The sequence below is a fragment of the Paenibacillus sp. 22594 genome (genome assembly GCF_052044425.1).
Classification (GTDB): domain Bacteria; phylum Bacillota; class Bacilli; order Paenibacillales; family Paenibacillaceae; genus Paenibacillus_AQ.
The window spans coordinates 430797-488467 of record NZ_JBQENA010000003.1 but is presented as its reverse complement, the minus strand read 5'-3'; the positions used below and the strand labels follow the sequence as shown (position 1 = coordinate 488467).

The following is a 57671-nucleotide window of genomic DNA, read 5'->3' as shown; positions in this document are numbered from 1 at the left end:
GTGGGCGCTTATTCCTGCGGCTGCCATCTGCGGCGTCAGCCCCTTTGAGCTGGCCCGGCGCAACCTGAAGCCGGTCCTGCTTGGCCTTACGGCGACTACGATCGTCGCCATGTTCCTGGTTTAGATTTCACCTTGAGGATAAATCCACTGTACAGCCATTTTCTGTAATGCCGCCTTCCACTTGGGTGAAGGCGCCTGGTCCGTTACGATCATGTGGATTTCATCCAGATCGGCTATTTTGGCTACGGTACGCTTATCAATCTTGGAGGAATCGGCGACTACGATTGCCATCTCCGAGTTGCGGATCATTTGTCTTGTGAATACAGCCTTCTCGTAATCATAGCTTGTGATGCCGTTCTCCAAGGAGACACCATCAACGGAGACAAAGGATTTATTCACATAGAATCCTTCCAGAACCTTCTCGGCGATCGGGCCGGATACCCGGAGATGCTTGGCGCTTACTTCACCACCAATAAAGATAAGCTTCCCGTTGAACGTCCCGCGCTTTTGAAATTCAATGAGCAGCATGAGGGCAGGCACGGAATTCGTTAAGATTGTCAAATGCTGCTTGCCTTCCAGGCAATGAATGATTTGCAGCGCGGTGCTTCCTTCATCCACCACAATAACATCATTATCCTCAATGAGTCCTGCGGACAGGATGCCAATTTTGCGTTTAGCTTCAACATGAATGGCCTCTCTTTCCAGGAGAGGAGGCTCCACTTCAACCTTGAATTTAACCGCACCGCCGTATACCTTTTTCAATTTATTCTCTTTCTCTAGCTCGTCGAGGTCTCTGCGGATCGTTTCAGTGGACACTTCGAACAGCAAAGAGAGCTCGTTTGCGATCACTTTACCTCTCTCATTCAGGAGAGTCATGATCGTCTCTTTTCTTTCTTCGCTGGCAAGAGACACCCTACCCTACCCCCTTCACGTTATGAACTATTATTATATCGGCTCTTCATTTAATAATAAAGGGCATTCACAACATCCTCAAGCACTCGTCTTTATCTATATAAGTTGAACTTTAGATTTTCATATTAGGATCTGGTCGTAACTGCGGGGAATGTTTGGACTTCCGGCCGCTGTTGTCTGCAGATTTCTTGATTTATACCGCTGTTCGCGGTGGAAATCCGCAGACAAAGGCGGTCGCTATCGCTCCTACAGTTCCAAACTTCCCCTCCGCACTCCTACCTTTTCTATGTTTTTTAAGTTCAACTTATTTATATTGCAATAAATTGCGGCCGTTATCGTTCATATCGAATAGATGGAATTTGTTCTCTTTAAACTTGATGTACACTTCATCACCGGACTCGATCTCGGCCTCATTGCCGGTCAACAGCCGGATCATCGTATCCAGCTTCCCTAACGGATCAATCACCTTGACCAGCTTGCCGCTGCCCAGGTGCTCAACCAGATCAACCTTCATTCTAATCTTCTGATGATCCGTCGGAGAGCAAATTGCGATATCATGCGGCCTGATCCCGAACTTAACGGATTTCCCCATATGCTCTTTATCCAGTCTCCGGTCAGCCGGTAACAGGTATTCGAAGCCTTCCGTAACGACGACCTGGTTGCCGTTCATCTCTCTGAGCTCTCCTTGAACAAGGTTCATCGGCGGGTTGCCCAGAAAGCTGGCTACGAAAAGATTCACCGGATGGTTGAACAATTCATGTGGAGGCGCGTATTGCTGAATCTGGCCGCCGTTCAGGATGGCGACCCGGTCGGATATGGCCAGAGCCTCTTCCTGATCATGAGTCACAATAATGGTGGTCACTCCCAAATTCCGCTGAATCTTGCGGATCTCGTCCCGGACATCCAGCTTCAGGCGTGCATCCAAATTGGACATGGGTTCATCCAGCAATAGGATTTCAGGATTTTTGGAGAGTGCCCGGGCCATAGCCACCCGTTGCTGTTGTCCGCCGGACAATTGTGAAGGCTTGCGGTCAAGCAGGTGATCAATCTGCAGGATTTTGCTCGTTTCTTTAGCCCGTTCATATGCTTCCTGCTTGGGGATCTTCCGTTCTCTTAGAGGAAAAGCGATATTGTCTCTGACAGAGAGATGGGGATATAACGCATAGGACTGAAACACCATGCCTATATTGCGGTCCTTCGGCTCCACATGATTGACCAGTTTCCCGTTAAAGAGAATCTCTCCCGAAGTCGGCTTCAGCAGCCCCGCGAGCATCATAAGTGTCGTCGTCTTTCCGCATCCGGAGGGCCCGAGCAGCGCTACGAATTCGCCTTTGTTAATCTCGAGATTCAGGCCGTCTACCGCTCTGCCGCTGTCTTGCTTGCCGTCGTATTCTTTTACAATATTTCTTAAGGTAATCATACTTGCTTAGCCCCTCCCAAGTTGACCTTCATGAATATCTTCTGGGTGAAAATGTAGAACAGAATGATGGGGAGTGTGTAGAACAATCCAATCGCTGTAATGAGGCCATAGTTCATAATCTGGTCCTCTTTGGTTACCAACTTGGACAAGTAGCCGGCGAGTGTAAGCATATCGTCATTGAAAATAAGCAGTTTAAACAGGAACCATTCACCGTAAGCTCCGAGAAAGGAAAATACAGATATAGCGCCGATCCCGGGCAGCACGAAGGGAACAAGTACTTTCTTGAACGCCCGATAGCGGGTGCATCCATCGACCATGGCCGCCCACTCAATATCCCAGGGCACCTCGTCAAAGAACCCCTTCATAATGTAGACCCGCCCAGGAAGGGAACCGGTAACCGCGACCAATAATACACCCGTATACGTATTGACCAGATTCATTTGAACGAGGATGAAAAAGGTCGCGATAATTAGTGTGATCCCCGGGAAAGATCTCATCAGAAACAGAAATTTCATCGCAGATACTCTTCCTTTGAAGTCCAGCCTGGAGAAGGCGTATGCCGTCGGTACAGAGATGCAGACTTCGATCAGGACAATCAAAAAGGAATACACAAGGGTATTAAGTACAATAGGCCATATTAAGGGGAGCTTCACCCCGGCATATTCAACAGGCTCTGTGAAGAAAGAAAAGTTGTCCATTGAAAACTGCCCTGTCGTAAAATTCATTGTAGCTGCCAGGGAATACCAGATAATCATTGCGATAATCGGCAACGTAAATAATGTCATATAGGTGTGCACTAGCAACTTCTTAAGCGTACTGGTCGACATCAGACTGCCGCCTTCCCGGATTAGTCTTCAATTCTTGAAGGTTTGATCATTTGGTCAAAATCAAATAACCGCAAGAAGAATAGCGTTAGGATAAAAGAGATAATTACAACAATCAGCGACACCGCTGCTCCATAGCCATAATATTTCAGATTGAAGGCCTGCTGGTAAGCGTACAGGGACAAGGTTGTCGTATCTCTCATCGGACCGCCGTTTGTAAGTAGCATGATAAAGAAATAGGAGGATACAAAGCCGATCAGCTCCGAGATGGTAATATACATTAACGGCCACTTTAAGGTGGGCAAAATGATTTTCATAATGACGGATTTCTCGCTTGCGCCGTCTACTCTTGCCGCTTTGTACAAGTCCTCGGGTATCGAGTTGATCGCTGCGGACAACAGAATCATACCGCCGGATATCGTGGACACGACAGTCGCCAGGATGACAATTCCCATTGCGGCCTTGGAGAACCAGGATACGGGATCGGACTCTACCCCCAGTTGAAGCAGGATGCGGTTGATTAGGCCACCCTCCGTAGGATCAAAGATATACTTCCAGAAGGTAACATAGACGACAGCGGGGATAATACTGGGAATGAGCCACAGCACTCTGTAGATGACAGCCGTAATTTTTCCCTTGAGGAAGTACTGGGTGGCAATGGATATAATCAGTGCAAAGAGCAGGGAGACCGATAAGGACAGGATAGAGAAAATAGCCGTATTCCATAAAATAGCCGGAAGATTATAGTCTGAGAATACTCTTGTGAAATTTTGGAGTCCTACGAATTTCGGCTTCATCGACGCATTCAAATCCGTGAAGGACATGGCGATAGTTGCGATGGCCGGCAAGACAAAGAAAACAAGAACCAATGCCGCGAACGGCATGATGAAGAAATAAGGGTACATCTTCTTTTTAAACGGTTTTTTGTAGATAGGTTGAACTGTAGTGTGATCCATGCCGATCCTTCACCCGCCTTCATAATATGGAACAAGAGGAAACGGCTACGCAGTCCTACAAAGGACGGTATCCGTTTCCCGTAGAGTGAATCCCAGGCTGTTATTGTTCAATGATGAGATGATCGGAAGGTACGTTCTGCTTCGCATCCTTCTGGAACAACTCGTATGCCTGTTCTGCGGATTGGCCTTTGGTCAGGATGGCATCCACACCCAAAATGTAGGATTTGGTATAGGTTGCGTAATCCGGTTGAGCCGGACGAGTCTTCGTAAATTCGAGCAGGTACGCATGATCCTTATAGAAGTCCATTTCCTTAAAGCGTTTGTCTTCTTGCGCTTCCGGTGTTACCGGAAGTTTACCGCTGACCAGCGTGTGATTGATTTGCAGGTCCGGATCAAGTACGTGCTCGATCAATCTTTGGACATACGGCATCTTCTCGTCATCAACCGTTGGCCCCACGTAGATCATAGCCGGGTTACTGTAGGATACAGGTTTGCCGCCCTTTTCAGCAGAGGGAATAGGAATCCAGACGATATTCTCATTGAACCAGGTGTTGAAGCCTTCAAGGTCGTTCTGCATGCCATTCGCTTCACGCATCATCTGATAGAACTCGGTGCGGGCGAATTCCGCGAAAATCTCACCTTTAACAAACATAGGCGCTGCCTTATCCGTGTCTACATCACCGATGGATTCGTTGATAATGCCGCGTTTTACTGCATCTGCCCAGAAGTCATAGACGTCTTTGGTTTTTTTGGTCAGCACCATTTTATTCTCATCGACATTATAGTTGTAGTTGCCAAACGCGTAATTCCAGCCTTCAAAACGTGTATCTTCTACTGCGAAGCCCATCTTGACCAGGCTCTTCTGCTTCGCTTCCTCAGCCAGCTTTTCGAGATCACCGAATGTGAAGTCGCCGGAGTCCACACGCTGTCTTAAGCCATCGATTTGCTCCTTCGTCCAGCTGAGGCCTTCGAGTGCTTTGCGGCTGATGAATACCGGGGAAGCATCCATATCCTGAATAGCCCCATAGTAGTGACCGTCGTACTTCATGATATTCGTATAGGAATCCGGCACATTCTTGAATACTTTAGAATCCTTAACCCAATCCACATCACGGATGATACCGGCATTGAGCTCCCAGCCAATATCCACGCTGGAATTCATAAAGATATCGGCTACTTTTCCAGCCTGGGCCTGAAGAATGAGCTCGTCATCGCCGATTCCCGGCCACCAGTCGATCTTTACATGAATATTGTCAGCCTTCAGTTCTTCGTTCAGGCGCTTTTCCGCCTCGATGAAGTTGTCCTTGCGCGCTCCCCAAGTACTCTCACGGACAGAAATCTGAATCTCCTTCATCTTCGCCTCACCTGCCGATGTTGCCTCTGCCGGTTCGTTACCCGATCCGCATCCCGCCAACAGTCCTGTACTCAAGACTACACTCAAAGCAGTAACAACAAGCTTCTTCATTCCTCGAAGTCCTCCTTATGGCCTTTTCACATTTCTTGTTTTCCTGTACAAGCTTAGTATAAAGGGGACATGTAAACCTGGGATTAAAACCACGTACTATTTTTGTTTTGTTGTTGTTTAATATTGTTTTTGTTGTTTTTTAGTCATTGAAAGTTGTTTTTATGTGGTGAAGGTTATGCCGATAGCTTCCTCAATAATCGTCAATGCCTGATCCAATTGGTGCTGAGTCGTAATTAAGGGTGGGACAAGCGTGATGACATTTCCATTGGATACCTTGAAGCTCAGGCCTCTCTCCATACAGAGATACATCACTTTTTCGGTATGTCCGACCGCCTTTTCCTTCGTGTGCCTATTCGTTACCAGTTCAATTCCTGCCAGCATTCCTATGACACGCACATCGCCAATCGCTTCGTGCCTTTGCATCATCTCCGTAAGCCGCTGCTGAAGGTAATCTCCCATTTGTACGGCATGCTCCAGCAAACCGTTCTTTTCGATGAATTCAATGGTGGCGAGTGCTGCGGCACAGCCCATGGAGCTCTTTTCATGTGTATAATGTCCAAGCGAAATGTCCTGTGCTACATCCAGGCCTTCCCGGGCAATAATCCCGGCCATGGGGAACACTCCGCCACCGAAGCCCTTGCCAATCACTACAATATCAGGCACGATTCCGAAGTGCTCATGAACGAACATCGTTCCTGTTCTTCCGAAAGCTGTAGGAATCTCGTCCAAAATGAGGAGGACACCGTATTGATCGCAGAGCCGGCGCAGCCTCTGGAAGTAAGCTTGAGGAGGAATCTGCACGTCCGTACTCCGAACCGGCTCCAGGATGATAGCTCCCACATCTTCTTCCCTCTCCAGCATGTACTCTAGATAGTTAAGGGAATAGGTGCCATCATCGTGATCTCCGAAAATACTGCGGTAGGAATTATAGGGCATCATATGCTCCGACCCCGGCAAGAGCGGCCCAATTCCATTGCGGAATACGCCTTCTCCCCCCACGGAAATCGCATCCAGGCTTGCGCCGTGGAACGAATCCCAAGTGGATAGGGTCTTGAATTTGCCCGTTGCCTTACGGGCGAGCTTCAGCGCAAGTCCGATTGCGCTTGTTCCGCCAGGCGTGAATAGTACCTTATTCAAATCGCCTGGAGCCAGCTGGACCAGCTTTTGCGCTAACCGGATGGCTACCGGATTGGTAAAGCGGCGGGGCAGAAAAGGGAGATTTTCCATTTGGGCCATAACTGCATCCAGAACATACCGGTTCTTATACCCGACCTGATGTACGCTGTTCCCGTGGAAGTCCATGATCTTGCGGCCGTCCATATCTTCCAGATAGATGCCTTCCGCATTCGTGATGACATTGAGGCATGGCGTCGACATGGACTGGTGCAGGAAATAACGGCTGTCTTCTGCTAATACTTCCTTCGTTTCAGAACTGAGGCGGGCCTCCTGATAGCTTCGCCGTTCTGCGGATACATTAATATCCCCCTCTGTTCTCGTATTAGCCTTTAAGTCCACAAGGCATATCCCCTTCCCCTAGCCGGCGGTTCACCCGTTCGATAATGTCTGGCAGATCAGATATCCGGTCAATCACATAGTGGGCTCCGTTATTCATAAATTGCAGTTTGGCAGCCTCGGCAAGTTCCCTTAGGACTGCAGGCTCCATCGCAGCGCTCTCTTCTTGCGTTAGTCCCAGCATCGAGCTGCCGTTAACGACACCCACCGCCCAGACACCGGCATTTCTAGCTTCCTGCATATCGGAGGCCGTGTCTCCAACCTTTATGACCTGTGACGGCATTCCCATATTCAGTTCAATCATATTGGCGTAGATCATATAGGGATAGGGACGGCCCTTGCCGCTCACCGAGTCCGGCGTTACCCAATAGTCCGGTGCATAGCCTTTCTCCCGCGCATGCTTTGCTACAATCTTCATCATCGTATCGTTATATCCGGTGGTAGCGCCGATCTTCAAGCCCTCCTGCCGCAGCTGATCGACGACATCCACCACATTCCCGATGGGCTCCGAGAACCGGTGCAGAATTCCCAGCAGCTTCGGTTCGAACGCTTCGTGCATCTCGTCTACATCACTGTCTGTATAAGGACGGCCCAAGCGTTCTTCGAACAGCCTGCCGATCCTTGGCATTTCGAGCATGGCCTTCAGGTGATCCCATTTCAACAGACCCATGGGGGCCCGCACCTCTGCCATAGTCGGTTCTATTCCTTTGGAATGGAAGATCTCGAGGAACACTTGAACAGGAGCCATGCAGCCATAGTCCACCGTGGTTCCCGCCCAGTCCATAATGATTCCTTGCACTCTTTTCGTCATATCAGCTCTCCAGTCGCAGGGTTGTTAGATAAGAAGCTGCTGCTTCGCATAACCTTTCAATATCCTCTATATGCACATCGCCGATGGTTCCGATCCGGAACACAAGCGCTTTGCTTAATTTGCCAGGGTAGATGACGAAGCCCTTTTCTTTTAGAAATCGATAGAATGCTTCGAATGTAAATGATGCAAGATCCGGATATTCAAAAGTAGTGATAAAAGGGGATTGGACAGCCGCGGGCAAATGGGCCTTAAAGCCTGCCTGCTCCATAAATCGCACCAGTGTCTGTTGATTCCTGGTGTATCTTGCACATCGCTGTTCGACTCCGCCTTCTTCTTCCAATTCAAGCAGCGCCTGATAAAATGCCCGGACAACATGCGTAGGGGAAGTAAAGCGCCACTTACCTGCATCGTTGTCCATTACCTGCCATTGATCGAACAAATCCAGGGATAACGATCTTGCTCGTCCCTTGCATTTGAGGAGCTCACTCTTCCTGCTGATCACAAAACTGAAGCCCGGGACGCCCTGGATACACTTATTCGCGCTGCTGACCAGATAATCGATGCCTAGCTCCCCGACCGCTATAGGTGTACCGCCGAAGCTGCTCATGGCGTCGACGATGGCTATTTTCCCATGACTCTTGATTACCTGAACGAGTGCTTCCAGCGGATTCAGAATCCCCGTCGTTGTCTCGCAATGGACGAAGGCTACATGAGTAATTAGGGTATCCTGCTTGAGCAAGGCATCCAATTGGTCTGCACCGGGAAGCTCATCAGGTGCATATTCAAGCGTCCGGTGCCGGATTCCAAGGACACGGGCAATCTCCTGGATGCGCTCGCCATAGGCACCATTCGCGAGAATCAGAAGCTTGCCGTCCCCCGGTACTGCGGTGCCTATCACCGCCTCGACCCCGAACGTCCCGCTGCCTTGTATCAGCACTGCGGTATACTCTTCTTCGGGTGCTTGTCCCAGCTGAAGCAGCTTGCTTCTGATCGATTGAACGATGTCCTTGTAGTCGCTATCCCAGGTGCACCAGTCCTTTAGCATGACTTCTTTAACGGATGAGGTTGTCGTCAGGGGACCGGGTGTCAGTAATAAATAAGGTTGTTCCATGGTTCCTCCTACAGGTTATGGACAAGGTTGCGTGCCCATTTATTTGAGCGGTATCTGAAGAATCCGATACATGCCTTCGATACTTCCTCAAGTGAAAACATCAGGTATACCCACTCCACCGGCCAGTGAAATAGATAAGCTCCAGCAAACACTAGAGGCAAGGCTATCAGCCATGTGGTGACCAGGACCAGATTCATCGTGTACAGGTTGTCGCCGCCTGCTCTGAACAGTCCGACAATCCATAGATTGTTCAAGAAGAACATGACCATAACGATTGCCTGAATGATCATGATATGACGGAATGACGACTGCACTTCACGGCTGAGATTAGGAAACAAGTGAACAATATATGGGCTCAGAATCAGAATTCCAGCGCTCATGCCCAATGCGGAATACAAGGCGATCCGAGTGAATTTCCGGGCATAGAGTACCGCCTCGTTCCGGTCATCCTGGCTGAGCTTCTGGCCGACCATTACTTTTGCGGCATAAGCAAAGCCATAGATCCCCATCATGAAGTAGCCGTTGAACGTGTTCGCCAATTGATAGGTCGCCAGTGCCGCCACGCCAATATGACCGAAGGCCAGCGCATACAGCATATTCCCGACCGACCACATGCCTTCATGGAACATGAGCGGCAGTGTAGTGGCGTACACTCTTTTTACAAACGGCCAATTGAAGGAGAAGATCTCCCGCAGCGTAACGTTGACGTAGTACTTCCTTCCATAAACATAGCCTATTAAAATACCTGCGCTGAGAATGGATGAAGCAAGTGTCGCCCATCCCGCTCCAACAATGCCTAACTTAGGAAATCCAAGCTTTCCATAGATAAGCGTGTAGTCCAGCAGGACATTGATCAGCATTCCGATCATGCCAACCACCAGCATCAGCTTCATTTTTCCGATCGAGCCGAGTGCATTTCCATATACATCCTTAACCGAATTGATCAGATAGACGAATACGATGACGGATACATATTGAACGCCGTAAGCAGCAACGTCCTTATCCTTGATGAACAGCGACAGGATGGGAGCTTTGAAGCAGGAGACTAATATGAATGCAGTTAAGCTGACAGCGACACTGGAGATAAGCATGAGTCCAAAGGCCTTTTTCACATTGGCGGTATCGTTTTTTCCATGAAATTGGGTGATGTAGGCAGAAATGCCGAAGATGGCGGACAGAATCATCCCGAGAATAAAGTTGATCTGACCTGCGGCGGCCATAACCGCTATGGCGGAATCGCCCATGCTGCCCACCATCAGCGTATTGGTCAGCGAGAATGAATTCCCTATTAGCATCTGTAGAATCGAAGGCAGGACAAGCTTTCTCATGTCCCTGCGGAACTGCCATTCTAAGCTGTCCACCCTATTCAAGGGCTCCGTGCGGAAGGTCAGCCGGGAAAATAGGATTAGACCAGGCCACCTTCCCCTCAAAGTCCACGCATTCCACGCGGATATATTGCTCGTTGCCCTCTATCCGGTAGGATCCCTGGCTGACGGGAAGTGCCTCCTTGCTGTATATGTTGCGGCCATTACCGGGATGTGTAAGGAATCTGATGAACTTGACCGGAGAGCATTCAATCTGCAGGAGGCCATCCTGCACCCGCAGGTCATAGATTTCAGGGCCGTTCGACGAATAGTATTGACCGCCTTTTAAGGCATCAATGACAGATTGCTGCTCCAGCTTCTCCGCTTCAGCACACACCCATCCGCCGAAAAATTCAGAGATCGCAATGTCGATGTCACCGCTGTGTGCGTCATCCGAGGCGATCCCGTACACCTTGCGGCCGTTCTTCAGCAAATAGTCCCAATGATGAACCCCATATCCAACCGCCTCATCAAGCTCCGACTGATGGTTGTAAATTTCGATCGCGAAATATCCCTCCAGCCGCAGCAGATCCTCCGGCGTATTCCTGGACCATTCCGGATGATTCATTATGATCAGATTTCCCTTGTCCCGCATTTCGTCGATCAAGCTTTGAATAGTGTCCAGGTCCTCGTAATCCGGCTTTGCATGCTCTTCGTCATGCCCGAACTCCAGGGCCGAATGCAGCGTCCGGTCGAGCAGGCCATGAATATGGTATTGCTGGCCTGTCTCCTGTCTGCTCATCTCACAAGCCATCTCGTAGCCGTCTATCATGATGAAGCGTTCATCATCATAGGCGTCTGACTTGAAATAGATTTCATGATCGCTCAAGCACATAAAATCATAGCCGTTATTCTTATAGGCGTTTATTACCATTTCGGGAGGGTACTGCCCGTCGCTGCGCGTAGAATGTGTATGAAGATTGCCTTTATACTTGCGTTTCTGGTTGTCCAGATAAATCACCGGCGTCATTCTTATTCGTCCCCCTCCAGCAAATCTGCTACAAACACCGGATTGGACCAAGCTACATTTCCGTCAAAATCAATGCACTCCACCCGGATATACTGCATCTCCGGTTCAACCGGCATCGAGGCGACCGTCAGGGGTTCACCGTTCTGATAATTGCCGACAAACGGCCCCCGGAGCGGGAACGCTTTGAACATAATGAATTTGCAGGGGGAGCATTCAATGATGAGTTGTCCGTCTTCCACCCGAAGATCGTTGATCTCCGGTCCGGTGCTGGAATAGAAGCTGCCTGCCTTAAGACTGGTCACAATATCATGAGGCGTCAGCGCTTCCGATTGAACCTGAACCCAGCCGCCGCCGTATTCAGGAAAAGCCCAATTCCGGTCGTGTCCGTGGGAGTCGTCCGCAGCAATGCCAAACACCCGCTTGCCGTTCTGCAGCGCGTGATCCCAATAAGCAGCTCCATAGGAGCTGACCGTAGACCATTCCGTTGCATGGTTATAGATTTCAACGGCAAAAAATCCATCGTAGTTGACCATGTCCTCAAAGCGCGTCAGATGCCACTCCGGATGGTTGAAAATCACCAGATTACCGTGGGCAATCATCTCATCAATCAGCACCTGCGGAGACTGATCCCCCTCCCAGGGAATGGGAACCGGGAACCTCTCGAGATGCTGAAATCTTGGCTGCACAGGCTGTGCGGTGGGATCATCCAGAACTCCGAAGTGGTAGCCCGGGTCCTTATCAGGTACCGGATTGAGCCCGCCCCGCTCCATTCCGGGAATCGTGATGAAATGGTCCGTATTGAACTCATCCGTTCTCGAATAGACATCATGATCGCTTATGCAAATAAAATGATAGCCCTTCTCCTTGAATACCTGGACAGTCTCCGCTGCCGGGAGTGAGCCGTCAGACCATGTGGTGTGGAGATGCAGATTGCCTTTATACACCGTTTTATTTCTTGCCAGGTAAATTTGATTCTTCATCTGCCATTCTCCTTACATTACGAATTTGTTTTCTTGTGTTTTTATATTGATTCTTGTTGTTTGTGATCATCATACAGCCAGGCGAAATGGGTTTCAATCGAATTTAAATTATTTAACAGAGCGATTACAAACTTTACCGAAATCGAAAATAACTCCACCGAATAAGCCGTTATTTGATGCGGGAGTTACAAATGGAATGTATAAAAACCGTTGTTCTATCCATCCTAAAAAGGATTGAACAGTGAGACAGAAGGGAGCGGTTGACAAGATGAAGCATTACGAATCCAGCCTCCGGACCAATAGTACGGTAGATCAGGCGCAGGATGCGGTGACCACGCTGCATAACTCTATATCCCAGGCGCTCAGCCATCCGAATGATCAGATGCTTATGCAGGCTGAGAACAGCCTAACGCACGCGGAGGAGGCAGTGAGCCATGCTCCGGAGGGCTCGATTGGGGGCCATGGGGTGGATCTGACCGAGGAAAGACTGGCTGATGAGAAAAAGAGGCTCGCCCTCGCAGAAGCAGCAAATAGAGGCACCAAACAGTAGATATTTGAAGCTCAGGCATTTCCGGTTTCCTCCGGGAATGCTTTTTTGTTATGCAAAAGCTGTTCTTGTAGAACCCCGAACTAGCTAGATGAACTACGGAACCAAGTCGAGCAAATTGGTGGAATGAAAGGTAGAAATACCTTTGAATTTGGCTCAGGAGAGCAAAACGGTGGCATGAAAGGTAGAAATACCTTTGAATTCAGCTCAGGTGAGCAAAATGGGTGGAATGAAAGGTATAAATGCCTTTGAATTCGGCTCAGGAGAGCAAAAAGGTGAAATGAGAGGTAAAAATACCCTTGGGTTCGGCGCAGGTGAGCTAGTTGGTGGAATGGGGTTTCTTGGCAGCCTGTAATTCCTCAATCTTTCAAGTGTCCACAAACAGGTTAATAAAGTTAACAGAACCAATTGCCTGCAACGAACGTACTATCTGAAACAAACAAATATCATTAAGGGGGCTTAGAGATGCCGGAAACCGCCGGGCACACGCCGCATCTGGAGACTGCGGAGGAGCTGAATGCCACGTTTGCCGAAATTATGAAGTGGGAAAAGGAACAGAACCAGCTAATGATCTGGGACCGCATCACCAGGCTGCCGTTCAAACTGTTCGATAAGCTTACGCCGAAGTTTATTCACGAGAAGCTGGGCAAGCTGCTCGATGAGCTGGGCGGCTATATCCAGAATGGGGGCAATTATCTAGTAGCCGGGCGTAAGGTTGGGGTGTTAATGGAGACTGGGAGCCGCGCGGCCGGAGGAACCGGGAAGGGGCCATATCCGCTGGCGGTGATGGATACTGCTGCCCGGCAGCTTACAATGAGCAGCAGGAACGTCGCCACTGCGCAAGGAGCGACGACCGGATTCGGCGGATTGTTCACGCTGGCGGCGGACATCCCTGCGATTCTGGGCCTGTCCTTAAAAGTCATTCAGGAGATTGGCCTCTGCTATGGCTACAATCCTACAGATAAAGCAGAACGGATATTTGCCGTCAAGGTAATGCAGTTTGCCTCTTCGGATATTGTTGGCAAGCGAACTATCCTGAAGGAGCTTAATCTGCAGGCCGGTGGCGACGGTGATATTACAACCGGGACTCAGGCTGCCGTGTCCAGGATTCAGGGCTGGCGTGAGGTCATCACGGTGTATCGGGACAATTGGGGCTGGAAAAAGATGCTGCAGGCTGTCCCTGTGGCGGGGATGTTCTTCGGGGCCTATATCAACCGCAAAGCGCTGGAGGATGTGGCCGAAGCCGCCCGGATGCTCTACCGCAAAAGAAGAATCATCGCCAGACTGGCAGAGATGGGTTAATTCTCATGTTAATTCCCATGCCAAGGAAGAAGTCAGAGTATATCTGCAAGCAAAAAAAGCAATAATGCAGTGCTTCACGCGGCTGACATTATTGCTTTTTTTGTTCAAATAGACCTAGGCGTCCGGATTTAGGGGCCCAAGTCCCTTGCCCCCAAGGGGGATCAGCCGATTGGGTTCAACACCTGCAATCAGCGGCTTAGCCCGCTGGATGGCCGCCCGGGTGGCCTCCTCTTGCAATGAAGCCGCATGGGCTTCCGCATGGCTCCATACCTCAGTGACCCAGAGGGTGTCAGGCTCACTCTCCGAGAGGTTAACGATGTACAGTTCACATTCATGAACCTGCTCCATTGCAGCTGCAGCTTCCAGAAGAATCGCCGCAAGGGCATCACGTTCACCTGGTTTGGCGGTGAATTTGGCAACCATTCCGAATTTACTCACGCCCTGTCACTCCTTCAGGTTTGGCATTACAATCCAAGGAACAGCATTTGGAGATCAGCTATATCTTATCAGAGATCGGGTGAACAGGAAGGCTATAATCGATTTCGGTCTGAAATCACCTTCTTGCAGCCATTCTTGCATATTCCTCCAGGAGTTACTATGATGAAATCATTCAATTTTCCGAAGGCGAAATCCTCCGGGAGCGGAAGCGGGGGTGGCAGGATGGATAATAGGGAACAAGAGAAGTCGTACGGGAAGCTGACCGGGCAGGCAGAATCTTTCATCCGGCTATGCTATACAGAGCTGGAGAAGCCGGAGCAGCTCATCGCGGAACGCATTCAGGCCATACATAAGGAAATCGAGCAATCCGGTACCTACAACCATACAGAGGAAGAGCTTGCCCATGGCGCAAAAATGGCCTGGCGCCACAACAGCCGCTGCATCGGACGCCTGTTCTGGCACACGCTTGAGGTGAACGATGCCCGGCAGGCGGAGACTGCCGAGGAGGTAGCGGCAGCACTGCTGCAGCATGTGAAGCAGGCGAACAATGGCGGCCGCATCCGGCCTATGATTACGGTATTCCGCAGCGGCGGGAATCCGGAGAAGGCGGTCCGGATCTGGAATCACCAGCTGATCCGTTATGCCGGATACCCTGGACAAGGGGACCTTGCCCGTGCCGGTGATCCGGCATCGGATGTGTTCACTGCCGTCTGCCGGAGGCTGGGCTGGCAGGGTAATGGCGGAGACTTCGATGTGCTTCCGCTGGTCGTCAGCATTGGTGAAGAAGAACCGCGCTGGTTCGCCATTCCGCCCGCGCTGGTGCAGGAGGTCCCCCTGACCCATCCCGAGATCGAACGGTTTCCGGAGCTTGGCCTGCGCTGGTATTCTGTACCGGTCGTGTCGGATATGCTGCTCGAAATCGGCGGAATTTCCTATACCGCTGCGCCTTTTAACGGCTGGTACATGGAGACAGAGATTGGTTCACGTAATCTTGGGGATACAAGCCGCTATAACCGGCTGCCGGCTGTAGCGGATCTGCTCGGTCTGGACCGCTCGACCAACACCTCTCTCTGGAAAGACCGGGCGCTGCTGGAATTGAACCGCGCGGTGCTGCATTCCTTCAAGCAGGCGGGGGTCAGTATTGTGGATCATCATACCGCCGCCGATCAGTTCGCCCGCTTCCAGGAGCAGGAACAGCAGCAGGGCCGCCAGGTATCAGGCAAGTGGGGCTGGCTGATCCCTCCAATGTCACCATCCTCTACACCGATTTGGAACGATAACACCCTGAAGGAGCTGAACCTCAGCCCGAGGCTGATCTATCAGCAAGCGGCATACGCCCATTGGCTGGGAAAAGGCTCACAGGGGAGTCCAGACGCTAAGATTGGTTCAAATTCTGAGGCTGCTCCTGAACCTGAGACGGCTTGTCCCTTTCACCATCCTCAGAATTAAGGGGACGGTGAGACGAATGTTTTCATGCGGTGAATATGCTATTATGGACACAAATAAGTGATGAAATGAGATGATCTCTTGATCGGACGCAGCGGAAATCCCACACTAAATGAAAAAACGTTTGAGCGTGCAGAGCGGTACTCCGGGCAGGAACGCATGAGCATTAACGGAACGGTCAACAAAACCTTTATCACACTGACCATTCTGCTGGCAGGGGCCTTCAGTGCCTGGTCGATGTATTTCAATGGACAAAATGTAGCCCCATATGCCGTCGGCGGTGCACTGATCGGGTTCGTGCTTGCCTTGATTATCAGCTTCAAGCCGACCGCCGCACCGTATCTGGTGCCCGTCTATGCGCTGGCCGAAGGCTTGTTTCTCGGTGCCATATCGGCAACTTACGAAGGCTTGTATTATGGGATCACTCTGCAGGCCGCCTTGTTGACACTGAGTATATTTGTCGCTTTGCTGCTTGCCTATAAGACAAGAATCATTAGAGCCACGGAAAAATTCAAGCTCGGTATATTTGCTGCCACAGCCGGAATTGCCATCGTCTATCTGCTGAGCTTTGTGCTGGGAATGTTCGGTGTAACGGTTCCTTATTTGCACAGCAACAGCCTGATCGGAATCGGCATTTCGGTCATTATCGTTATTGTGGCTGCGCTCAATCTGGTGCTGGACTTTGATTTTATAGAGAACGGCGCACAGCAGGGCGCCCCCAAATACATGGAATGGTACGGAGCATTCGGCCTTATGGTCACACTGGTATGGCTATATGTAGAGATTCTCAGACTGCTGTCCAAGCTGCGGAGCCGGAATTAAGGACAGCAGTACTGTAAGCAGCGGTGTAAAGAAGGGTTCCATAAAAACAGCTGATCCCGCCTAATAAAGGTGTGGTTCAGCTGTTTTTTATAATACAAAGGCTTCTAGGCTCTGCATGGAGAATGGATTCTAAAAATTTTAAATATAGACTTGATTTCCGGGAAAAGTCCTTGTATACTTCAAATCAAGATAGTGATTGACCAATAACCAAAAACTAATCATCACAAACCAACATCTTATCAGAACACATATCCGCAGAACAACAGGAGGCCAGCATGACAAAGCTATCGGGAGGCGCACGGACAAAGGATGAAGCAACCTCGGTCAACCGGAGGGAACAAATCCTCGAGGCGGCTGTGGTTGTATTCGCAGAGCATGGCTATTTCAAGGCTACTACCGCACAGGTGGCAGAGAAGGTGGGGATCTCCCAGCCGTACATTTTCAAGCTGTTTAAGAACAAGGAGGAGCTGTTTGTGGCGGCGCTAGACCGGGCATTTGAACGGACGATCCGCACGTTTACAGAGGTGAAGGCTTCGGGAGAAGAACTGCTTCGGGAATCGATCCGGGTATATGAGCAGATGATGGAGACACATCCGAGTGAAATCATTCTGCAGGTGCAGGCGCTCGGGATTCGTGATGAAGCCATCCGCCGGTCTATGCAGACAGGAATGCAAAGGGTGACAAGCCTGATGGAAAGCAAGTTTACTGCAGCGGGGATCGCTCATCCAGAGGTAGAAGTCAGTACATTTATGGCCAATGGTATGCTGTGTCATATTGCGATGGCGCTGGAGATGCCTGATCTGAAACCGAAGCATCTGGAGTAGCAGGGCAGGAATCAACCAGCCCCCGGACCTAAGGGCTCTGCCCTTAGGAGTCTACGACCATTAGGTAGTGATTAATCAATAACAAATAACAAAAACAAATTGGAGGAATAACTAATGATGAACAAAACAACGAAGGCTGTCGTATTGGGTGCAACGGGAGGAACAGGAACGGTAATCATTGCCGAACTGCTGAGAAGAGGGATTGAAACGGTTGCTTTTGGACGGTCATTGCCAAAGCTGGAGCAGTTCGCAGCAAAACTGGGCCATCCGGCTGGTCTTAGTCTGAGAACAGGAGATGTGTTCAAACCGGAGGATGTATTTAATGTTGCGCAGGGAGCAGATATTATTTTTCACAGCGCGTCGGTACCGTATAACGAAATGAGCACCAGACTGCTTCCAATGGGTGAGGCCGTGATGGAGGCGGCGGACAGACTCGGTGCCCGGGTCGTTGCAGTAGACGGAATTTATCCTTATGGACGCAGAAAGGATGAGCAGCCGATCACGGAGGAATTCCCCAAGAACCCGCATACCCAAAAAGGCAAGACAAAGCTGGAGTTCGAGCGGATGTTCTTCAGCCCGCGCTGGAGCCATACCGAAGGCATGATTGTGCGCCTGCCCGATTATTATGGCCCTACTGCCAATGAAGCTTCGTATCTGGGTTCAACGCTTGATGCGATTGCTGCCGGCAAACCGGGAATGTTCGTCGGGAATATGACGGTGCCGCGTGAATATGTATATCTGCCCGATGCAGCGGTGATGATCGTGGAGTTGGCCCTCCGGGAAGAGGCCTATGGGCAGAACTGGAACATTCCCGGTGCAGGTACCATCTCCGGCCGGGAAATCGTCCGCATCGCCCGGATGGCGAGCGGCAAGTCCAAACCGGTCATCCCGGTTGGGGCCTTTGGTTTATCACTGCTTGGCCTGTTTGTACCGGTCATGAAAGAGATTGTGGAGATGCTCTATCTGACGAAGGAACCGCTCCGCTTAAGCGGCCGGAAGTATGAGCGTCTGGTCGGCCCGATTCCGGCGACTTCATTCGAGGAAGGAATCCGGAAGACGATCCAAGCCATTCAGAGCCGGCAGGCCAAGGCTTTGTGAGCAGAAGGCTCATACATCCCGGTCCCCATCCGCACGCAGGGCTTCCCTTTGTGTAATCCGGCGATGCTTCTGTATAGTCAGGGTTCTGGAACTATGTTACTATTTATGTCTATATCCAAGAGGGAAGTGAGCTACAATGATCAGCATTACGATTCCAACGCCGGATGTCACCATTACGAAGCAGGCGAATCCTGTACTGAGCCATATTTACGGATTTACAGATTTCCACCTGATTACCCGGGAACAAGGCGGCATCTTCATGTTCTACAACGACAAGGATGAGCTGCTGTTTGTGGGTAAGGCCAGAAAGCTGAGACCGCGGATCAAAAAGCATTTTGAAGATAATGTTTCAGTGATGAAGCCGCACCGTGATGAAGTGACCAAGATTGAAGTTTGCATCGTAGATGAGGCCGTCGACAGAGAGATTTACGAAACGTACATTGTGAACAAGCTTAGAGCCAAATACAATGTGGAGAAAGTGCTGTACAAATAAATCGAGTATAGCTAAAGCGCGGTCCCCGGGATTGCGCTTTTTTGTTGTGCAAAGTATCCAGATTCTGTACGAAAAAGTGCCTATAGCATGGGTAATTATTCCTAAGTTGCTGGTTGAAACTTCCGTTGAAGGGAAATTAGGCCTTTGGATACACTTACGAAACTTAGATATTAAGGCTCACTTCATATGCAGGCTAAATCAACTATAATAAATGCGTATAGGCTCGACATTTTTTGACATATATAATGAGGTGATAGCATAGATGGCAACTCCTTTTTTTAAGAAAAAAGACATGGCGGACAAGCAGCTGAGGCCCGGCGTGGTTCAAAAGATTCAATTGGCGGAAGACCCGCCTGAGGAAAAGGAAACTTACGAAACGAACGAAAGCCTGTCCAGCCTCATTTCCACGGGCAAAGCGCAGCTGGATAAGAAGTCTCTTGATTTGATTTTTGCGGTAGAGCAAATGATCCAGGCCAGAACGCATGCGGATACGACCAATCATGAGCTACAGGACCGGTTGACGCATACCAGCGGCCATGTGGAGCGTTTGAACAAGGACCTGAAGAATCTGAACAAGGTGATTGAGGAACGGGAAAGAAGCATCCTGGAGCTGGAGCATAAGCTGGTGGAGCGTAACCTGAAGGTGGATCAGGTCATGGAGGACCACCGTGAATTGCACACTACTCTGTCTTCGGAAATGGACGAGCTCAAGAGCACCATTGAGCTGGAGCGGCAAAAGTATACGAATCTCGTTCAGAAGCATAATGACACCATTTCGGAAAAGCTGAAGAAGATGAACGAGCTTGAGGAAAAAATCGGACGTCTTGAAACAGAGAACGCCCATATGAAACAGAAATACGAAACGGTCCGGCAGGAGAAAGCCTACCTCTCCAGCATGATTAACGATTTCACCACGCGTATGACGGCTCCTTTTGGAGGAAGTACTCCCCCGGCAGACCGCACAGATAACGGGACTACATAATTACTATGCCTCTTCTTGAACAAGATTCCGCACTGATGATAGAGCTGCTGTCGCTTGAGCCTAAGCAGGGCAGCTATCAGATGGAGGTAGGTCTAACCCATAGCGGCGGATTCACCCGAAAAGTTCTCCTCATCGATGAATATACATACCTGCAAATGAATAGCATACTGGGCTCTTATCAGGAACACAGAGTACGGCTGTCGATTTACCCCAAGTGGGACCCCTTTCGCCGCAAATATTTCAGCTCGCTTACTAAGATGAACAGAACCTGCTCTGAGACACTGTATTTTGCCTGTTCGGAAGCTTATGTCGAGCAGCTTCTTGAGTTGAAACAGCAAGGCTTGCCGTCCAATGAAGCGAATAGGATTCAAGCGGTGGTTCCTGTGCCCGAGCCTGAACAACTACAGCCGCTTAAGCGACGTGCAAGCGCCTTCCGGGTTACCCGGCCTATTGTAATGCGTTGCATTTTGTTCAGCCTGTTATTCGTATTATTTTTTCTGCGGATGGATGACAATCTGCTCAACAGTGCTGAAGCGCATGAAGACTTCACGGCGCCGGTGGACAGCAGTGTCCCTGTGCCCTATGTCCCTGTGGTTCATACGGCATCCTTTCAGAGCGCTCAAGCTGAAGCTGTGCCGGAAACAGAACAAGAACCGGAGCCGGTGCAGAGTGCGGAACCAGAGGCGCAGAACCCGACGGTTGAAGAGCTGGAGCTGGACGGAAGCCGTTATGAGTATAGTCTGCCGAAGGGTTATGTAGCTTTATCCTTTGATGATGGCCCATCCCAGTACACTAAGGAAATTGTCGATATTCTTATGGCGTATGGAATTGCGGCGAATTTTCTGTTCATTGGCCAGAATGCCCAGCAGCACCCGGAAGCGGTCCAATATGCCGATGAACACGGAATGCCGGTGGGGAGTCATTCCTGGGATCACAGTGACATGACGAAGAACAGCAGCGGAGAGAACCATAACAACCTGTTGCGTTCCGTTCAGGTGCTGGAGCAGAATATTGAGAGGTCGGTAACCGTATTTCGTCCGCCTTATGGGGCTATCAACGGATCTCTGGCTGCAGAAGCCGGCAAACAGAACCTGAAAGTACTGCTCTGGAACCGTGATCCTGAAGATTGGAAAGCACAGACCGCGGAGCAAATCATCCAATATTTTTATCATACTGATCCCTCCGGGGGCATCTATCTCCTTCATGAAAAAGCAATAACAGTCAAAGCGTTGCCTGCCATTATAGAATATCTTAAGAAAAAACAGCTGAAGTTCGCCGTTTTCAAATAATGGGGCGGATGCTTATACCAGTCTAATAGAAGCGTATCCGATACTTTCGGGTACGCTTGTATGTCTTTCAGAGGGCTGTCCGTCTCCGCTGAAGCCGGGGGAAACACTGGAATCTTCTTGTTTTAATAAAAAAAATTTGAGACAATAAGTGCATGTTGTTAGACGGGTGCCCGCAAGGTAAAATAAATTGAACTTAAGTGTTTTGAAAAGAGGATAATCAATGAATAAACAATCCATTTATGGATTAACTTTGGAACAAATGTCGTCATGGCTCGTGGAGCATGGTCATAAGAAATCCCGCGCGTCCCGGATATGGGACTCTCTGTACCGCCAGCGGGTTACAGATTTTGCGGAAATGACTGAGGTGAACGGCGAGACGGTGCAGCTGCTGTCAGAGCATTTTGTCTTTCAAACGATGGACGAGCATGTGAAGCAGGAGTCGGCGGACGGCACCATCAAGTTTCTGTTCCGCCTGAAGGACGGCAACCTGATCGAAACGGTACTGATGCGGCAGAAGTACGGTTTGTCCGTCTGCGTCACCACGCAGGTTGGCTGCAACATCGGCTGCAGTTTTTGTGCAAGCGGATTGCTGGCGAAGAGCCGCGATCTGTCCAGCGGAGAGATTGTGGAGCAGATAATGAAGGTGCAGCATCATCTGGACCGGGCAGGTCTGGGTCAAAGGGTCAGCCATGTGGTGGTGATGGGGATCGGCGAGCCGTTTGATAATTTTACGAACCTGCTCAATTTCCTGACCATTATCAAGAGTCACAAGGGACTGGCGATTGCCGGCAAGGGCATCACGGTGTCTACAAGCGGTCTGGCTGACAAAATCAGAGAATTCGCTGATGCCAATATGCAGGTCAACCTGGCCATTTCTTTACATGCGCCGAACAATGAGCTGCGGACACGGATTATGAAGATCAACCGGGCCATTCCTATTGAGAAGTTAATGCCCGCTATTGATTACTATCTGGAGAAAACCAACCGGAGAATTACGCTGGAGTACATTCTGCTCAAGGATATCAATGACCAGCAGGAGCATGCCCTGGAGCTGGCCGAGCTGATCGGAGACCGCCGCCAGATGGTTAACGTGAACCTGATTCCGTACAATCCTGTAGATGAGCATAGCCAATACCAGCGGAGCGAGCGTGAATCCGTGAGGGCTTTCTTTGATACGCTCAAAAAGCAGGGCGTCAGCGTAAGCACCCGGCTGGAGCACGGCGTAGATATCGACGCCGCCTGCGGTCAGCTGCGCAGTAAGCAGATCAAGAAAGCCAAAGGTGCCGCTGCTGAGAGCGGCGTGGCCGCCGGGTAACCCGGGCAGCCTGCTGGAAGCAGTGATGGGATGGAACAACGGCAGAGATGCCGTTAATGCAGCACCCGTAGTATGGCGTTACAAAAGTGCGGTGCCCCGTGTTCACTTGCGGGGCACCGCTTTTTGGATTAACCCGCTGACATTATGTTTTGTGGGATCGCCCATTCAAACGTCAGGTATAAAAGACGCGGCAATGCCCGAAGCTTATGAGGACACCGGAAGCCAGTGTGGCTGTCTGAGCATCAATCCCTGATTCTTACAGTCTTTTACAAAAATCAATAGATGTATTTGACCTGTACTTGTTATAATACTAGCGTACCATCCGGAAGAATCCGCGAGAATCCAGCGTTTTCCTGGTGATTTGGTCTGCAGCAAGTAACTGAGGGAGCCTCTGCCATGGATTGTATGATACAATAGCCAGATGACTGATGAAAAGAGGAATGCGAAATGTTGACATTTACAAGCTACACCGTGGAGAACATAAGAGATCCATTTAATATTTTAAGCGGAAAGCGGTACGAGTTCGTTATTAATCTGGAAGTGCCTGAGGATGATGAGCTGTACGAAGAGAATGGATTATCCGCACGGGCCATCGTGAAGGTGGAGGAAGAGCAGCTCAGCATCGTCAGCTACGATCTGCTGGAGACCACAACCGGCCGGATTCTTGATTTTGATATGGAAGAGGACGAGGAAGCAGCCTTGGTCTTGTTCTGCAAAGAGCACCTGCCAGCTTAAGACGGAGTGGACAACAAGCTCCGCCGGTTAGATAACGAACCAACAGACCGCACCCCTTTCGGAGGGGACGGTCTATTTGTCATACACGTTTTGCCCTACAGACACCCGCGTACATAATAGTGAATTTGTTTGTTCCACCAAGGCCAGTCATGATCGACATCATGCCCCCAATAATCAATCTGTGCCGCAATACCTTTGTGCTGGAGCAGATCCTGGAGCAGGCGCGTCTCATGAAGCATCTCGTCTTCATAGGCGCCTTGTCCGACACAGAGGATGATCCGGCTGGCGCGGTAAGCACTCAGGTAATGTTCATCGGTCAGGCCCGGCAGGTAATGCAGCGGCGAGTTCAGGTAGACGGTCTCGCTCATATAATCACCAAAGAAGTAATGGGTGGAGTAGACGCCGCTGAGGGCGATTAGTGTATCGAAAACGTGAGGATGCCGGAAAAAGAAGCTGGCACTGTAGTACGCGCCCATGGAGCAGCCGGAGACGAGGATCTTTTGGTCGCTGCCGCCGTTGCTTGCCTTGCTGGACTGGAGGATTCGGGGAATCAGCTCCTGCGTGATGTATTTGTCGTACTGCTCATGGCGCTGCACCTTGTCCTCATGGTTCCAGTCGCCCGAGAAGAAGGTCTCCTCATCCAGGGTGTCGCAGGCCCAGATCTGCAGCTTACCCGCATCGATGAACTCCGCAAGGGTCTGAATCATGCCGGAATCCTCATACTGATAGAACCGCCCCAGTGAAGTCGGGAAGACCAGCATCGGTTTCCCGGCATGGCCGTACACTTTGTATTCCATATCTCTGTGAAGGTGCCTGCTGTATTCTTTATGGTAGCTTATCCTCATGCATCAACACATCCTATCCCTCTTCAACTTGTTGAATATAGCCCACGATGTCTCTGACTTCTCCCAGATCCGCAGAACGGAATTGATAGGCGCTGTTCCCCATGGCCCGGCTGAACACTTCTTCAATCTCCGCATAATGGACAATCTTGTCGCCAAAGGTACGGTAAATGTCCTCATGGCTGTGAACGTAATGCTTGTGCCGCTTACGGCTGGCATAGCCGGTATAATATTTGCCTTCAAAAGGGCCGGCCACCTCATTGTGAACAATCATGCGCGCCCATTCTTCATACACATCCACATCATATGAATAGTTAATCGCATCGGTCATCCATGCTCCTGGCGGCCGCATATTCACCTCAAGGGCAATGATCCGGCCATCTTTGTTCGACTTGAACAATTCGATATGGAAGAAGCGCTCTCTGATATCAAAAGCCTGAAGGATGTTTTTTCCCGCAAGCTCAACCTCGGGACTAATCTCCTTTAGACAGAAATAGTAGAGGTGATTGTCCGTATTGACGACATCCATCACGCTGTTCTCGAACAGGTGGCTGACTGCGAACCGCACGTTGCCGTCGATATCGACCAGCCCGTCATAGGTCAGAATAACGCCGTCAATGAACTCTTCAATAATAAAAGCCACATCATCCGGCTTGGTGTCAAAAAACTGCTGCAGCTCGGCCTCGTTATTGATCTTATAGGTCATGCTGGCCCCGGAGCCCAGGTCTGGCTTCACCACAAGCGGAAAGCCGGTGCCGCGGATGAAGTCATCCACACTGTCGCGGGTGGTTCCGGTGGAGAACTGCACGGTGCTTACCCCGCTTTTGCGGAAAAACTCTTTCATTTTGGATTTCTGTTTCAGGTTGTAGACAAAATCAGTCTTGGTGCCGTAAATGTTAAAATCCGTGCGGATCGCGGCATCCTGCTCCAGCCAGTATTCATTCAGGGATTCGAAGCGGTCGATTTTGCCGTAACGATGGGTGAAATAACCCACAGCCCGTAAAATATCGTCATAATTTTCCAGACTGCTCACCTTGTAATACTCGGTCAATGCCGACTTCAGCTTGTCCTCCAGCTGGTCATATTCGGCATCACCGATCCCAAGCACCGTGGCTCCCTGCTGCTGAAGGTGGCTGCAGAAATCGGCGCTGTTCCTCGGGAAATGAGGCGAAAAGAAAATAAAGTTCAAGCGGACCAGCCCCTTCGGAAATATGGTATATTTCTGCGTTCTAATTCCGACTTATATTGTATGATTAATTCAATCTACCAGCTTCGGCCTCTTCCGTCAATCCTTTCGCCCCGGCGCTGCGCTGCGTCAATTTTTGATTCAGTCTGGCCAGCAGTCCGCTGAAGGTATGGCAGTCCTCCGCAGACCAATCTTCAAAGATCTCCCCATACCGCTCCAGACGGATGTTCCGCGCTTCCTCCAGCTTACGTGTGCCAAGTGGGGTGATCTCAAAATAACTCGATCTTCCGTCCATCGGGTCGGGTACCCGCACGGCATAGCCTTTGCTTTCGAGTACACTGGTCTGTCTGCTGATCGTGGAGGTGTCGAGTCCGAACTCTTCGGCCAGTGCCTTTACCCCTATCTTCTTGTGGTGGGCCAAATGGTAGAGCAGCGTATATGTCGAGCGGTCCAGCCCCCCATGTTTCTTGTCGAGAGAGGAACGGCGGATGAGTGTCATCAGCTCATTGTTAAGGGACTCCAGGTTTTTTTCATCCATACGATAGCTTCCTTCCTTTACGGATTACTTTTCTCCATTATTATAGTGAACATACCAGACCATAAGCAAAAGCCGCACCTATTTATGAAAAAGGAATGAAATAAGTCATATTGACTTTCATGAATGTAGTTGTATAATACACATATAACTTTTTTAATTGTATCATACACCTATATGTCGGGGAAGCCAGACTTCCTTTAGTGTATTGTGCTTCACGGAGGAGAGAACCTATTGAAGACTCAAACTATTCGTAATTCATCCTTTTGGTTGATTATTTTAGCTATTTTTTTCGGAAATTTCATGGCGATCCTGAGTACGACCACCATTAACGTAGCGTTTCCGGTATTTATGAAGGACTTTCATGCGGAGATTGGGACCGTGCAGTGGATGATTACAGGTTATCTGCTCGCTACGGGTGTAATCGCGCCGGTGGTGGGCTATTTCGGTGATAAATGGAGTTACAAATATCTGTATGTGTTCGCATTATCGGGATTTACCCTATTCTCCGGACTATGCATGATTGCCTGGAGCATTCACTCGCTCGTAACCTTCCGTATTCTGCAGGGGGTGTTCGGCGGGCTAATCATTCCTACTACAATGACCATGATCTATCAATTCATCGAAAAGGAAAAGCAGGCGTTCGCAATGAGCCTATGGAGCTTGTCCTCCATGCTGGCACCTGCCTTTGGCCCGACACTAGGGGGATGGCTGACCGGATATTTTGGCTGGGAATCGCTATTTATGATCAATGTGCCGATCGGGATTATTGCGATTGTGGTTGCACTCAAGTGCTTGCCGTTTCAGCGAACCGCCGGTGAGAGAAAGACCTTTGATCTGCCGGGTTTTGTAACGGTTATTCTTAGCAGTGCGTTCATTATTCTGGCTTTTAATAAAGGGAATGCCTGGGGCTGGACCTCCTGGAAGACGCTGTCCCTGCTGATTATCGGAGTTATAGCGTTAACTTATTTCATCCGCAGAGAGCTCGCTTTGACAGAGCCGCTGCTGAATCTTAAGGTATTCCGGCAAAACCGGTTCACGTACAGCCTGATGATCAACTGTATCATTACCGTTGCCCTGTATTCCGGGACGTTCCTGATTCCCGTCTTTCTGCAGGACATTCAGCAGGCTACTCCGCTCGCAACAGCACTGGTCCTGCTGCCGGGTTCCATTGCCATGGCGGTCATGTCGCCGATTGTCGGCAAGCTCTACAGCAAGACCGGGCCGTTCTGGCTGATTCTTGGCGGTATCCTGCTGCTGGTCGCCTCAACCTGGGAGCTCAGCCATATCACACTCGCCACTACCCATGTTCAGCTGGCTTGGCTGATGGCGGTGCGCAATGTCGGGATTGCTCTGGCCTTCATGCCGGTTACGAATGCCGGAATGTCTTCCGTGCCGAAACAGATCACCGGTCATGCTTCTTCTGTTACCAACTGGGTACGGCAAGCCACCGGGGCGCTGTCCATCGCGGTCTTCAGCTCGCTGCTGGCTTCGCGGGCCTTGACGCACCAGAAGGAGCTTAGCGGCGGAACCTCAGCTGCGGGCGGCTTCATCAAGGCCCAGGGGATGACGCTGGGCGTACAGGATGTATTCCTCATCGCAACCGTCATCGGGATTCTCGCAATTCCCTTGACCTTCCTGCTCAGAACCGGAACAGCCAAACCGAAGGCTGCTGTACTGAAGGCAGCTTCCGTCAAGCAGGAGGCGAACAGCTAAGCGCTGCGTGCCGCTGGAGACCAAAGGCTGACTAATCCAACACCAAACCGCCCCAGCAGGTTCTTAACAGACCTGCTGGGGCGGTTTAGTTATACCTGAATAGATGGAGAGCAGTCTACTGCAAGCTGATCTGATAATCCTTTTTCAGATATGAACGGATTCTCTGGAAATCTGCTGCGGTCAGGTCAGTCAGCCGTTTGCTGCGCTCCCGTCCCAGAATGATGCCGATGGTCTGAGCAGCCAGTGCAGTGGTGGGCATGATCCTTGCGCTGCCGTAGGCTTTGATGCTTGCACCGACATTTTTCCCGGCTACAAGTACATTGTCATAGGATTTCAGTTCAAAGGCACGCAGCGGCAGCCCGTAACGGTCCGGCTTGCCAAAGCCGATTCCGGTGGGAATCCTCCGGGTCCCTTGCAAATCGATGGGGTACCCGCCAATGCTCACATCGTCCCAAAACATCCGGCTGGACATTAGATCCGTGTAACCCAGCACGTATTTGGTCTCATAGCGGTTATAGTCACGGATGTAGAGGTACTCCGGAAACCCGTTCAGTTCAGCGTTAGCAAACCCGGGGATATTTTTGCGCAGGAAGTTTAGAATAGAAGGGGCTTCGGCTTTGCCCTTCTGTACCGCCGCCGCCACAGATTTAGGGTCGGAAGGATTTACATCGTAAATCAGCAGGGCATTGATGATGACCTGGCCATTTTTTTGATAGGTGGCATTTAGCCCGCGCAACTTAAGCTGCTTGTCCTTGGTGGAATATGTATTGGTGATCTTGCTGAATCCGGTGGCGAAGTGCAAATCTACGTAGGTATTGGGTCCATATTTCTTGCGCACATTCGTTAGCGGATAATTCTCAAGAATGGACTGATGCAGCTGGTTCCAATCCACATTTTTGAAATTGAGCATATATGTAGCGGCCATGTAATCAGGCTTCTTACCGTGATCAATGGTCTCCATTCCCGGAATCCGGGCTTCCTTCAGATGTCCGCTCAGAGCGCTGTAATCGGTATTTTCTACCCAGTATCGGGACTTGATCGTAATCGGAGCTTCGTTCTTAACGTGATAGGTTAGGGTACTCAGCGTCTTTCCGCTACCCGCCGCCTTCGTGTCAACACGGTCCAGAACAACCCCGCTCTCCAGCGGAATGCCTTGCATAATCTTGTTGTAGTACTTTTGGAAATCGGCTTCCTTCAGGATGGTTCCTGCCTTGTAGCCATTAAAGAGACTTTTGATCTGACCTTGTACGAGGCTTCTGTGCTTGTTGTCGTTCACATCATCGAGAAAAAACATTTGCCCTTGAATTAATTCACCGCCCGGTTTGCTGCGGGGATCAAGCATCAGCACTTTCAGGCCGGCCTTGACGGCTTCCTTGGCGAGCAGTGCGCCTTGAATTTCGCTTCCAATGACAACGACATCATAGCTTGAAGAGGCCATGGAAGGGATAATCGACTTCGCTGCCGCCGTTGTAATCGGGTTTGATCCCGACAGCAGAATCAGAGCAGCGGCCAGACAGCTTGTAAAACGAAGGAATTTTGGGGAATGCATGAACATGGACTTCTTGTGCTCCTGACTGTGTATGAGATTTAATATCATTATTGTAAATCACTTTTGGATAATTATACTAGGGTGGATATGCGGCAATTTGCTGCGGAAGTGCTTTCTTTTCGCATGTTGGCCGATTATGGGGTAGAATACAATAAAGCGAGTAAAAATAGGAGTTGTATACATGTCGAATGAAGAAGTGTTTTTGACGAAAGAAGGTCTGGCTAAGCTGGAGGAAGAGCTCAAGGAGCTCAAGGGAGCAGGGCGCAAGGAGCTCGCGGCCCGGCTTAAGCTGGCCATAAGCTACGGGGATCTCAAGGAGAACAGTGAGTACCACTCTGCCAAAGAAGATCAATCCTTCATGGAGACCCGCATCATGATTCTGGAGAAAATGCTGATCAAAGCGCAGATTGTAGACTCCAGCAACATGGATCTGAGTACAGTCAGCGTAGGCTGCATCGTCATTCTGAATGATGTGGAATACTCCGAAAAGATCGAATATAGAGTGGTCGGTCCGGCTGAAGCCGATGTGCTGGACAACAAGATTTCGTACGAAAGCCCGCTAGGCAAAGAACTGCTCGGCAAAAAAGTAGGCGACATCATCAGCGTGAACGCACCAATGGGCATTATCAAATATGAACTGCTGGAGATCAAAATGCTGTAAGCTGCGGCTCCTGCACGTTAAATCCCTGCCCCCCTTATCATTAGGGGCAGGGATTTTTTTGGTTTGGCCAGGGTAACCCGGCTTAGATTAGGGTGTGGCCGCCTTCCACATGAAGCACCGTGCCTGTAACGAAGCCGTTACGTATCAGATAGAGCACGCCTTCGGCAACGTCTGAGGCTGTGCCTACGCGCTGCACAGGCAGCTTGGCTGCGGTGCTGCTATAAAAAGCACTGCGGGCCTCTTCCGCCATGCCTGCGCGGGAAGGGGTATCGATGATGCCCGGTGAGACGGTGTTCACCCGCAGCGGGGCAAGCTCCAGCGCGAGGGTCTGCCCCAGATTGGCTACGGCTGCATTCACTGCGCCGAGCACGGAGGACCCGGCCATGGCCTTGAAGGCAACGACGCCGGAGAACAGAGTAATGGAACCATGGGGGTTCAGGTTCGGCGCACCGTATTTGGCGGCATAGTATTGGCCCCAGAACTTATTGTCCATCAGCTGGCGTGAAGCACTGGTGGCTGTAGTGAGGAACGGGCCCCCTTTGGTTTCGGCTGCGGTGACCACCAGATGGTCAAAGGCTCCCAGCTCTGCGAATAAGCAGCGTACCTGATCCTCGTCCGTAACATCCAGCGTATAGGTAATTGCTTTTGCGTCAGGTCCAAGTGCTGCTTTGGCCTGCTCCAGCTTCTCTGCGGAGCGGCTGGCCAGAACAACCTCCGCACCTTCTGCAGCAGCAAGCTTTGCCGTTGCCAGACCGATTCCTGAGCTGCCTCCGATAATAACTATTTTCTGTCCTGTTAACATAATGATTCCTCCTCTGAATTGAAACTGCCTTGTGAGGAGAGTATATTCCTTATACTTCCTTTAGGGAAGTAGTTACATTCTGTACATACAGTTACCGTAAAGATAGTATTGTGCCAATGCTGAGCTGCCGGGGATAAACTTTTTTTGGGGAACAGTCTGCTTAGAGGGCAAGACCGTATCTTTTCAGCTCAATAAAAATGCCTTCCAGTTGTTCGCCCTTCTTCGTCAGGGTATATTCTACGCGGGGGGGCACCTCGGGATATACGGTGCGCATAAGAATGCCGTGGTTCTCCAGCTCACGCAGCCGCAGCGCGAGTGTCTTCGGGCTGATCCCTTCCAGAGAACGCAGCAGATCACTGAAGCGCATGGTGCCGCCAATCAGCAGATCACGAATAATCAGGAATGTCCATTTGGTTCCGATGACATCCAGCGTTTTGGCGATGGGACAAGGTTCGCCGGGGGTTCCTTTGGTCAGAATGACCGGTTCGGTGAAGTCCATTTCAGTCAACCTCCTGTGGTGATCATGATTTATGCTAATCATACCACAATAGTATCCTTTGGGAAGTTAAGACGTTCATAGGCTTTTACTATTAAGCATATTGCTTCCATGTCTTAGACGGCATCCGCCGGGGAGGGGTATAGTAAGAGTAACTTTTTTAGCAGAGGAGTCCTCGCAATTGATTCAACAGGTGTTGTCCACTCTGGTCGAGGTGATTGTCCCGTTATCCATCCCGGTCCTATCGGGTGCGCTGCTTGGACGGTTCAAGAACCTGGATACCAAGCCGCTGTTAATGCTGTATCTGTATTTCCTGAGTCCGGCAATCATTCTGGATACGCTCGCTACAGCCAAGATTTCCTTCGATGATGTGTACAAAACGCTTGCCTTCTCGCTGCTGAATCTGCTGGTGCTGTGGGCGCTGGCCCATCTGATTGGCAGAGTGCTGAGGCTGGCTGCGCCAGAGGCAGCCGGCCTGACCCTGATCTCCACCTTCACGAACAGTGTCAATTACGGCCTGCCGCTGGTGCTGCTGGCCTTCGGTCAGCTGGGGCTCGACAAGGCTTCGGTCTATGTCATCGCCCAGATGGTGATTGTGAACACGATCGGGGTGTATTTTGCGGCAAGATCACAGTTTTCTATCGGCAGTGCCATCCGCTCGGTATTCTCCCTGCCGGCGATCTATGCTGCGATTCTGGCTCTGCTGCTGCGGGCACTCGGCCTGCATATGCCGCATGAGATTGCTTCGGGGGTGTCGATGGTAGCCGGAGCCTATTCCCCGGTGGTGCTGGCCATACTGGGGGCCCAGATGGTCCGGGTACAGACTGGGGATATTGTACGCAATGTACAGCTGGCGTTCTGGACAGGGTTGTCGGTCCGTCTGCTGCTGGCCCCGCTGACCGCCGCGCTGCTGCTGTATCTGTTGAACATTTCGGGAACGCTGTTCGCTGTGCTGCTCATTCTCGCCTCCATGCCGGTTGCGGTCAACTCCGTGGTGCTGGCCGAACGCTTCGGCAGCTCGCCTGCGCTGGTGTCGCGCTGCATTCTCTGGACAACCCTGGCGTCCTTTCTCGTGCTCCCGATATTAATCTCTATCGTTGGCAATGCGTAAATTCCCTTCTTGAGGTTCTGGGGGATGCCGCCAAGTACCATGGCCGGAAACGCACCAAGCCCTCCTTTCAGTTGAGAAAGGAAGGCTTGGTGAATCGGGCTGGTTTCGAATTAAAAGTCAAAATGGTCTGGATCAGGGCCAATCCGCTGATCCCGGTTAAGCTGGTCAATCCGGTCCATGTCTCCGATGCTCAATTCGAAATCGAACACGGAGGCATTCTCGGTTATCCGGTGCGCCTTGGTGGATTTCGGAATGGTAACAATCCCGTGCTGCAGATCCCAGCGCAGAATCACTTGGGCTACAGATTTGCCGTGAGCTGCGGCGATCTCCGCAAGTACAGGCTGATCCAGCAATTGCCCCTGCATCAGGGGTGACCAGGCTTCAATCTGGATATCCTGCTCCTTGCAGAAGCTGCGCAGTGCCTGCTGGGACAAGTAGGGATGCAGCTCCACCTGATTGACCATCGGTTTGATCTCCGCATCCTTGAGCACATCCTCCAGATGATGAATCTGGAAGTTGCTGACCCCTATGGCTTTGACCCGTCCTGTCTTATACAAGGTTTCGAGCGCTCTCCAGGCCTCCTTGTATCTGCCCTTCACCGGCCAATGAATCAGATACAGATCGAGATAGTCCAGCCCCAGCTTCTCTAGACTAGCCTCGTAGGCGGCAAGCGTGGCTTCATACCCGAGATCGGCGTTCCACACCTTGGATGTGATGAACAGGTCTTCGCGGGCTAGCTTGTTCTCAGCCAGAGCCTCCGCAATAGCCTGACCCACGCCCCCCTCATTCTGATAGACGGCAGCGGTATCCACGCTCCGATAGCCGTGGGCAATGGCTGATTTCACTGCCTGAACCAGTTCTGCCCCTTCCTCCACTTGAAAAACTCCCAGCCCGAGCCAGGGCATATTCATTCCGCTGTGCAAGCGGGTCGTATCCTGTAAATGCTGTGCCATAATGAAAAAACCTCCTGAATGGATATAGTATGAGTACGGATGATCTCTCTAATCTACAGTGAGCTGATTGGCTATAAGCCGAATTAAGGTGAGTGGCAGTAGCAGTCAGGTACTCAAGCAATTAGGCTGCCTTGCTCAGAAGCTTACGCTCATCCCTGCTCTCCAGAGCACGGCTCCAAGCGGTAAGAATGACCGCGCCGAACACCATGAGGGACCCGACCCATGCGGTATGAATCAGTCCGATATGATCCGTGACGAGCCCTCCAAGATAGGCCCCAATGGCGATTCCTGCATTGAACGCGGCAATATTAACGGCCGAAGCAACATCCCGGGCGCTTGGGGCATACCGGTCGGCCAGCATCACCACAAAGACCTGCAGCCCGGGCACATTCATGAAGGCGAGCAGTCCCATGAAGAAAATGGTGATGAGGGCAGCAGCCTTAAAAGGAGCAGTAAAGGTAAGCACCAGCAGGACCACTGCCTGAAAGGCAAACATATAGAACAAAGCGTTCATCGGCTTGCGGTTGGCTGCTTTCCCTCCTATGATATTGCCGATGGCAATGGCTATACCGTAGACAAGGAGAATGACGGCAACCGTCTGTTCCTGAAAGCCGCTGATCTCATGCAGCAGAGGGGATAGATAGGTGAAGACGACGAAGGTGCCGCCGTAGCCAAGAGCTGTTATGGCAAAAGCCAGCAGCAGCCGTCCGTTCGTCACCAGCTTGACCTGGTCCCGCAGCGGGGTTCGCGTGCCCCTGCGCAGTCCGGAAGGAATAAGAATCAGGTTGGCAATCAGCGCGGCAATGCCAACTGCGGCAATGGCGATAAAGGCGGCCCGCCAGCCGAGCTGCTGCCCGAGGAATGTGCCCAGCGGCACTCCGGTTACGGTCGCTACCGTAAGCCCGGTGAACATGATGGAGATGGCGCTTGCCCTGCGGTCCTCGGTCACCAGATCGGCAGCGATCGTAGAGGCGATGGACATGAACAGGCCGTGCGACAGCGCGGAAATGACCCGGGCTACCAGCAGAACGGTAATACCGCCTGCAGTGGCCGCCAGGCTGTTGCCGGCAATGAAGAGCAGCATCAGCGCCAGCAGCAGGGTTTTGCGGGAGACGGCTGTGGTCAGTGAGGTCAGCACCGGCGCACCGAAGGTTACGCCCAGTGCGTACAGTGTTACGGTTAATCCGGCTGTCGTCACGGATATATGCAGGTCATCAGCGATGAGGGGCAGCAGCCCGACACTGATAAACTCGGTTGTTCCAATTGCGAAAGCGCTAATGGCTAGAGCCAGCAGTGCGAGAGTGCTTCTTTTTCGATCCAGGGACATGATATTCACTCCTACTATGGTAATCACCGGCCGGTAAGTGCTATTATGAATTACCATAGCGATTAAGGGTAGTACGTACTTTTTAGTAATATAGGTACCAAAAAGTAACTATAGACCAAACTTAGCGAATGCTTCCGAAGCCAGTTTGTACGAAGCTGTTCAGTAAAGTAATGCTAACAAACTCTCAGGAGGGCTGATCATGGCCAAAAAATATAATATATCGGTTGAAGCTACACTCGAGGTGATCGGAGGGAAGTGGAAGTGTGTTATCCTCTGCCATCTGACGCATGGTAAAATGCGGACCAGCGATTTGAAGCGTCATATGCCGAACATTACACAGAAAATGCTGACCCAGCAGCTTAGAGAACTGGAGCAGGACGGCATAGTGAACCGCATCAGCTACAACCAGGTACCGCCGAAGGTGGAATATGAGCTGAGCGATTACGGGCGGACGCTGCGGTCCATTCTGGATTCCTTATGCGCCTGGGGAGAGCAGCACATCATCAAGGAGTATGGGGATAAATTCACTGTGCTGGAGGACAATGTACTGAACCATAAGAAGACAGAAGCTCACACAGCTGTTGTAGAGTAAAAGAAAAGGGGCGGCTGCAACCTTTTAGCAGATGATCCGTCTGGAAGGAAGAAGAAGCCAATGGAGGCTTGCAAATCCAACTAAGAGGTGACCCGAATGAAGAAAAATACATTGAAGAAAATCACATTATCGGCAGCAGCCGTACTGACTTTGACTTTTGCCGGACAGAGCTTCGCCGCAGCTGCGATGTTCCAGGATCTCTCCAGCACACCGGCCAAGGATAAAATCGCCGAATTGCAGCAGCGAGGCGTGATCCACGGCGTAAGCGATACGCAATTCATGCCGAATGCGACAATTACAGCGGCCCAGGGAATTCAGATGTTCGTTAACGCCTTTGGTTTGAATATTGATCTGCTCAATTTCGTGAAGGCGCCCCAGGCTACCGACTATTTCGCTAATGCCCACAACGATGCCTGGTATGCAAATGCACTTATTATTGCAGCTAACAACGACATTGGTTTATCTCCTGATCTCAATCCTGCGAAGAACTGGACCCGTGAGGAGTTCACCCATCAGCTGATTCTGACGATTGAGAAGCACAGTAATCTTCCGATGATTAAAATCATGCCGGTAGACATTGCAGACCAGACGGAATTCACCAACGGCTTTGACGGCTCCATTCAACGCGCGCTGGCGCTGAAGATTGCTAGTCTGGACAGTACCGGCAAATTCCATCCTTCTGCCGGCATTACCCGCGCCGAAGCGGCTGAGATGATCTATAATGCATTGAAATATATTGATGCTCATCCGGCTCCGGCCGGTGGCCTCCCGGAGTAAGGCGGTTACCGCCTGTCAGTACGTCAACAGTAAAAACCGCAAGCCCCATGATAGGGAGCTTGCGGTTTTTGCTGCTGTATACAGGCAGCTGCCGCAGAATATACAGCGATGATAGGGCAGGGAATCCCCGATATTTGAACAAAAATGAAACTCCTATGAAAGACCGGGAATATTCATGAAAATACTTGAAATTTCACTTGTACGGAACGTAGTAGAGCGTGTAAGATATACGAAGGTTTTAAAAAAATAAGAACAACTCATATAATCTTGGGAATAGGGCCCATAAGTTTCTACCGGATAACCACTGCAATTATCCGACTATGAGTGATATAGCGCATCTAGGGTTCCGTTTTTTTGTGCCATGGCATAAAAGAAGCTGGTCCAAGCGATGCGGACACATGTATGTGTTACACCACTAAGGGACAAAAACCCAGACGGACAGATTCACTTGAGAGAAGCGCTCAAGGGGATCTGTCTTTTTTTATACAAGGAGAGGTTGGCTGCAATATGAAAATACTAGAAGAACGCATTAGGCAGGAAGGCCTCATTTTGTCGGATACGGTGCTTAAGGTGGACTCGTTTCTGAATCATCAGGTGGACACGCAGCTGGTGCTGCGAATTGGCGAGGAGTTCGGGCGAATCTTCGGAGACCAGCCGGTTACTAAGGTGCTGACCGTTGAAGCCAGCGGCATCCAGTTCGCCATGGCAACGGGAATTGCGCTGGGGGTTCCGTTCGTGTATGCCAAGAAAAATAAAGTCGTTACCCAGTCTGCGGAGGTCTATTCGGCCCCGGTCCATTCCTTCACAAGGCATGAGGATTACCGGATCAGCATTTCGCAGAAATACCTGGGTCCGGATGATAAGGTGCTGATTGTCGATGACTTTCTGGCTACGGGTGCGGCGCTTGTGGGGCTGGCGGATATTGTGAACGAATCGGGAGCGGAGCTGCTGGGTGTGGGCTGTGTAATCGAGAAAAGCTTCCAGGAAGGGCGCAGCCTGCTTGAAGAACGGGGCATTACTGTTCATTCTTTGGCGAGAATCTCGTCGATGTCTCCTGGGGAAATCCATTTCATAGATCACCATACAGAAGAAATCATTAAGGAGAGTGCAGGATGTTAAGCAAACAGAAAATATTTGCCTTGGGACTGCAGCATGTGCTGGCGATGTATGCCGGAGCTGTCATTGTGCCGCTTGTTGTCGGAGGGGCGCTGAATCTTAGTGGAACGCAAATGGCCTACCTGATCGCCGCGGATCTTTTCACTTGCGGGCTGGCTACACTGCTCCAGATTATCAGCAGCAAGCATTTCGGCAGCGGACTTCCGGTAGTGCTGGGCTGTACCTTTACGGCGGTAAGCCCGATCATTGCTATTGCTTCCGGTTCTAACCTGGCAACAGCCTATGGAGCGATCATCATCTCAGGGCTGTTCGTCGTTCTGGCAGCCCCTATATACGGGAAGCTGTTGAAGTTCTTCCCGACAGTAGTTACCGGTTCTGTGGTAACAATCATTGGCTTATCGCTGATTCCCGTTGCTATGAATAATGTGGCGGGTGGTCAGGGCAGCGCTGATTTTGGAGCGCCCCGTAATCTGCTGCTTGGCCTAATTACACTGCTGGTAATTCTGGCAGTGAACCGGTTCACGACAGGCTTCCTTCGATCGGTATCAGTCTTGGCCGGACTCGTGGCCGGAACCGTGATCGGCTATGCCATGGGTCTCGTTCACTTCTCCACTGTGGGCAGCGCATCATGGGTCAGCATTGCCCGCCCGTTCTATTTTGGATGGCCTGAATTCAGCATTACCGCAATCTTAACGATGATTATTGTCAACATCGTGTCCATGGTTGAATCGACTGGCGTGTATTTCGCCGTAGGCAAAGCCATAGACCAGCAAGTGGAGCAAAAGCAAGTCGTAAACGGTCTGCGCTCCGAAGGCCTGGCCATCATGCTGGGCGGCCTGTTCAATGCCTTCCCGTATACGGCGTTTTCCCAGAACGTGGGCCTTTTGTCACTGACCCGCGTCAAGACGCGAAATGTTATTTTTGCAGCCGGCGGGATTATGGTCGTCCTTGGACTGCTTCCGAAGCTGGCGGCGTTGACCACCGTCGTGCCGAATGCGGTGCTCGGCGGGGCTATGATTGTTATGTTCGGCTCGGTGGCCGCGTCCGGGATGTCCATCCTCTCCGAAGTCGATTTGCGTAAGGACGGGAATCTCTTGATTGCTGCGTGCAGTATTGCTGTGGGCCTGGGCTCGGCAGTTCTGCCATCCATGTTCGACCAGCTTCCTGAATTCGCTAGAATGCTGCTCCAGAATGGGATTGTTTCCGGCTCATTGACTGCCATTATTCTGAATATCTTCCTGTCCAAAACGCAAGAGAGCGCAGCCCAGGCTGCCGCAGCACCTGAGGTAAAGTAAAATATTCCAAGTTCTCAATTCTAAAAAGATTGTCTGCCGATTCCGAAATATAATGGAATCGGCTTTTTTACTTTAAACACTAAAGTGTTCCAAGGTATAATTTATCCCGAATGGAAGGGGGGAGAACATGAAGAAATACCGGCTTAGTATCACGGGCAGCCTGCTGCTGGTCCTTATCCTTCCGCTGTTCTCGGTCTTTCAACTGGTTACGCATTCACAGAATAAGCCGGTATTGCGCCATGGGGTCATGGATCTGCGGGATTGGAACTTTGAAGAGGATGGTGTGGTCAAGCTTAACGGGGAGTGGGAGTTCTATCGCAATACGCTGCTTGGCCCCGGTGACTTCCTGCCTGAGAGGGCTGCCCAGCCTGTTGTTTCTACAATGATCAACGTTCCTGACAAATGGAACCTTTCTATTTCTGAGAGCGGTAAAAGTACCGCTAAAGGCTACGCTACATACCGGATGCAAGCTTGGATTAAGCCGGGGGAAGCTGTGGTGTACGGTCTTAGAACAAGCAATATCCGTACGGCCAGCAGAGTATTTCTGAACGGCCATGAGATTGGAAGCAGTGGCATCCCTTCTGACTCGGTCTCCTCTGGAAGACAGAATAACATTCCTTATATGGGTTTTGCTGCTGTGACAGGGGAGAGGCTGGAGATTATAGTCCAGGTGGCGAACTATAGCTATTCTTCGGGTGGAATTGTCCAGCCGATTGTCATCGGGGACCAGGTTTCGATTCTGAAGCACCGGGAATTTGCGCTGTTTGCGGACGGCGCTACACTGTTCAGCTTTTTGATCTTATCCGTATTTCTGCTGATGTTCTCCAGGGTCAGGCAAGGCCGGGGGATTATGCTATATCTGGGCTTGTTCTGTCTGGCGGCGTTTGTGTTCACTCTGACCCATGGAGAAAAGCTGATTGCTGCCGGCCTGCCCGGCCTCCCATATGAAGTGGTGTTAAAGCTGCAGCTTATCTCGTCCTCACTAGTTTACTATTACCTTCTCCGGTATGTTTGCCATTCCATCAACTATCCAATGCCGCAGGTTGTGATGAGAGCCTCTAAGCTGATTACATCCCTGCTGATGATTATTGCGTTAGTTGTACCTGCTTACTATTTCAGCTTCATGGAGCCCATGCTGCTTACCTGGGGGACAATCAGCATCAGCTTTGTGCTGTTTGTCATGGTTAAAGGCACCAAGCAAAACCCGGAAAACAGGTTCCTGATGATGGTCAGCATCGAGAGTCTCAGCGTGGTGATCGTGTATTATCTGCTCAGCTTAATCTCTCTGTCGCTCAGCTATTCGGTAATTTCCTACGAAATTGCTCTGTTCGGGTTCGTACAGGCGATAGTGATGACCCGGCAATATAAGTCTTCTTTTCTTGAGGTAGAACAGCTCTCCCGCCGTTTGGTGACACTGGATGGACTGAAGGATGATTTCATGGCTGACACCTCTTATGAGCTGCGTAAGCCACTGCAGAGCATCGTAAATATCGCCCAGACCCTGACTGAGGGTGCCGAAGGAGCGTTAAACCCGCAGCAAGAGGGGCAACTGTCCATGATTGTCTCAACAGGGAAACGGCTGACTTCATTAATCAATGATATGTCGGACTTCGCCAAGCTGAACAACGGGGATTTGTTTCTGAAGCGGCAGGCAGTAGATCTTCGCATGGTGGCATCCTCCGTCATGGAGGTAACCAGCCTTGTAAACGCGAGAAGGGGATTGACGTTCAGGCTGGAACTGCCGGAGCGGCTGCCGATGCTTCAGACCGATGAGCAGCGGCTTGCCCAGATACTATTTAATTTATTGGAAAATGCTGTTAATCTAACTTATAAAGGTGTGATAACACTCTCTGCTGAGGTTAAAGAAGAGTATATTGCCGTCACCGTAGCAGATACCGGTCAGGGAATTTCGCCTGAGCGTCTGCGGACCCTCTTTGGAAACTATGATCCCACAGCGAAGGCTGCAAAAAAAACCTACCATGATTTTGGTCTGGGTCTTAGCCTTACCCAGAAACTGGTGGAGCTGAATGGCGGAAGGATTGAAGCGCAGTCTGTACCCGGACAAGGCTCCGCTTTTACCCTTACGCTGCCGGTCCTAAAGGGGGAAACGGCCTTTACGGGTCAGGCTCCCCATGAGCTCACTGTTTGGGAGACAGCGTCGGCAGCGGATATGACGGTGAATCGTTCCGATCCGTCCATGGCAGGCGAATGCTGTTTCATTTTGATTGTGGAGAACGATCCCGTGAACCGGCAGGTGCTGGCTAATGCACTGCGTCTGGAGGAGCATACCGTCATCATAGCGGAGAGCGGGCCCGAGGCGCTCTTGAACATGCAGGACTATCCCGAACTGGACTTGATTATTACCAACTGGATTTTGCCGGAAATGCCGGGTGTGGTGTTCAGTAAGGCAATTCGTGAACGGTTTGTCCTATCTGAGCTGCCCATACTGGTGCTTATGGCCAGCAATCATCCGGAGGATATCCTGGCCGCCTTTGAGGCTGGCGCCAATGATTATCTCACTATACCGGTGGACCTTCATGAATTCAGGGCGCGTGTACGTACCCTGCTGGATATGCGCAAATCCATCCGCACTTCAGTACAGACGGAAATCGCCTTTTTGCAGGCGCAGATCAAGCCTCATTTTCTGTACAATGCCTTGAACGCGATTATCTCAGTGTGCCCTGACGATCCCGAGATGGCAACGGAGCTTCTGCTGGAGCTCAGCCAGTATCTGCGCCGCAGCTTCGACTTTCAGAACCGTGGACAGACCGTGCTAATTCAAAAAGAGCTGGAGCTGGTCAGGTCTTATTTGGCACTGGAGAAAGCGCGCTTCGATGAACGCCTGAACATCGTTTTCGATGTGCCGCAAGATATCATGGGGCTGGTGCCGCCGCTCAGCATACAGCCGATTGTGGAGAATGCCGTAAACCACGGACTGATGCAAAAAGAGTCCGGCGGAACCGTGACCTTGTCCATCCGTGAGCTTCCCCGGCAGCTGCTCGTTTCTGTAACGGATAATGGTATTGGGATGTCCCAGGAAAGAATCGCCGCTGTTCTGTCGGAAGAGCGTACCGAAGGCGGAATCGGCCTGCGGAACATTCAGCGGCGGCTGCTCAAGATGTATGGAACAGGCTTGACCGTTATAAGTGTACCCGGTCAGGGGACAACCATCTCTTATACTATACCGCTAGCGAACGCATCCCAAGAACATTAGGAAACCAGAGGTGATTTTAGACTCATGAAGGCAATATTGATCGACGACGAGAAACCAGCGCTTCAGCATCTTGAACGATTGCTGACCAAGGATGGGCGGCTGAAAATCAGCGGAAAGTATACCTCGGCAAGGCTGGGTCTGCAGCATCTGCAGCAAGACAAAGCGGACGTTGTATTTCTGGATATCGGAATGCCGGAAATGAATGGGCTTGAGGCGGCGGAGCATATTGCAGCCCTCGACCGCGGCATCCAAATCGTCTATATCACAGCATATACCGAGTATGCCATTGAGGCTTTTGAGCAGAACGCTGTGGATTATTTGTTGAAGCCGGTAACCACCCAACGCTTAAGCAAAACACTGGAGAGGCTGGACAGCCGTGAAAAGCAGTCCAGGGTAGTAGAGGAAACCTCCGCTGACAACCGGAGCCTCTCTATTCTGTGCTTCAAACGGCTGGAATTTCTGGACAGCGGCGAACTGGGACGAAAGCTCCAGTGGCGTACGAGCAAAGCGCAGGAGGTGTTCGCACTGCTGCTCCACCATAGGGGGCAATGGATCCTCAAGGATACCATTGTTGATCTGGTATGGCCGGCGTTCCAACCGGAAAAGGCGGTTACCAATCTGCACACAACGGTATACCATATTCGCAAGCTGCTGAAAATCTGGGGTCTGAACGTGCTGGTAGAGTTCTCTCAGGAGCGGTACCGTCTCACTTATGAAGAGGTATCCTTTGATGTGGAAGACTTTATGCTGGGCTGGCGGGGAACCCCCATCGAGACGGATCAGGAGTGGGTTAACCGGGAACGGGTGCTGGCTCTATACCGGGGAGATTATCTGGGCGAACATCATTACGATTGGGCGGAGCCCAGGCGTAAAGAGCTCCAAACCGCCTATCTCCAGATGGCGCTTTGTTCGGCCGAGTATGAACTGAATACGGCCAGACCGAGCACTTCTCTGTCCCGGCTGCTGTCCTTGCAGGTGGTAGACCCGTATTCGGAAGATATCTGCCGGCTGATTCTGCGGAGCTATGCTGATCTGGGTGATTTTATCGGATTAAGGAAACACTACGAGAGCTACAAGGCGCTATTGCACAGCGAGCTTGGTATCCATCCGAACAGTGTCATGGACAGCTGGGTTCAGAGAGTTCTATGAAGATATTGCCAATTATAGGTCTAGAGCATAGAATTTAATGGGGTTGTAACAGATTTATATATCGATAGGGATGGAGTCAAGCATGAATGACAAAGTCGTAATGCCGCTGTGGACCTTCTGCCTTTTCATTGTTGTTATGAACACTACTATGTTCAATGTGTCACTGCCCACCATTATTCAGGATCTGCACATTTCAGCTGATCTCGGCTCGTGGGTAATCTCGGGCTATTCCATTGGCTATGCCTTGTCGACAGTGATCTACAGCAGATTGTCTGATCTGGTGCCCATCCGCAAGCTGCTGACCATTGGTCTGACAACGCTGGGCCTGGCTTCGGTCACCGGATTGTTTGCGCACAGCTTCAATGTTCTGCTGATTACCCGGATTCTGCAATCCGCCGGTGCCGGCGTCATGGCGGGTCTGGGGCTGGTCCTCGCCAGCCGGTATGTGCCGCTCGCCAGGAGAGGTGCCGCCATCGCCATGATCTCTATAGGAAGTGCCATGGCTTTCGGGCTGGGTCCGATTGCTGGCGGTCTGATCAGCCAATATTTCGGCTGGAACGGATTGTTTGGCATTACTTGTCTAGTGCTGCTTGTCTTGCCGGTGCTGCTCTATTTGCTGCCCAAGGAACAGCCTAAGGCGGCGGCGTTTGACCTGTACGGAGCGGCACTTACGGTTATCAATGCCGGAAGCCTGCTCGTAGCCGTAACCAGTAAGTCCTACATATGGCTTGCAGTAAGTGTAGTCTCATTCGGGATTCACGCTGTCCATCTCCGCCAAGCCCGGAACTCCTTTATTAATCCCGAACTGCTCCGGATGTCAGGGTATTTGAAGCTCACAGCCATTGGCTTCAGCATTTTGGTGCTGAATTTGGGTAATTTATTCTTGATGCCGCTTGCTCTGGCCAACGTGTTCCATCAATCGGCGCTGATGATTGGCCTATTTATTGCACCGGGCGCGATTTTGTCGGCGTTTCTGACCCGTTTTGTCGGCCGCTGGATCGACCGGTACGGAAATCTGCGTTTTCTGCTCATCGGCCATGGTGTGCTTGCCGCCGTTATGGCGACCTTTGCCCTGAGCCTGTCCGCGTCACCGTTCGTGCTCTTGTTCGGGTACCTATGCTTCTCGCCGGCTTTTTCAGCAACCATGGCGTCCTTGAACAATGAAGCCTCCGGTATCCTGCCGCGCACCTGGATCGGATCGGGGATGGGGCTTCTGCAACTGATCCAATTCTTCGGAGGATCGGTCTCTGTTGCCGTCTGCGGATTGCTGCTTCATGCCCAGCGGGAAGGGGTGCCATCGAGCGCTTACAAGCATGTCTATGGCCTTCTGCTTGCGGTGAGTCTGTGCTCTCTGGGCCTGGTTCTCTTCTATAGACGATCCTGCCGGCCCGAGTTGAAACGAAATGGTGCTAACGACGTATCAGAAGCATAATAGTGTTCAGGAAGGATGAGGAAAAATTGGATCAGGGAATGAATGTCATTCTGTTTGAAAAGATGCCGGATGGCGAACTGCGAATCATTGAGGAGCGGACCTGGAGCATGAATATGATTACGGCTCTGGAGCATGTCAATTATATTGTAGTCGGCAGCCGGGAGTACGAAGCCGTAGAAGGACGGCTGAATGTGGATCAGGGCAAGCTCGAATTACTACTTGTCCCCATGCGTACGGAAGAATAATGTCAGGAGAGGGAGGGTCTCAAATTGGCAAAGGATGAACAAGAAAAAGAGCCGGTGGCTTCCAGATTATTCACCCCGGACGGCAAACCGATCCGGGTATTGTCCACGTCGCTGGGTATCGCGTTGCTGGCCAATGCTCTATTTATTCCAGGGGGCGTAGGCGCAGCCGGGAGCAGCTCTGCAGATGAGCCCACACTGGTTTCGTGGTCTACCGAGGAGGTCAAAGCTTATTTTGACAAGAATGTAGACTGGAATATCCCTTACCCGGAAGAGAATGCTGGAGAGGTGCTGCAGGAGGACCAAGGAGTAGTCACTTCGGGCGGTACAACGGTCATCAACAATTACGGCGGCTATAACTCCGGCTTTGGCTGGGATGATCTGCTGCTGTACCACATGCTGTTCAACAGCGGCTCCTTCTATTCTTCAAGAGGCTGGTACAATAGCCGCCCGACCTATTATGGCGGCACACGGACGGTCTACAAGGCACCCAGCTATAACAGCGGCAGCTTTCAGAACAAGCCGGTGCCCGGCTCCGTGGTTAAACCGCGGACCTCTACCTCGTCTACCGGTTCGATCACGAGAAGAAACACTTCAAGCAAGGCCGGCGGAGTCGGAGGCAAATCCAGCGGTCTGAGCTCAGGCAGCAAGTCCAGCTCCTCGTCAAAGTCCAGCTCCGGCAAGAGCTCAGGCAAGAGCGGTTTCGGCGGATGAGCCCGGCAGAGAGCGTCTTTGAGTATATCGACCACTCGGGGCTGGAACGGGCTCCGCGTGTAGAAGAGCTGCACGGGCTCGGGTTCACCTGGGCGGACCTGGAGGATGAAGAATACTGGCTGGATGCGGTTGCCGTGATGCGGGGCGAGACCTACAGGGAACTGGAGGAAGCCTCAGTTATGCTCTGGAGTATCCTCGACAAGGCCGTCCGTTATGTCCACCAGCGGCATGATTTATATGAATTGCTGGGCATTCCGCCTGTCCTCTGGCAGATGCTGGACGACACTCCGCTGCCGGAGCCGGGGCTGATCAGCCGCTATGCCAGATTCGATTTTGCCATAGCCGGCGACGGTACGATCAAGCTGCTGGAACTGAACGCCGATACGCCAACCGGGTATGTGGAAGCTTCCATCGCTACACCCTGGATTTGCGGGAAGGCCGGAGTGTCGAGCCCGAACACGGGCATGAAGGATCGCCTGGCTGCTGCCTGGGGTATCGAGCAGCCGGATACGGCGGCTTGTGTTGCTTATGGAACACATCAGGAGGATTCCGGCACCATTGAGGCGCTTGTTGCGCACAGCGGTCTGGATATCCGCTGTGTCGACTGCCTGGATTTGTGGATCGATGAAGGGACAGTCAGAGATGCGGAGGACCGGGTCATCAAGCGGATGTTCGCTCTCTATCCCAAGGAGTGGATGGCGGTGGATGATGGCGGCGAGGCACTGGCCTACGCCATCGAGAGCGGGCAGCTTCAGCTGTTCAACGGTCCGCACAGCATCCTGCTGCAGTCCAAAGGACTGATTGCCGCCGTGTGGGGGATGTATGAGCTGGGCCTTCTCTTCAGCGAGGAGGAGCGTCAGGCGATAGCCAGCTATATCCTGCCAACCTACAACAAGCCTGTATTCTCCGGCAGCTTTGTATCCAAGTCCGTCTTCGGTCGTGAAGGCGGCTCGGTACGGATTTTCGATGACAGCGGATCGCTGGAGCTTGCCGATGAAGACGGCTTCGACAGTAGCGTGCTGTTTCCGACGGTTTACCAGAAGCGGGCGGAGCTGGCCCGCATTCAGACCCCTGAGGGGGAGTTTCACCTGCTCACCGGCATGTTCGTGATCAACGGCGTGCCTTGCGGGCTATTGGGCCGCGCGGGTGGACCGATTACAGGGAATGCCAGTCATTTTATCGCGCTAGGAGTGAGGGGGCTTGAAGATGAACAAGGATAGAAGTCGCCGGAATGGGGGATACCACAGGCTCCATTCGGGAACATTGCTTGGCATGCTGCTGATGGCAGTACTGCTGCTGAGCGCATGCTCGGGCAACGCGAACAGTGTGTTTCATACCGATACGGAGACAACGGACAGTGTATCACGCGTCCCCTGGGACTACAGGGTGGTTGAAGGCACGGTTGGAGATCTGATCGGTAGCGACATGACTGTGTTGCCGGACAATGAGCTGCTTCCGAACGACGGCAATTTTGCCACCGGCGACAAGATATGGACCTTGCAGTTCATGGATGCTGAGCTGGTAACGGATGCCGATCAGAAGAACGATATCCGCCTGTCTTCCTGGGCTACGATTAAGTCGTATGCCGACCAGAAGTCGGCCGCAGAAGATTTGGCCCGCCTGAAGGTGTCCATTACAACGGATGTGGATCTTGTGGGTGTATACAAAACCAAATACAAGGATAAGACCAGAAATTTTGCTGTGGTTGAGCTGCCTTCGGGCAACCGGATCAAGCAGCCGATCGATGACAAGCGCTATACTGCGCTGGAGAAACAAAAGAAAGCCTCTGTTGTACTGGAGGAAGTGCATGATTTCGCCGATTATGATTCGGCCTACGCAAAATTTCGGGGGTGGGCAAATTGACGATTGTGATTAACCTGATTGTCAGCGTGTTGACAATTATTCTGCTGCAGGTGCTCGGGATGGTAGTGTTCAGCCTGATGACTCCGTTCAAGGACATGGAAGAATTGAAAAAAGGCAACGTAGCTGTTGCTCTGGCGCTCGGCGGTAAGTTTCTGGCCACGGCAATTATTCTGGGCGTGGCCGCGTATACGAATACCTCGATCTGGTTCATGATGCTCTGGTTCGCGGTTGGATATGTCTGCCTGATCGCTGCATACTGGATCTTCGAGCTGTTCACACCGGGCTTCAAAATATCCGATCATCTGCAAAAGGGGAATGTCGCTGTAGGCTTGATGCTGTGCCTGGTTTTCGTCGGAACGGCGTTCGCCGTCAGCAGTCTGATCATTTAAGCCGATGCATTTTCTACTGCGTCTCTCAGGAAGGCTGATGCGTCTAAGGAAAAAGTCCATTGGGCTGATCATCCTGGCTTTTATTGTGATGAGTGCAACGATTGCCTTTTTACTGGAGCCAGGAACTTTCCATAACTGGTTTAATGCCTTTTATTGGGTCATGACGACGATGTCCACCGTAGGTTATGGCGACTTTTTTGCCAAATCGGTGACGGGGAAGCTGTTTACCATGTTTCTGTATATTTTCGGCATTGGGCTGCTCAGTTTGGTGATCGGGAAGATTATTGATGCCATGGGGGAACTGCAAAGAAGGAGAGGAGCCGGAACCTTGAGCTTTCATGGGAAAGACCATGTGGTACTGATCAATTGGAACCGCAAAACGCAGGCTGCCGTGGATGAGATTCTCTGCTATTCGCCGGACTGCCGGATCGTCATCATCGACGAGAGCGGTCAGCATCCGCTGCAGCATCTGGAGCATGTCCATTTCATCAGCGGTGACCCTTCCAGCGATGATATCCTGCAGAAGGCGAATATTCATGGAGCCAGGGCAGCGATCATATTCGGGGATACGCGGATCGATGAGGCCTCTTTGACGGATGGCAAAACCCTGCTGATCGCCTCCAGTATTGAACGGATTGCTCCGCAGGTACATACCACTGTTGAGATCATGCAGGAAAAGAACATCCAGAACTTCCGCCATGTCCATGTCAATGAATTCGTGCTTTCGCACGATGCCATTTCAAGACTAGCTGTCCGCTCAGCGCTGCAGGAAGGGAATCCCGAGGTGATTACCCAACTGCTTAGCCGGGAGCATGGTGATGATATCTATGAAATTCCCCGGGATGCCGCTTGGCGTACCTACGGCGATGCGTTTCAGGCGCTGCTCCTTCAGGGAGCGACGCTGCTGTCCGACCGGGGGGACCTTGGCATCAACCGCAAGCTGGATCAGCCGATCCCGCAGGAAGCCAGACTCTATATCGTGTCAGACGAGGAAACCTACCGTCAGATCAAAGGCTAGCAGGACGATATCTATCTATATTTCATCAGAAAAAGAGCTGCACAGGTCCATCAGAACCTTCGTGCAGCTCTTTCTTATTGAAAATTGAATCTTTTATTGAATTAGACACATAATGATCAATTACATAGTTAATTATGTGACTTATATTACCGTTATATTATATAGATAACAGATGTCTTCTCCCTCGAGGATGTGATGGATTGACCCGAAAACTCAGCGCAGCCACCGCGCTTCTACTCTCTCTGCTGCTGGCTTCCTGCAGCGGCGGCGAACCAGCCACCGAACCCACCGCCACAGTTAGTGAGATGATGACCGCAGCTCCTTCCCCGCCGCCCATAGCCCGGGGTATCGATAACCGTGAAGAAAGGCAAGAGTTGAGCACATTTATTGCGAAGCAGCTTACCGGTCCTTACGGTATATATACCAATTTGCTGGGAACCGATGAATCCGGTGAAGCGGCTACCGGTCATGAGGTGCTAAGCGAATCGGCTTCCCTTTTAATGAGAGCAGCCGTGCTTGCCGGCGACAAGGAGCAATTTGCCAGCCAGTGGGCATTGGCCGAGCAAACCTTTGATATGGAGGGCGGCTTCAGCTATCGCTACAGCCCCAAACAGCAGAAGCTGTATCCTGTGAATGCAGCTGTCGATGACCTTCGTCTAATTGGTGCCCTATATGAGGCGGGTGAGATCTTTGACGAGCCGGCTTATACAAAGCAAGCGGATAAATACAGCCAGCGCTTCTATGAGAATAATGTAAAAGAAGGATATATGTACGATTTTTATGACAGAATTTACAAAACTACAAATGGCTTCATAACATTGTGTTATATTGATTTAGGCACATTGCGAAAAATGTCGATTTCTAACGAATTAAGAGGTATATTATTGCATAACATGGATGGGATTCTGGAGGAGGGCTACCTCTCGGATACGTTCCCATTCTATGAGACGAGATTCGATTATGGTACAGGAGTTTACAGCTCGGAGAATATCAATACGGTGGAATCCCTCCTGAGTATTCTGCATTTGGCGGAGACGGGCCGGCAGAAGGCCGCGAGTATCCGCTATATCAAGGAACAAGTCGAGGCAGGAACGCTTTACGGGCAATACTCCCGAGACGGGAAGCCGCTGAATGAGATAAGGTCCACCGCGATTTATGCTCTGGCGGCTATGATTGGCGCAGTGGCCGGAGACGATGCACTCTACCAGTCGGGAATTTCGCGAATGAACGAATTTCAGGTGCAGGAGACGAACAGTCCACTGTTCGGCGGATTCGGCAATACAGATACCGGACAGGCGTATTCTTTTGACAATCTTATGGCTTTGCTCGCTTATTCTTATTCACTCTAAACCACAGTAACGAAGGTGACCCGCATGATCGATGACAACCTGGTAAAAACAACGCTGCGGCAGCATATGATGCTTACCGGACGGCGGGTTTCTCCCGCTCTTGTAGCAGCCTTCGGAGTATTACTGGTTACAGTTATAGCTCTGTTTACAGCTCCCTATTTAGGAATGGCCGACAATGGAGACTTTTTCCGGAATATCTACAGCAACGGCCTCTACTTCAGCTTGCCTGACTATGACAGCAAGTATTTTGGCTATTTCATCAAACATTATGGAATCTATCAATATTATAACGAGAATGGTGCTACGCTGGATTCTTCACAGTCCTTGTTCATTAAGCTGGCTATAGGGCTGAATAAGCTGATGTTCAGCAGCACTGTATTCGACATCCGCTTTCAGGCGGCTATTTATACGGTCCTCTATGTTGCTGCGGTCTATCTATTAATAGAGGCGGTTACCTGCAAAATGTCCCGCAAGCAAGGCATGATTATTGCTGTTCTTGCTGTTTTTGTATTTGGTGATACCGGGTATACCGCTTATTTCAACTCCTTTTACAGTGAAAGTGTCGTCATGATCATGATGATCTTCGTCTTTGCCTCCTGGCTGCTGATCTACCGCAAAAGATACAATGACTACGCTCTTCTTGGCCTGTTCGTCCTCAGCAGCATTATTCTGACGACCTCCAAGCAGCAGAATGCTCCAGTGGGTATGATTATTGCTGTGCTCGGAATTTCGCTGGCCTGGGTCCGGCGGGACCGCCTGTTCCGCAGTCTGACGCTTGTATCCATGGCGCTGCTGATGTGTGCCGGCATTGCCACCTACCTGAACATTTCCAAAGAATTCGTCAATATCAACCAATATCATGCCATGACCCGGGGCGTACTGAAGGAATCCTCCAATCCGGAAACGACGCTGAAATCGTTTGGGATTGATGAACAATACGCCATTCTGAAGGGCAGCATCTATTACGAGCAGTATGGAACGGTAGATGTGAATTCGCCGATTCTGCAAAAGGATTTCTACAGCCGCTACGGCTTCGGCTCCATTCTCAAAAACTATCTCACGCATCCCGATCAGCTCAGCTCCATCCTGAATGTGGCGGCGCGGAGCGCTTTCTCCATCAAGCCTGCGGCGATGGGGAATTATGAAGAATCGGCAGGCAAGGCCTTCCGGGCCCAGAGCCATTTCTTCACGGCCTATAGTCTGATTAAGCAGAAGCTTGCCCCCAAAACCTTCGGGTTCATCCTGCTCTGGATGGCGGTGGTCATAGGCCTCTATGCGCCTTCTTGTGTGAAGGCTGTCAGAGCCAGGGATATGAGGGGCTTGCAGCGGATGGTGCTGATTCTGGCCAGCATGGCGGTTGGCCTGTCAGGGATATTTGTCTCCATTATCGGAGCAGGGGATGCCGATATTTCGAAGCATGAATTTCTGTTCACTCTATCCTTTGATCTGGTCAGCTTCATGCTGACTTCAAGCGTGATTGGGCGGAAGGTATCCCCTGGCCGCCAGCGCACAGCTAGTACGGCAGGACAATACCCTGAAGTACAGGAGGGTGTGAGCGCTTGAACCGACAGAGGATTACCAGCCTGCTGCTGCCGCTGATCATTGCTGTGCTTACACTTCTGTCTGCCGCGCCGCCGGCCTATGCCGAGGCCATGCAGGGAGCTTACGCTCCCCAGAAGGTGCTGCTTCTGTATGACAGTCTGGGCAAAGGAACCGCCCGGGAAGGCAATGTCAGTGAGCTGCAGCGGCTGTTGTCGGCCTTTGGAAGTGAAGTGACCCTCCTCAGCCTGGACCGTTACGAGCAGGGGATGCTAGACGATTTCCCCCGGGTTATCACCGTCATCAATGCGGCAGATCTTACATCTGCCAACCGGGCTTATCTTGAGGATGCAGAGCACTACCAGGGACAGACACTGCATGTCGGCTATCATCCGCCTGCAAGACTGCTGCAGGTGCTCCAGTTGAAGACAGGAATTGTGGATGAAGATCTAGCCGATCTTACGGTCGGTCAATGGAGCGGCCCCAATCTTCAGGTAAGAGATATGCCTTACATTGCAGCCGTAAAGGCAGAGCGTACGTATGGAAGCTTTACCCTGAAGAACAGCGGCCGCAAGCTGCCGTATGCGGTAACCGCCGGGAGTTACACGTATGTGCCTTACCTGGAGCAGGGCAATGCCAGCGTAGTAGGGATGGCTTATGTACTGAAGGAATGGCTGGGGAGCAAAGCTGCTCCGCAGACTTATCTTGTGCTGAAAGAGATTTATCCGTTTTCAGATCTCACACTGCTGGAAGAGGCGGCGGATCGTCTGTACAAGGCAGGCATTCCATTTATCGCAAGCATCCGTCCGGTGTTCAGCAATACCGATTTTCCGGCGATGTTGCGTTATCTGGAGGCGCTGAAGGTAGTTCAGGCGAAGAATGGCAGCATCCTGGTGAATGCGCCAGTGATCATGCCGTCGATCAACAGCATCGACCATTCGCTCGGGGAGAAGATGGGCGGGTTCATAGATTTACTGGTTAAGAGCGGCATTGCGCCGCTGGGTGTCGGGGCTGATCTATACTGGACCTATGACAAGGAGTACGCGGAAGCAGGGATGGGATTTTTTGATTCCACAGTGCTGTTCCCGGATGAGAATGTCCTGCATATGGAACGGACGAATGTATCCAGGGTGTTTGCATCTTCTCTCTATAGTCTATCGCCGGGCTTCCTGCAAGGGCTGAGCCACACCGCCAAAGCGGTGCCACAGTTGCCGCTCAATACGGCAGTCACCGCAGACCTTCCGGAGAATGAGGCCGGACTTGACGAGCTGCTGCAGACGCTGGAAGAGGGGTGGATCTCTTTTGCCGATTACAAGCAGGGGGCGCACCAGACGGTTACGGATAAGAATACGGTCGTCTCCGCAGATGGAGTGGTGTCGGTGAATGGCTCCCCCCTGAATATCGGTTATGCCGCGGAGGCCGTAAACAATGACTACCAATACAAAGAAGCGCAGGTCCGGAGCTTCACCAAGCTATTCAGTGTGCAGAGCAAATTTTTTATTGTAGTGATTATAGTCGCGTTGCTGCTGTTCGGAGGTTTGTTGACTGTCGGGTACAAGCTCTACCGGAGAAAATTTTTGAAATAACGAAAACAGGATGTAGGAGAACAACATGACGATCTCAGATGTGCTTATGGTAATTGCGGTGATCTGCATCTGGTCCCTGCTGCTGGTCAACGTGGCTCTATTTATAGCGGGCTATCTGTATTACATTGCAACTGAAAATGAAGATGTTCCTGAGATTAAGGGCGAGTATCCTTTCGTTACGATTATGGTGCCGGCCCACAACGAAGGTGTTGTCATCAGCAAAACCGTCGAATCCCTGCTGGCGCTGGATTACCCGCATGACCGGTACGAGATTATTGTGATTAATGACAATTCTTCCGACAACAGTGCCGAACTGCTGGGCCATATTCAGAGCCGTCTCCCGGAACGTAATCTGATCATTATCAACACGGATGCGGTCACGGGCGGCAAAGGGAAGTCCAATGCGCTGAACATCGGCTTCACCCGCAGCAGAGGCGAATTGATCGCTATCTATGATGCAGATAATACGCCGGAGCGGCCCGCACTGAGGTATCTTGTCGCCGAAATCATGAATGATGCCACGCTGGGCGCGGTGATCGGCAAATTCCGGACCCGCAACCGCAATGCAAGCCTGCTCACCCGGTTTATTAATATTGAGACGCTGTCCTTTCAATGGATGGCCCAGGCCGGGCGCTGGAAGCTGTTCAAGCTGTGCACGATCCCCGGCACCAACTTCATTATGCGCAGGTCGATTGTGGAGAGCATTGGCGGCTGGGATGTCAAAGCAATCGCTGAGGATACGGAGATCAGCTTCCGCATTTATATGATGGGCTACCGGATCAAATTCCAGCCCAAATCGGTCACCTGGGAGCAGGAACCGCAGACGGTGAAGGTCTGGTTCAAGCAGCGCACGCGCTGGGCCAAGGGCAATATCTATGTCATTGTCAAAAATATCCCTCTGCTCTTCGACCGTTCGGCAGCCAAAATCCGCTTTGATATTCTGTATTACCTGTCCATCTACTTCCTGCTGCTGATCTCGCTGGTCACCTCCGATCTGCTGCTCGTGCTGCATGCGATGGGCTACGTGCATACTACCATTGCCGGACTCAGCAGCTTCCTGTGGCTGCTCGCAGTGATTCTGTTCGTAGTGGGCATCTTCGTCACACTCACGACAGAAAAAGGTGAGATGAGCCTGTCCAACCTGTGGATCATTATGCTGATGTATGTATCCTACTGCCAGCTGTGGATGGTCGTTGCCGCTTATGGACTATACAACTATCTGAAAGACGTCATCTTCAAACGGGAAGCCAAGTGGTACAAAACGGAACGATACTAAGACACCAGCAGGACAAGAAATCAGTGATACAGGAGACCAAGACGATGAACAAAAAACAGATGATGATATGGGCGTTCTGCCTCTCCCTTTTCCTGATCCCGATCCGGGCGGCTTCTGCAGCTGCAGCGGTCCCGGTTGGCGAAAAGCTGATCTATGAGACCGCATTTACCGGCACTGACAGTTCACTTACGGGAACAAGCTCGCAACAGCAGTATTTTACAGTAATGGACTACTGGAATGTCGAGGGCCTGAAGGTCAATCTGCATTTTCAGATTTCGCAAATTACAGTGGATCAGATTTCCAGTGTTACGCTATCGCTGAACGGCAGCCCCTTTTACTCCTTCAGACCCTCTCTGCAAAACAACGGGGAACAAAGTATATCCGTTAACGCACCTAAGAGCTTCCTGAAGAATGGGGTGAATACGCTAAGCATTCAGGGATATCTGCGGACAGCGGAGGAGAATAATCAGGTCTGCTACGTGGACAATACACCGGATAACTGGCTGCATCTGTTCAATACCTCCGATGTTGCGGTATCCTATACCACCAAGGCTCTGAGCGGCGGCATCAGCGATTTCAGCAAGCGTTTCTCCGGTATGGATTATGTAAAAAAAGGCCAAAGCCTCCTGAGCGTACCGGACAATGCCAGCGGCTCCGAGCTGGAAGCAGCCACCTACGCCTTATCCGGCTTCGCCAAGGCCAATACCCTGCCGGGCACAACCCTGCCGCTGCTGCCTTACAGGGGAGAATCGGTTAAGGACAGGGGACTCGTGATTCTGGTTGCCCTGGCGGACCGTATACCTGGTGAATTGAAGCAGCAGCTGGATTCTTCCGTGGACTTGGGGGGACATGCCCTGATCCAACTGGTGAACAAGGATACGCGGCCTACCCTGGTGGTCACTTCCAAGGATGAGAGCCTGCTGATCAAGGCCGGACGGCTCCTTGCCAGCCGGCAGCTCGTCAGCCAGATCAGCAGCAACACGAAGGTCGTGGATGAGGCCACCGATGTGTCGTCTCCGGCTTATGCCATCAGCTCGAACGTGACCTTTACTGAAACCGGCGACAAGCTGACCGGTCCGAACCATCAGGAGCAGACCTATTTCGTGTCTCTGCCGTCGAACCGCTCGATTGCCGATTCCGGCAAGATCAGCCTGGATTTCCGCTATGCGGAGAATCTGGATTTCGACCGCTCGCTGGTAACGGTGAGCATTAATGATACTCCAGTCGGCAGCAAAAAGCTGACCAAGGAGCTGGCTAACGGCGATACACTGAATCTGGCGATTCCGCAGAGTCTGAATATCTCCGGCAACTTCTCAGTGACGGTGGCCTTCGACCTGGAGATGCAGAATGCCATCTGTACCCCGAATACGGGACAAATGCCTTGGGCCTATATCAGCAAGGAAACGGCTATGCATCTGAATACCAAAGACCGGACGGATCTGCTGTTCAATAATTATCCTTATCCGTTCCTGCGTGATGAAATCTTCAACCATGTGGCGGTTGTGCTGCCTCAGAAGATGGATAACTACTCCTACCTGAGCCTGGCGAATGTCTTCAATCTGCTGGGCCAATATGCGGGCGGGAATACAGGAGATATCCACTATTACACCGATACTGTCGGTGCGGATAACCTGAAGGACAATAATATTATCGCTATCGGCTCCTATAAGGACAATAAGGTCATTCGTGACAACAATGACAAGCTGTACTTCCGGTACAGCAAGGACGGGTCCTCGTTTATCTCTAATGAGAAGATGAGCATTGATGAGCAATACGGGGCAGAGATCGGCACATTGCAGCTGCTGGAGTCCCCTTATCAGAGCGGACGGGGCTTTATGGCGGTGACTGGAGCCAGTACGGAGGATATCTATCTGGTCTCCAAGCTGATCGCCAGCGAAAAAGACAAGTGGAAGGTATACGGCGATAGCGTCACCGCCGACAAAGACGGCAACGTCAGCGCGTACCGCTTCAAAACGATTACCGGAGCAGCCAAGGACTCCGTGATTACACAGATTACAGACCGCAGCGATGTGCTGGGATTCGTAGTGGCTGTCGTGCTTGCGGTCGTGCTTATGATCGTGTCGCTGCTTCTGCTCCTCCGTAAACATATGAAGAAACGTGGTGATAAGCATGAGACGTAACCGCAGCAGCCTGTTTTCCGATATAGCCTTTTTGGTATTCCTGGTGCTGATCTTCATATGTATCGTGTTTATCGCAGGCTCTCCCGATCATTACATCCAGAATATTATTATTTTAAATATCGCTTTTCTGCTGGCGCTGGTCACCTATTTCACCAACGTAACCGCCGGATTGGTCCTTAATCTTGCATTTATCTTCGGATACGGCTTTTTTGTTCTCTACCAGACGGTGTCGGAGGGTGAGACCATTGGCGTTAATACGTATTTTTGGCTGGTTATGACTCCGCTGCTTACGGTGATGCTGTGGGTGTTCACCTCCACTATCCGGGAGCTGCAGGCCGAGAACGAACGGCTGGAGAAACGAACGGCTAATCTCGCCACTGTAGACGAGAACACCGATTTGCGCAACACGATATCTTTTCAAAAGGACGCCAGTCTGTTCACAGGGATTTCTACCCGCTACAGCATTCCGCTGACCCTGTTGGTGGTCAAGGTGAAGTACTGGAGCGAAATCCGCCGTCTGATTCCTGAAGAGCAGTTATCCGAGGCGATCTATGATGTCTCCCAGCTTAGTCAATCCAGTATCCGCACCAATGATGCGCTGTATCTGCTGGACAAGGAGGATGCCACCTGGGGGCTTCTGCTGTTCACGGACCGCGAAGGGGCCAAGATTGTAATCGAACGGATTAAATTCAAGCTGCAGGAATTGAATGACACGGAGTTCTCTAAGAAATATAAGGTCAATCTGGGGCTGAAAATCGGAGCCGTGCAATATGAGGAAGCAACGATAGAGAATCCGTTAGACTTTATTGTTCAGGCCAAGAAGCAGCTGGAGTATGATGTGTAGCCGATAAACTAGCCCGTATATGTATAGATAGCGATGAGCACGCTGGTGGCTCATCGCTAATTGGTCTGGAACGTTTGACGGCACTTGTGTACCGCAATAACGGCAAAAATGCCGTTGCTGGAGGTCCGCCGGGCAGTCTGCTCTGCAAGAACGGCAAAAATGCCGTTGTTGGTGAGCCACTGGGCAGTCTGCTCTGCAAGAACGGCAAAAATGCCGTTGTTGGAGTCCCGCCGGACAGTCTGCTCCGCAATAACGGCAAAAATGCCGTTGTTGGAGTCCCGCCGGGCAGTCTGCTCCGCAAGAACGGTAAAAATGCCGTTGTTGGTGAGCCACTGGGCAGT

General features: G+C 51.2%; 57 protein-coding genes and 1 riboswitch (1 of these 58 only partly in view). Of the genes, 36 read left to right on the top strand and 21 right to left on the bottom strand.

What is annotated here, in order from left to right:
- On the top strand, positions 1-124 hold the 3' end of the coding sequence (locus ACTJKB_RS12890) for a hypothetical protein (protein ID WP_440834428.1). It extends 1298 nt beyond the left edge of the window; the window shows 124 of its 1422 coding nt (coding positions 1299-1422); its start codon lies beyond the left edge, outside the window; it ends in the stop codon at positions 122-124.
- On the opposite strand, the gene ACTJKB_RS12885 is transcribed toward ACTJKB_RS12890, so the two are convergent.
- From ACTJKB_RS12885 to ACTJKB_RS12835, 11 genes are all read right to left on the bottom strand, one after another.
- Positions 121-912 carry a DeoR/GlpR family DNA-binding transcription regulator gene (locus tag ACTJKB_RS12885; protein WP_440834426.1) on the bottom strand — a complete coding sequence of 264 codons (792 nt, stop codon included), beginning with the start codon at positions 910-912 and terminating at the stop codon, positions 121-123. The two genes, ACTJKB_RS12890 and ACTJKB_RS12885, sit on opposite strands and share 4 nt — an antisense overlap.
- Before the next feature lie 304 nt (positions 913-1216).
- Positions 1217-2332, bottom strand: a complete 1116-nt coding sequence (locus ACTJKB_RS12880; RefSeq protein ID WP_440834425.1) for an ABC transporter ATP-binding protein — start codon at positions 2330-2332, stop codon at positions 1217-1219.
- Entirely contained in the window at positions 2329-3159 is an 831-nt protein-coding gene (locus ACTJKB_RS12875; RefSeq protein ID WP_440834424.1) for a carbohydrate ABC transporter permease, read from the bottom strand. The genes ACTJKB_RS12880 and ACTJKB_RS12875 overlap by 4 nt, the downstream gene beginning before the upstream one ends.
- Before the next feature lie 20 nt (positions 3160-3179).
- Complete coding sequence (locus tag ACTJKB_RS12870; RefSeq protein ID WP_074088368.1) at positions 3180-4112, bottom strand: carbohydrate ABC transporter permease; 933 nt, start codon at positions 4110-4112, stop codon at positions 3180-3182.
- A 100-nt stretch (positions 4113-4212) separates the two neighbouring features.
- Entirely contained in the window at positions 4213-5577 is a 1365-nt protein-coding gene (locus ACTJKB_RS12865) for an extracellular solute-binding protein (RefSeq protein ID WP_440834423.1), read from the bottom strand.
- A gap of 159 nt (positions 5578-5736) precedes the next feature.
- Positions 5737-7092: an aspartate aminotransferase family protein gene (locus tag ACTJKB_RS12860; protein WP_440834422.1), complete on the bottom strand. Its 1356-nt coding sequence runs from the start codon at positions 7090-7092 to the stop codon at positions 5737-5739.
- A complete protein-coding gene (gene phnX, locus ACTJKB_RS12855) occupies positions 7076-7900 on the bottom strand; it encodes a phosphonoacetaldehyde hydrolase (protein WP_440834420.1) in 825 nt (274 codons plus the stop codon). Before phnX ends, ACTJKB_RS12860 begins: the two co-directional genes overlap by 17 nt.
- Position 7901: 1 nt before the next feature.
- Positions 7902-9011, bottom strand: a complete 1110-nt coding sequence (gene phnW / locus ACTJKB_RS12850; protein WP_440834418.1) for a 2-aminoethylphosphonate--pyruvate transaminase — start codon at positions 9009-9011, stop codon at positions 7902-7904.
- Between the two features lie 8 nt (positions 9012-9019).
- Positions 9020-10339 (bottom strand): MATE family efflux transporter, encoded by a 1320-nt coding sequence (locus ACTJKB_RS12845; RefSeq protein ID WP_440834417.1) that lies wholly within the window; start codon positions 10337-10339, stop codon positions 9020-9022.
- A 34-nt stretch (positions 10340-10373) separates the two neighbouring features.
- Entirely contained in the window at positions 10374-11345 is a 972-nt protein-coding gene (locus ACTJKB_RS12840) for a PHP domain-containing protein (RefSeq protein ID WP_440834415.1), read from the bottom strand.
- Positions 11346-11347: 2 nt separating this feature from the next.
- Complete coding sequence (locus tag ACTJKB_RS12835) at positions 11348-12325, bottom strand: hypothetical protein (protein ID WP_440834414.1); 978 nt, start codon at positions 12323-12325, stop codon at positions 11348-11350.
- Between the two features lie 268 nt (positions 12326-12593).
- On the opposite strand from ACTJKB_RS12835, the gene ACTJKB_RS12830 reads away from it, so the two are divergent.
- The 3 genes from ACTJKB_RS12830 (at position 12594) to ACTJKB_RS12820 (ending at position 14174) form a co-directional block, all read left to right on the top strand.
- Positions 12594-12875 (top strand): hypothetical protein, encoded by a 282-nt coding sequence (locus ACTJKB_RS12830; RefSeq protein ID WP_440834412.1) that lies wholly within the window; start codon positions 12594-12596, stop codon positions 12873-12875.
- Positions 12876-13068: 193 nt separating this feature from the next.
- On the top strand, positions 13069-13227 hold the full coding sequence (locus ACTJKB_RS12825; RefSeq protein ID WP_440834411.1) for a hypothetical protein: 159 nt from the start codon (positions 13069-13071) through the stop codon (positions 13225-13227).
- Between the two features lie 110 nt (positions 13228-13337).
- Entirely contained in the window at positions 13338-14174 is an 837-nt protein-coding gene (locus ACTJKB_RS12820; RefSeq protein ID WP_440834410.1) for an EcsC family protein, read from the top strand.
- Between the two features lie 114 nt (positions 14175-14288).
- On the opposite strand, the gene ACTJKB_RS12815 is transcribed toward ACTJKB_RS12820, so the two are convergent.
- Positions 14289-14612: a putative quinol monooxygenase gene (locus ACTJKB_RS12815; RefSeq protein WP_440834409.1), complete on the bottom strand. Its 324-nt coding sequence runs from the start codon at positions 14610-14612 to the stop codon at positions 14289-14291.
- A 222-nt stretch (positions 14613-14834) separates the two neighbouring features.
- On the opposite strand from ACTJKB_RS12815, the gene ACTJKB_RS12810 reads away from it, so the two are divergent.
- The 10 genes from ACTJKB_RS12810 (at position 14835) to ACTJKB_RS12765 (ending at position 23616) form a co-directional block, all read left to right on the top strand.
- Entirely contained in the window at positions 14835-16061 is a 1227-nt protein-coding gene (locus tag ACTJKB_RS12810) for a nitric oxide synthase oxygenase (RefSeq protein ID WP_440834757.1), read from the top strand.
- A 78-nt stretch (positions 16062-16139) separates the two neighbouring features.
- Positions 16140-16880 (top strand): Bax inhibitor-1/YccA family protein, encoded by a 741-nt coding sequence (locus ACTJKB_RS12805; protein ID WP_440834408.1) that lies wholly within the window; start codon positions 16140-16142, stop codon positions 16878-16880.
- Positions 16881-17155: 275 nt separating this feature from the next.
- Positions 17156-17704 carry a TetR/AcrR family transcriptional regulator gene (locus ACTJKB_RS12800; RefSeq protein ID WP_074100124.1) on the top strand — a complete coding sequence of 183 codons (549 nt, stop codon included), beginning with the start codon at positions 17156-17158 and terminating at the stop codon, positions 17702-17704.
- A 114-nt stretch (positions 17705-17818) separates the two neighbouring features.
- Entirely contained in the window at positions 17819-18802 is a 984-nt protein-coding gene (locus ACTJKB_RS12795) for an NAD-dependent epimerase/dehydratase family protein (protein ID WP_440834407.1), read from the top strand.
- A gap of 136 nt (positions 18803-18938) precedes the next feature.
- A complete protein-coding gene (locus tag ACTJKB_RS12790; RefSeq protein ID WP_074088383.1) occupies positions 18939-19295 on the top strand; it encodes a nucleotide excision repair endonuclease in 357 nt (118 codons plus the stop codon).
- 262 nt (positions 19296-19557) lie between these two features.
- Positions 19558-20277, top strand: a complete 720-nt coding sequence (locus tag ACTJKB_RS12785; protein WP_440834405.1) for a hypothetical protein — start codon at positions 19558-19560, stop codon at positions 20275-20277.
- A gap of 5 nt (positions 20278-20282) precedes the next feature.
- Positions 20283-21566 carry a polysaccharide deacetylase family protein gene (locus ACTJKB_RS12780; protein WP_440834404.1) on the top strand — a complete coding sequence of 428 codons (1284 nt, stop codon included), beginning with the start codon at positions 20283-20285 and terminating at the stop codon, positions 21564-21566.
- Between the two features lie 220 nt (positions 21567-21786).
- The gene (gene rlmN / locus ACTJKB_RS12775) at positions 21787-22881 is read left to right on the top strand and encodes a 23S rRNA (adenine(2503)-C(2))-methyltransferase RlmN (RefSeq protein WP_440834403.1); all 1095 of its coding nucleotides are present in this window, start codon (positions 21787-21789) and stop codon (positions 22879-22881) included.
- The gene (locus ACTJKB_RS12770) at positions 22847-23134 is read left to right on the top strand and encodes a hypothetical protein (protein WP_440834401.1); all 288 of its coding nucleotides are present in this window, start codon (positions 22847-22849) and stop codon (positions 23132-23134) included. The genes rlmN and ACTJKB_RS12770 overlap by 35 nt, the downstream gene beginning before the upstream one ends.
- Before the next feature lie 194 nt (positions 23135-23328).
- Positions 23329-23616, top strand: coding sequence for a DUF6509 family protein (locus ACTJKB_RS12765; protein WP_440834399.1), 288 nt, complete (start codon positions 23329-23331; stop codon positions 23614-23616).
- 95 nt (positions 23617-23711) lie between these two features.
- Here the strand turns inward: ACTJKB_RS12765 and ACTJKB_RS12760 are convergent, their stop codons facing one another.
- From ACTJKB_RS12760 to ACTJKB_RS12750, 3 genes are all read right to left on the bottom strand, one after another.
- The gene (locus ACTJKB_RS12760) at positions 23712-24413 is read right to left on the bottom strand and encodes an esterase family protein (RefSeq protein ID WP_440834397.1); all 702 of its coding nucleotides are present in this window, start codon (positions 24411-24413) and stop codon (positions 23712-23714) included.
- Positions 24414-24474: 61 nt separating this feature from the next.
- Positions 24475-25647: an ATP-grasp domain-containing protein gene (locus tag ACTJKB_RS12755; RefSeq protein ID WP_440834395.1), complete on the bottom strand. Its 1173-nt coding sequence runs from the start codon at positions 25645-25647 to the stop codon at positions 24475-24477.
- Positions 25648-25711: 64 nt separating this feature from the next.
- Positions 25712-26182 (bottom strand): MarR family winged helix-turn-helix transcriptional regulator, encoded by a 471-nt coding sequence (locus ACTJKB_RS12750; RefSeq protein WP_440834393.1) that lies wholly within the window; start codon positions 26180-26182, stop codon positions 25712-25714.
- A 231-nt stretch (positions 26183-26413) separates the two neighbouring features.
- Between ACTJKB_RS12750 and ACTJKB_RS12745 the strand changes: the two genes are divergently transcribed.
- Positions 26414-27895 (top strand): MDR family MFS transporter, encoded by a 1482-nt coding sequence (locus ACTJKB_RS12745; protein ID WP_440834391.1) that lies wholly within the window; start codon positions 26414-26416, stop codon positions 27893-27895.
- Positions 27896-28010: 115 nt separating this feature from the next.
- Here ACTJKB_RS12745 and ACTJKB_RS12740 read toward each other — a convergent pair whose 3' ends face one another.
- Positions 28011-29444 carry an FAD-dependent oxidoreductase gene (locus ACTJKB_RS12740; RefSeq protein WP_440834389.1) on the bottom strand — a complete coding sequence of 478 codons (1434 nt, stop codon included), beginning with the start codon at positions 29442-29444 and terminating at the stop codon, positions 28011-28013.
- Between the two features lie 181 nt (positions 29445-29625).
- On the opposite strand from ACTJKB_RS12740, the gene greA reads away from it, so the two are divergent.
- Positions 29626-30105 (top strand): transcription elongation factor GreA, encoded by a 480-nt coding sequence (gene greA / locus ACTJKB_RS12735; RefSeq protein WP_074088393.1) that lies wholly within the window; start codon positions 29626-29628, stop codon positions 30103-30105.
- Between the two features lie 82 nt (positions 30106-30187).
- Here greA and ACTJKB_RS12730 read toward each other — a convergent pair whose 3' ends face one another.
- Together ACTJKB_RS12730 and ACTJKB_RS12725 are read right to left on the bottom strand one after the other, a co-directional pair.
- Positions 30188-30907: an SDR family oxidoreductase gene (locus ACTJKB_RS12730; RefSeq protein WP_440834387.1), complete on the bottom strand. Its 720-nt coding sequence runs from the start codon at positions 30905-30907 to the stop codon at positions 30188-30190.
- Positions 30908-31067: 160 nt separating this feature from the next.
- Positions 31068-31406 carry a winged helix-turn-helix transcriptional regulator gene (locus ACTJKB_RS12725; RefSeq protein ID WP_074088395.1) on the bottom strand — a complete coding sequence of 113 codons (339 nt, stop codon included), beginning with the start codon at positions 31404-31406 and terminating at the stop codon, positions 31068-31070.
- Positions 31407-31584: 178 nt separating this feature from the next.
- Between ACTJKB_RS12725 and ACTJKB_RS12720 the strand changes: the two genes are divergently transcribed.
- Complete coding sequence (locus ACTJKB_RS12720; protein ID WP_440834386.1) at positions 31585-32514, top strand: AEC family transporter; 930 nt, start codon at positions 31585-31587, stop codon at positions 32512-32514.
- 110 nt (positions 32515-32624) lie between these two features.
- On the opposite strand, the gene ACTJKB_RS12715 is transcribed toward ACTJKB_RS12720, so the two are convergent.
- Entirely contained in the window at positions 32625-33467 is an 843-nt protein-coding gene (locus ACTJKB_RS12715; RefSeq protein WP_440834385.1) for an aldo/keto reductase, read from the bottom strand.
- A 121-nt stretch (positions 33468-33588) separates the two neighbouring features.
- Positions 33589-34794 carry an MFS transporter gene (locus ACTJKB_RS12710; RefSeq protein ID WP_440834756.1) on the bottom strand — a complete coding sequence of 402 codons (1206 nt, stop codon included), beginning with the start codon at positions 34792-34794 and terminating at the stop codon, positions 33589-33591.
- A gap of 199 nt (positions 34795-34993) precedes the next feature.
- Between ACTJKB_RS12710 and ACTJKB_RS12705 the strand changes: the two genes are divergently transcribed.
- The 19 genes from ACTJKB_RS12705 to ACTJKB_RS12615 all read left to right on the top strand — a co-directional run bounded on the left by ACTJKB_RS12705 (position 34994) and on the right by ACTJKB_RS12615 (position 57330).
- The gene (locus tag ACTJKB_RS12705) at positions 34994-35386 is read left to right on the top strand and encodes a winged helix-turn-helix transcriptional regulator (RefSeq protein ID WP_440834384.1); all 393 of its coding nucleotides are present in this window, start codon (positions 34994-34996) and stop codon (positions 35384-35386) included.
- A 96-nt stretch (positions 35387-35482) separates the two neighbouring features.
- Entirely contained in the window at positions 35483-36163 is a 681-nt protein-coding gene (locus ACTJKB_RS12700) for an S-layer homology domain-containing protein (RefSeq protein WP_440834382.1), read from the top strand.
- Between the two features lie 237 nt (positions 36164-36400).
- Positions 36401-36504: riboswitch (purine riboswitch) on the top strand.
- A gap of 166 nt (positions 36505-36670) precedes the next feature.
- The gene (locus ACTJKB_RS12695; protein WP_440834381.1) at positions 36671-37282 is read left to right on the top strand and encodes a xanthine phosphoribosyltransferase; all 612 of its coding nucleotides are present in this window, start codon (positions 36671-36673) and stop codon (positions 37280-37282) included.
- Positions 37276-38574 carry a nucleobase:cation symporter-2 family protein gene (locus ACTJKB_RS12690; RefSeq protein ID WP_440834380.1) on the top strand — a complete coding sequence of 433 codons (1299 nt, stop codon included), beginning with the start codon at positions 37276-37278 and terminating at the stop codon, positions 38572-38574. Before ACTJKB_RS12695 ends, ACTJKB_RS12690 begins: the two co-directional genes overlap by 7 nt.
- A gap of 127 nt (positions 38575-38701) precedes the next feature.
- Positions 38702-41788 carry an ATP-binding protein gene (locus ACTJKB_RS12685; RefSeq protein WP_440834378.1) on the top strand — a complete coding sequence of 1029 codons (3087 nt, stop codon included), beginning with the start codon at positions 38702-38704 and terminating at the stop codon, positions 41786-41788.
- A 24-nt stretch (positions 41789-41812) separates the two neighbouring features.
- Positions 41813-42937: a response regulator gene (locus ACTJKB_RS12680; protein WP_440834377.1), complete on the top strand. Its 1125-nt coding sequence runs from the start codon at positions 41813-41815 to the stop codon at positions 42935-42937.
- An 82-nt stretch (positions 42938-43019) separates the two neighbouring features.
- On the top strand, positions 43020-44369 hold the full coding sequence (locus ACTJKB_RS12675) for an MFS transporter (RefSeq protein ID WP_440834375.1): 1350 nt from the start codon (positions 43020-43022) through the stop codon (positions 44367-44369).
- A gap of 38 nt (positions 44370-44407) precedes the next feature.
- On the top strand, positions 44408-44614 hold the full coding sequence (locus ACTJKB_RS12670) for a hypothetical protein (protein WP_074088466.1): 207 nt from the start codon (positions 44408-44410) through the stop codon (positions 44612-44614).
- Between the two features lie 24 nt (positions 44615-44638).
- Positions 44639-45325 carry a hypothetical protein gene (locus tag ACTJKB_RS12665; protein WP_440834374.1) on the top strand — a complete coding sequence of 229 codons (687 nt, stop codon included), beginning with the start codon at positions 44639-44641 and terminating at the stop codon, positions 45323-45325.
- Entirely contained in the window at positions 45322-46545 is a 1224-nt protein-coding gene (locus ACTJKB_RS12660) for a glutathionylspermidine synthase family protein (protein WP_440834372.1), read from the top strand. Before ACTJKB_RS12665 ends, ACTJKB_RS12660 begins: the two co-directional genes overlap by 4 nt.
- On the top strand, positions 46532-47188 hold the full coding sequence (locus ACTJKB_RS12655) for a signal peptide protein (RefSeq protein WP_440834370.1): 657 nt from the start codon (positions 46532-46534) through the stop codon (positions 47186-47188). Before ACTJKB_RS12660 ends, ACTJKB_RS12655 begins: the two co-directional genes overlap by 14 nt.
- Positions 47185-47577 (top strand): DUF350 domain-containing protein, encoded by a 393-nt coding sequence (locus ACTJKB_RS12650; protein WP_440834368.1) that lies wholly within the window; start codon positions 47185-47187, stop codon positions 47575-47577. Before ACTJKB_RS12655 ends, ACTJKB_RS12650 begins: the two co-directional genes overlap by 4 nt.
- A 4-nt stretch (positions 47578-47581) precedes the next feature.
- Positions 47582-48595, top strand: coding sequence for a potassium channel family protein (locus ACTJKB_RS12645; protein ID WP_440834366.1), 1014 nt, complete (start codon positions 47582-47584; stop codon positions 48593-48595).
- Between the two features lie 200 nt (positions 48596-48795).
- Positions 48796-49944: a hypothetical protein gene (locus tag ACTJKB_RS12640; protein WP_440834364.1), complete on the top strand. Its 1149-nt coding sequence runs from the start codon at positions 48796-48798 to the stop codon at positions 49942-49944.
- A 24-nt stretch (positions 49945-49968) separates the two neighbouring features.
- Positions 49969-51507 (top strand): glycan biosynthesis hexose transferase WsfD, encoded by a 1539-nt coding sequence (gene wsfD, locus ACTJKB_RS12635; protein WP_440834363.1) that lies wholly within the window; start codon positions 49969-49971, stop codon positions 51505-51507.
- A complete protein-coding gene (locus tag ACTJKB_RS12630) occupies positions 51504-53069 on the top strand; it encodes a hypothetical protein (RefSeq protein WP_440834362.1) in 1566 nt (521 codons plus the stop codon). The genes wsfD and ACTJKB_RS12630 overlap by 4 nt, the downstream gene beginning before the upstream one ends.
- Positions 53070-53094: 25 nt before the next feature.
- The gene (locus ACTJKB_RS12625; RefSeq protein ID WP_440834361.1) at positions 53095-54345 is read left to right on the top strand and encodes a glycosyltransferase family 2 protein; all 1251 of its coding nucleotides are present in this window, start codon (positions 53095-53097) and stop codon (positions 54343-54345) included.
- 44 nt (positions 54346-54389) lie between these two features.
- The gene (locus ACTJKB_RS12620) at positions 54390-56486 is read left to right on the top strand and encodes a cellulose biosynthesis cyclic di-GMP-binding regulatory protein BcsB (RefSeq protein WP_440834359.1); all 2097 of its coding nucleotides are present in this window, start codon (positions 54390-54392) and stop codon (positions 56484-56486) included.
- Positions 56476-57330: a diguanylate cyclase domain-containing protein gene (locus ACTJKB_RS12615; RefSeq protein ID WP_440834357.1), complete on the top strand. Its 855-nt coding sequence runs from the start codon at positions 56476-56478 to the stop codon at positions 57328-57330. Before ACTJKB_RS12620 ends, ACTJKB_RS12615 begins: the two co-directional genes overlap by 11 nt.
- A gap of 56 nt (positions 57331-57386) precedes the next feature.
- On the opposite strand, the gene ACTJKB_RS12610 is transcribed toward ACTJKB_RS12615, so the two are convergent.
- The coding region (locus tag ACTJKB_RS12610; RefSeq protein WP_440834356.1) for a hypothetical protein at positions 57387-57671 on the bottom strand (285 nt) is incomplete at its 5' end.

Coding starts and splice junctions, on each gene's coding strand:
- ACTJKB_RS12880 (WP_440834425.1), bottom strand. CDS start 2,332: ATGATTACCTTAAGAAATATTGTAAAAGAATACGACGGCAAGCAAGAC.
- ACTJKB_RS12875 (WP_440834424.1), bottom strand. CDS start 3,159: ATGTCGACCAGTACGCTTAAGAAGTTGCTAGTGCACACCTATATGACA.
- ACTJKB_RS12870 (WP_074088368.1), bottom strand. CDS start 4,112: ATGGATCACACTACAGTTCAACCTATCTACAAAAAACCGTTTAAAAAG.
- ACTJKB_RS12865 (WP_440834423.1), bottom strand. CDS start 5,577: ATGAAGAAGCTTGTTGTTACTGCTTTGAGTGTAGTCTTGAGTACAGGA.
- phnX (WP_440834420.1), bottom strand. CDS start 7,900: ATGACGAAAAGAGTGCAAGGAATCATTATGGACTGGGCGGGAACCACG.
- phnW (WP_440834418.1), bottom strand. CDS start 9,011: ATGGAACAACCTTATTTATTACTGACACCCGGTCCCCTGACGACAACC.
- ACTJKB_RS12845 (WP_440834417.1), bottom strand. CDS start 10,339: ATGAGAAAGCTTGTCCTGCCTTCGATTCTACAGATGCTAATAGGGAAT.
- ACTJKB_RS12840 (WP_440834415.1), bottom strand. CDS start 11,345: ATGACGCCGGTGATTTATCTGGACAACCAGAAACGCAAGTATAAAGGC.
- ACTJKB_RS12835 (WP_440834414.1), bottom strand. CDS start 12,325: ATGAAGAATCAAATTTACCTGGCAAGAAATAAAACGGTGTATAAAGGC.
- ACTJKB_RS12830 (WP_440834412.1), top strand. CDS start 12,594: ATGAAGCATTACGAATCCAGCCTCCGGACCAATAGTACGGTAGATCAG.
- ACTJKB_RS12820 (WP_440834410.1), top strand. CDS start 13,338: ATGCCGGAAACCGCCGGGCACACGCCGCATCTGGAGACTGCGGAGGAG.
- ACTJKB_RS12810 (WP_440834757.1), top strand. CDS start 14,835: ATGGATAATAGGGAACAAGAGAAGTCGTACGGGAAGCTGACCGGGCAG.
- ACTJKB_RS12800 (WP_074100124.1), top strand. CDS start 17,156: ATGACAAAGCTATCGGGAGGCGCACGGACAAAGGATGAAGCAACCTCG.
- ACTJKB_RS12795 (WP_440834407.1), top strand. CDS start 17,819: ATGATGAACAAAACAACGAAGGCTGTCGTATTGGGTGCAACGGGAGGA.
- ACTJKB_RS12790 (WP_074088383.1), top strand. CDS start 18,939: ATGATCAGCATTACGATTCCAACGCCGGATGTCACCATTACGAAGCAG.
- ACTJKB_RS12785 (WP_440834405.1), top strand. CDS start 19,558: ATGGCAACTCCTTTTTTTAAGAAAAAAGACATGGCGGACAAGCAGCTG.
- ACTJKB_RS12780 (WP_440834404.1), top strand. CDS start 20,283: ATGCCTCTTCTTGAACAAGATTCCGCACTGATGATAGAGCTGCTGTCG.
- rlmN (WP_440834403.1), top strand. CDS start 21,787: ATGAATAAACAATCCATTTATGGATTAACTTTGGAACAAATGTCGTCA.
- ACTJKB_RS12765 (WP_440834399.1), top strand. CDS start 23,329: ATGTTGACATTTACAAGCTACACCGTGGAGAACATAAGAGATCCATTT.
- ACTJKB_RS12760 (WP_440834397.1), bottom strand. CDS start 24,413: ATGGAATACAAAGTGTACGGCCATGCCGGGAAACCGATGCTGGTCTTC.
- ACTJKB_RS12750 (WP_440834393.1), bottom strand. CDS start 26,182: ATGGATGAAAAAAACCTGGAGTCCCTTAACAATGAGCTGATGACACTC.
- ACTJKB_RS12740 (WP_440834389.1), bottom strand. CDS start 29,444: ATGCATTCCCCAAAATTCCTTCGTTTTACAAGCTGTCTGGCCGCTGCT.
- greA (WP_074088393.1), top strand. CDS start 29,626: ATGTCGAATGAAGAAGTGTTTTTGACGAAAGAAGGTCTGGCTAAGCTG.
- ACTJKB_RS12730 (WP_440834387.1), bottom strand. CDS start 30,907: ATGTTAACAGGACAGAAAATAGTTATTATCGGAGGCAGCTCAGGAATC.
- ACTJKB_RS12725 (WP_074088395.1), bottom strand. CDS start 31,406: ATGGACTTCACCGAACCGGTCATTCTGACCAAAGGAACCCCCGGCGAA.
- ACTJKB_RS12715 (WP_440834385.1), bottom strand. CDS start 33,467: ATGGCACAGCATTTACAGGATACGACCCGCTTGCACAGCGGAATGAAT.
- ACTJKB_RS12710 (WP_440834756.1), bottom strand. CDS start 34,794: ATGTCCCTGGATCGAAAAAGAAGCACTCTCGCACTGCTGGCTCTAGCC.
- ACTJKB_RS12705 (WP_440834384.1), top strand. CDS start 34,994: ATGGCCAAAAAATATAATATATCGGTTGAAGCTACACTCGAGGTGATC.
- ACTJKB_RS12700 (WP_440834382.1), top strand. CDS start 35,483: ATGAAGAAAAATACATTGAAGAAAATCACATTATCGGCAGCAGCCGTA.
- ACTJKB_RS12695 (WP_440834381.1), top strand. CDS start 36,671: ATGAAAATACTAGAAGAACGCATTAGGCAGGAAGGCCTCATTTTGTCG.
- ACTJKB_RS12690 (WP_440834380.1), top strand. CDS start 37,276: ATGTTAAGCAAACAGAAAATATTTGCCTTGGGACTGCAGCATGTGCTG.
- ACTJKB_RS12685 (WP_440834378.1), top strand. CDS start 38,702: ATGAAGAAATACCGGCTTAGTATCACGGGCAGCCTGCTGCTGGTCCTT.
- ACTJKB_RS12680 (WP_440834377.1), top strand. CDS start 41,813: ATGAAGGCAATATTGATCGACGACGAGAAACCAGCGCTTCAGCATCTT.
- ACTJKB_RS12675 (WP_440834375.1), top strand. CDS start 43,020: ATGAATGACAAAGTCGTAATGCCGCTGTGGACCTTCTGCCTTTTCATT.
- ACTJKB_RS12670 (WP_074088466.1), top strand. CDS start 44,408: ATGAATGTCATTCTGTTTGAAAAGATGCCGGATGGCGAACTGCGAATC.
- ACTJKB_RS12660 (WP_440834372.1), top strand. CDS start 45,322: ATGAGCCCGGCAGAGAGCGTCTTTGAGTATATCGACCACTCGGGGCTG.
- ACTJKB_RS12655 (WP_440834370.1), top strand. CDS start 46,532: ATGAACAAGGATAGAAGTCGCCGGAATGGGGGATACCACAGGCTCCAT.
- ACTJKB_RS12645 (WP_440834366.1), top strand. CDS start 47,582: ATGCATTTTCTACTGCGTCTCTCAGGAAGGCTGATGCGTCTAAGGAAA.
- wsfD (WP_440834363.1), top strand. CDS start 49,969: ATGATCGATGACAACCTGGTAAAAACAACGCTGCGGCAGCATATGATG.
- ACTJKB_RS12625 (WP_440834361.1), top strand. CDS start 53,095: ATGACGATCTCAGATGTGCTTATGGTAATTGCGGTGATCTGCATCTGG.
- ACTJKB_RS12620 (WP_440834359.1), top strand. CDS start 54,390: ATGAACAAAAAACAGATGATGATATGGGCGTTCTGCCTCTCCCTTTTC.
- ACTJKB_RS12615 (WP_440834357.1), top strand. CDS start 56,476: ATGAGACGTAACCGCAGCAGCCTGTTTTCCGATATAGCCTTTTTGGTA.